At 27.8% G+C, this 57,671-nt stretch carries 51 protein-coding genes (2 of these 51 cut by a window edge); 26 read left to right on the top strand and 25 right to left on the bottom strand.

Annotated elements, in window-relative coordinates:
* Both gltX and EPJ72_RS01935 read left to right on the top strand, forming a co-directional pair.
* Window positions 1–976, top strand: the 3' portion of a protein-coding gene (gltX, locus tag EPJ72_RS01940; RefSeq protein ID WP_147730585.1) for a glutamate--tRNA ligase. The gene continues 470 nt to the left of window position 1, outside the view; only the last 976 of its 1,446 coding nucleotides appear in the window; its start codon lies off the left edge, out of view; the stop codon is at window positions 974–976.
* Between the two features lie 14 nt (window positions 977–990).
* Window positions 991–1,380: a response regulator gene (locus EPJ72_RS01935; RefSeq protein WP_147730584.1), complete on the top strand. Its 390-nt coding sequence runs from the start codon at window positions 991–993 to the stop codon at window positions 1,378–1,380.
* A gap of 82 nt (window positions 1,381–1,462) precedes the next feature.
* Here EPJ72_RS01935 and rpe read toward each other — a convergent pair whose 3' ends face one another.
* Complete coding sequence (gene rpe / locus EPJ72_RS01930) at window positions 1,463–2,110, bottom strand: ribulose-phosphate 3-epimerase (protein ID WP_147730583.1); 648 nt, start codon at window positions 2,108–2,110, stop codon at window positions 1,463–1,465.
* Between the two features lie 38 nt (window positions 2,111–2,148).
* Window positions 2,149–2,847 (bottom strand): ribonuclease III, encoded by a 699-nt coding sequence (rnc, locus tag EPJ72_RS01925; RefSeq protein WP_147730582.1) that lies wholly within the window; start codon window positions 2,845–2,847, stop codon window positions 2,149–2,151.
* A gap of 138 nt (window positions 2,848–2,985) precedes the next feature.
* Between rnc and obgE the strand changes: the two genes are divergently transcribed.
* The 6 genes from obgE (at window position 2,986) to EPJ72_RS01895 (ending at window position 15,022) form a co-directional block, all read left to right on the top strand.
* On the top strand, window positions 2,986–5,028 hold the full coding sequence (gene obgE, locus EPJ72_RS01920) for a GTPase ObgE (RefSeq protein ID WP_147730581.1): 2,043 nt from the start codon (window positions 2,986–2,988) through the stop codon (window positions 5,026–5,028).
* Between the two features lie 423 nt (window positions 5,029–5,451).
* Window positions 5,452–6,213, top strand: a complete 762-nt coding sequence (locus tag EPJ72_RS01915; protein WP_147730580.1) for a hypothetical protein — start codon at window positions 5,452–5,454, stop codon at window positions 6,211–6,213.
* A 110-nt stretch (window positions 6,214–6,323) separates the two neighbouring features.
* Window positions 6,324–7,418, top strand: coding sequence for a sialidase family protein (locus EPJ72_RS01910; RefSeq protein WP_147730579.1), 1,095 nt, complete (start codon window positions 6,324–6,326; stop codon window positions 7,416–7,418).
* 42 nt (window positions 7,419–7,460) lie between these two features.
* Window positions 7,461–7,886, top strand: coding sequence for a hypothetical protein (locus tag EPJ72_RS01905; protein WP_147730578.1), 426 nt, complete (start codon window positions 7,461–7,463; stop codon window positions 7,884–7,886).
* A gap of 243 nt (window positions 7,887–8,129) precedes the next feature.
* Complete coding sequence (locus EPJ72_RS01900; protein ID WP_147730577.1) at window positions 8,130–13,883, top strand: Ig-like domain-containing alpha-2-macroglobulin family protein; 5,754 nt, start codon at window positions 8,130–8,132, stop codon at window positions 13,881–13,883.
* 422 nt (window positions 13,884–14,305) lie between these two features.
* Window positions 14,306–15,022 carry a DUF6198 family protein gene (locus EPJ72_RS01895; RefSeq protein ID WP_147730576.1) on the top strand — a complete coding sequence of 239 codons (717 nt, stop codon included), beginning with the start codon at window positions 14,306–14,308 and terminating at the stop codon, window positions 15,020–15,022.
* 102 nt (window positions 15,023–15,124) lie between these two features.
* Here the strand turns inward: EPJ72_RS01895 and EPJ72_RS01890 are convergent, their stop codons facing one another.
* From EPJ72_RS01890 to EPJ72_RS01870, 5 genes are read right to left on the bottom strand one after another with little or no spacing between them, the layout of a single operon-like run.
* Window positions 15,125–15,934 carry a GGDEF domain-containing protein gene (locus EPJ72_RS01890; RefSeq protein WP_147730575.1) on the bottom strand — a complete coding sequence of 270 codons (810 nt, stop codon included), beginning with the start codon at window positions 15,932–15,934 and terminating at the stop codon, window positions 15,125–15,127.
* Window positions 15,931–16,980: a tetratricopeptide repeat protein gene (locus tag EPJ72_RS01885; protein ID WP_147730574.1), complete on the bottom strand. Its 1,050-nt coding sequence runs from the start codon at window positions 16,978–16,980 to the stop codon at window positions 15,931–15,933. Before EPJ72_RS01885 ends, EPJ72_RS01890 begins: the two co-directional genes overlap by 4 nt.
* A gap of 15 nt (window positions 16,981–16,995) precedes the next feature.
* The gene (locus tag EPJ72_RS01880; protein ID WP_147730573.1) at window positions 16,996–17,652 is read right to left on the bottom strand and encodes an HAD family hydrolase; all 657 of its coding nucleotides are present in this window, start codon (window positions 17,650–17,652) and stop codon (window positions 16,996–16,998) included.
* Between the two features lie 3 nt (window positions 17,653–17,655).
* Window positions 17,656–20,433, bottom strand: a complete 2,778-nt coding sequence (gene polA / locus EPJ72_RS01875) for a DNA polymerase I (protein WP_147730572.1) — start codon at window positions 20,431–20,433, stop codon at window positions 17,656–17,658.
* A gap of 60 nt (window positions 20,434–20,493) precedes the next feature.
* Entirely contained in the window at window positions 20,494–20,880 is a 387-nt protein-coding gene (locus EPJ72_RS01870; protein ID WP_147730571.1) for a rhodanese-like domain-containing protein, read from the bottom strand.
* A 175-nt stretch (window positions 20,881–21,055) separates the two neighbouring features.
* Here EPJ72_RS01870 and EPJ72_RS01865 point away from each other — a divergent pair, with 175 nt between their 5' ends.
* The 7 genes from EPJ72_RS01865 (at window position 21,056) to rfaD (ending at window position 27,471) form a co-directional block, all read left to right on the top strand.
* A complete protein-coding gene (locus EPJ72_RS01865; protein ID WP_242004872.1) occupies window positions 21,056–21,448 on the top strand; it encodes a hypothetical protein in 393 nt (130 codons plus the stop codon).
* 62 nt (window positions 21,449–21,510) lie between these two features.
* Window positions 21,511–21,900, top strand: a complete 390-nt coding sequence (locus EPJ72_RS01860) for a hypothetical protein (protein WP_147730570.1) — start codon at window positions 21,511–21,513, stop codon at window positions 21,898–21,900.
* A gap of 85 nt (window positions 21,901–21,985) precedes the next feature.
* Window positions 21,986–23,272, top strand: a complete 1,287-nt coding sequence (locus EPJ72_RS01855) for a glucose-1-phosphate adenylyltransferase (RefSeq protein WP_147730569.1) — start codon at window positions 21,986–21,988, stop codon at window positions 23,270–23,272.
* Between the two features lie 163 nt (window positions 23,273–23,435).
* Window positions 23,436–24,305: a toxin A gene (locus EPJ72_RS01850; protein WP_147730568.1), complete on the top strand. Its 870-nt coding sequence runs from the start codon at window positions 23,436–23,438 to the stop codon at window positions 24,303–24,305.
* Window positions 24,306–24,318: 13 nt separating this feature from the next.
* Entirely contained in the window at window positions 24,319–25,413 is a 1,095-nt protein-coding gene (locus EPJ72_RS01845; RefSeq protein WP_147730567.1) for an FtsW/RodA/SpoVE family cell cycle protein, read from the top strand.
* Entirely contained in the window at window positions 25,410–26,492 is a 1,083-nt protein-coding gene (locus EPJ72_RS01840; protein ID WP_147730566.1) for a UDP-N-acetylglucosamine--N-acetylmuramyl-(pentapeptide) pyrophosphoryl-undecaprenol N-acetylglucosamine transferase, read from the top strand. The genes EPJ72_RS01845 and EPJ72_RS01840 overlap by 4 nt, the downstream gene beginning before the upstream one ends.
* A 31-nt stretch (window positions 26,493–26,523) precedes the next feature.
* On the top strand, window positions 26,524–27,471 hold the full coding sequence (gene rfaD / locus EPJ72_RS01835) for an ADP-glyceromanno-heptose 6-epimerase (protein WP_147730565.1): 948 nt from the start codon (window positions 26,524–26,526) through the stop codon (window positions 27,469–27,471).
* 3 nt (window positions 27,472–27,474) lie between these two features.
* Here rfaD and EPJ72_RS01830 read toward each other — a convergent pair whose 3' ends face one another.
* The 5 genes from EPJ72_RS01830 to EPJ72_RS01810 form a co-directional block, all read right to left on the bottom strand.
* Window positions 27,475–27,897, bottom strand: a complete 423-nt coding sequence (locus tag EPJ72_RS01830; RefSeq protein ID WP_147730564.1) for a hypothetical protein — start codon at window positions 27,895–27,897, stop codon at window positions 27,475–27,477.
* A complete protein-coding gene (locus EPJ72_RS01825) occupies window positions 27,890–30,445 on the bottom strand; it encodes a YfhO family protein (protein WP_147730563.1) in 2,556 nt (851 codons plus the stop codon). Before EPJ72_RS01825 ends, EPJ72_RS01830 begins: the two co-directional genes overlap by 8 nt.
* 179 nt (window positions 30,446–30,624) lie before the next feature.
* Window positions 30,625–31,218: a hypothetical protein gene (locus EPJ72_RS01820; protein WP_147730562.1), complete on the bottom strand. Its 594-nt coding sequence runs from the start codon at window positions 31,216–31,218 to the stop codon at window positions 30,625–30,627.
* A 6-nt stretch (window positions 31,219–31,224) separates the two neighbouring features.
* A complete protein-coding gene (locus tag EPJ72_RS01815) occupies window positions 31,225–31,884 on the bottom strand; it encodes a TIGR00730 family Rossman fold protein (protein WP_147730561.1) in 660 nt (219 codons plus the stop codon).
* Between the two features lie 44 nt (window positions 31,885–31,928).
* Entirely contained in the window at window positions 31,929–32,240 is a 312-nt protein-coding gene (locus EPJ72_RS01810) for a YbjQ family protein (protein ID WP_013243201.1), read from the bottom strand.
* A gap of 159 nt (window positions 32,241–32,399) precedes the next feature.
* Here EPJ72_RS01810 and EPJ72_RS01805 point away from each other — a divergent pair, with 159 nt between their 5' ends.
* The 5 genes from EPJ72_RS01805 to EPJ72_RS01785 all read left to right on the top strand — a co-directional run bounded on the left by EPJ72_RS01805 (window position 32,400) and on the right by EPJ72_RS01785 (window position 36,996).
* Entirely contained in the window at window positions 32,400–33,017 is a 618-nt protein-coding gene (locus EPJ72_RS01805) for a hypothetical protein (protein ID WP_147730560.1), read from the top strand.
* A gap of 15 nt (window positions 33,018–33,032) precedes the next feature.
* A complete protein-coding gene (locus EPJ72_RS01800) occupies window positions 33,033–34,037 on the top strand; it encodes a calcium/sodium antiporter (protein ID WP_147730559.1) in 1,005 nt (334 codons plus the stop codon).
* A gap of 393 nt (window positions 34,038–34,430) precedes the next feature.
* A complete protein-coding gene (locus tag EPJ72_RS01795; RefSeq protein ID WP_147730600.1) occupies window positions 34,431–35,726 on the top strand; it encodes an ABC transporter permease in 1,296 nt (431 codons plus the stop codon).
* Window positions 35,719–36,414 (top strand): ABC transporter ATP-binding protein, encoded by a 696-nt coding sequence (locus EPJ72_RS01790; RefSeq protein ID WP_147730558.1) that lies wholly within the window; start codon window positions 35,719–35,721, stop codon window positions 36,412–36,414. Before EPJ72_RS01795 ends, EPJ72_RS01790 begins: the two co-directional genes overlap by 8 nt.
* Before the next feature lie 78 nt (window positions 36,415–36,492).
* Window positions 36,493–36,996, top strand: coding sequence for a septum formation initiator family protein (locus EPJ72_RS01785; RefSeq protein WP_147730557.1), 504 nt, complete (start codon window positions 36,493–36,495; stop codon window positions 36,994–36,996).
* On the opposite strand, the gene EPJ72_RS01780 is transcribed toward EPJ72_RS01785, so the two are convergent.
* Together EPJ72_RS01780 and EPJ72_RS01775 are read right to left on the bottom strand one after the other, a co-directional pair.
* Complete coding sequence (locus EPJ72_RS01780; RefSeq protein ID WP_147730556.1) at window positions 36,971–37,570, bottom strand: hypothetical protein; 600 nt, start codon at window positions 37,568–37,570, stop codon at window positions 36,971–36,973. The genes EPJ72_RS01785 and EPJ72_RS01780 overlap by 26 nt on opposite strands.
* A complete protein-coding gene (locus EPJ72_RS01775; RefSeq protein ID WP_147730555.1) occupies window positions 37,557–39,023 on the bottom strand; it encodes a CsgG/HfaB family protein in 1,467 nt (488 codons plus the stop codon). Before EPJ72_RS01775 ends, EPJ72_RS01780 begins: the two co-directional genes overlap by 14 nt.
* A gap of 223 nt (window positions 39,024–39,246) precedes the next feature.
* On the opposite strand from EPJ72_RS01775, the gene secA reads away from it, so the two are divergent.
* Window positions 39,247–42,183 (top strand): preprotein translocase subunit SecA, encoded by a 2,937-nt coding sequence (secA, locus tag EPJ72_RS01770; RefSeq protein WP_147730554.1) that lies wholly within the window; start codon window positions 39,247–39,249, stop codon window positions 42,181–42,183.
* Between the two features lie 287 nt (window positions 42,184–42,470).
* On the opposite strand, the gene EPJ72_RS01765 is transcribed toward secA, so the two are convergent.
* From EPJ72_RS01765 to EPJ72_RS01755, 3 genes are all read right to left on the bottom strand, one after another.
* Window positions 42,471–42,893, bottom strand: coding sequence for an NAD(P)H-binding protein (locus EPJ72_RS01765; RefSeq protein ID WP_242004871.1), 423 nt, complete (start codon window positions 42,891–42,893; stop codon window positions 42,471–42,473).
* A 113-nt stretch (window positions 42,894–43,006) separates the two neighbouring features.
* Window positions 43,007–43,861, bottom strand: coding sequence for a Sir2 silent information regulator family NAD-dependent deacetylase (locus EPJ72_RS01760; protein WP_147730553.1), 855 nt, complete (start codon window positions 43,859–43,861; stop codon window positions 43,007–43,009).
* Between the two features lie 12 nt (window positions 43,862–43,873).
* The gene (locus EPJ72_RS01755) at window positions 43,874–44,650 is read right to left on the bottom strand and encodes a protein-ADP-ribose hydrolase (RefSeq protein WP_147730552.1); all 777 of its coding nucleotides are present in this window, start codon (window positions 44,648–44,650) and stop codon (window positions 43,874–43,876) included.
* Between the two features lie 126 nt (window positions 44,651–44,776).
* Here EPJ72_RS01755 and EPJ72_RS01750 point away from each other — a divergent pair, with 126 nt between their 5' ends.
* On the top strand, window positions 44,777–45,196 hold the full coding sequence (locus EPJ72_RS01750) for an Rrf2 family transcriptional regulator (RefSeq protein WP_147730551.1): 420 nt from the start codon (window positions 44,777–44,779) through the stop codon (window positions 45,194–45,196).
* A gap of 65 nt (window positions 45,197–45,261) precedes the next feature.
* Here the strand turns inward: EPJ72_RS01750 and EPJ72_RS01745 are convergent, their stop codons facing one another.
* The 7 genes from EPJ72_RS01745 to EPJ72_RS01720 form a co-directional block, all read right to left on the bottom strand.
* Entirely contained in the window at window positions 45,262–46,173 is a 912-nt protein-coding gene (locus EPJ72_RS01745) for a DMT family transporter (protein WP_147730550.1), read from the bottom strand.
* Window positions 46,166–47,038 carry a segregation and condensation protein A gene (locus EPJ72_RS01740; protein WP_147730549.1) on the bottom strand — a complete coding sequence of 291 codons (873 nt, stop codon included), beginning with the start codon at window positions 47,036–47,038 and terminating at the stop codon, window positions 46,166–46,168. Before EPJ72_RS01740 ends, EPJ72_RS01745 begins: the two co-directional genes overlap by 8 nt.
* 50 nt (window positions 47,039–47,088) lie before the next feature.
* Window positions 47,089–47,751 (bottom strand): ankyrin repeat domain-containing protein, encoded by a 663-nt coding sequence (locus EPJ72_RS01735; protein ID WP_147730548.1) that lies wholly within the window; start codon window positions 47,749–47,751, stop codon window positions 47,089–47,091.
* A 36-nt stretch (window positions 47,752–47,787) separates the two neighbouring features.
* Window positions 47,788–47,943, bottom strand: coding sequence for a hypothetical protein (locus tag EPJ72_RS13170; protein WP_014932940.1), 156 nt, complete (start codon window positions 47,941–47,943; stop codon window positions 47,788–47,790).
* A 90-nt stretch (window positions 47,944–48,033) separates the two neighbouring features.
* Window positions 48,034–49,398 (bottom strand): NAD(P)H-dependent oxidoreductase, encoded by a 1,365-nt coding sequence (locus EPJ72_RS01730; RefSeq protein ID WP_147730547.1) that lies wholly within the window; start codon window positions 49,396–49,398, stop codon window positions 48,034–48,036.
* 58 nt (window positions 49,399–49,456) lie between these two features.
* Window positions 49,457–50,542, bottom strand: a complete 1,086-nt coding sequence (locus EPJ72_RS01725; protein ID WP_147730546.1) for a cell surface protein — start codon at window positions 50,540–50,542, stop codon at window positions 49,457–49,459.
* A gap of 117 nt (window positions 50,543–50,659) precedes the next feature.
* Complete coding sequence (locus EPJ72_RS01720) at window positions 50,660–51,595, bottom strand: integrase core domain-containing protein (protein ID WP_158636872.1); 936 nt, start codon at window positions 51,593–51,595, stop codon at window positions 50,660–50,662.
* Between the two features lie 179 nt (window positions 51,596–51,774).
* Between EPJ72_RS01720 and EPJ72_RS01715 the strand changes: the two genes are divergently transcribed.
* The 3 genes from EPJ72_RS01715 (at window position 51,775) to dnaJ (ending at window position 54,030) form a co-directional block, all read left to right on the top strand.
* Complete coding sequence (locus EPJ72_RS01715) at window positions 51,775–52,467, top strand: YoaK family protein (protein ID WP_147730545.1); 693 nt, start codon at window positions 51,775–51,777, stop codon at window positions 52,465–52,467.
* A 64-nt stretch (window positions 52,468–52,531) separates the two neighbouring features.
* Entirely contained in the window at window positions 52,532–52,819 is a 288-nt protein-coding gene (locus EPJ72_RS01710; RefSeq protein WP_147730544.1) for a DnaJ domain-containing protein, read from the top strand.
* Between the two features lie 80 nt (window positions 52,820–52,899).
* Complete coding sequence (gene dnaJ / locus EPJ72_RS01705; RefSeq protein WP_147730543.1) at window positions 52,900–54,030, top strand: molecular chaperone DnaJ; 1,131 nt, start codon at window positions 52,900–52,902, stop codon at window positions 54,028–54,030.
* On the opposite strand, the gene EPJ72_RS01700 is transcribed toward dnaJ, so the two are convergent.
* A complete protein-coding gene (locus EPJ72_RS01700; RefSeq protein WP_147730542.1) occupies window positions 54,025–55,068 on the bottom strand; it encodes a glycosyltransferase in 1,044 nt (347 codons plus the stop codon). The two genes, dnaJ and EPJ72_RS01700, sit on opposite strands and share 6 nt — an antisense overlap.
* 77 nt (window positions 55,069–55,145) lie before the next feature.
* Between EPJ72_RS01700 and EPJ72_RS01695 the strand changes: the two genes are divergently transcribed.
* Window positions 55,146–57,671, top strand: partial view of a tetratricopeptide repeat protein gene (locus EPJ72_RS01695; protein ID WP_147730541.1) — the 5' portion only. The gene runs 225 nt beyond the window's last position; the window shows 2,526 of its 2,751 coding nt (coding positions 1–2,526); the start codon lies at window positions 55,146–55,148; the stop codon falls past the right edge of the window.

Genomic DNA, 57,671 nt, shown 5'->3' with positions numbered 1-57,671 from the left:
AGTCCCTAAAAATCAGCAAATAGTGTTTGAAGATTTTGTTAGAGGTGTTGTTAAGACTAATAGCGATGAAATTGGCGACATTATTATTGTTAGAGAGAATGGTTTTCCTACTTACAATTATGCTGTAGTTATAGATGATATGCTTATGAAGATTTCGCATGTTATAAGAGGAGAGGATCATATATCTAACACTCCCAAACAGATACTTATTTATGAGGCATTGGGAGCAGAAGTTCCTAGATTTGCCCATACTTCTTCAATACTTGGTAATGACAGAAAGAAATTATCAAAAAGGCATGGTGCTGCCACTTTAATGGAATATAAAGATGAAGGATTTTTGCCTCAAGCTATGAGAAACTTCCTTGCTTTACTCGGTTGGACTCACCCTGAAGCTATGGAAAATATGAATGATGAAGATATGATTAAGGCTTTCACTTTAGATAGATTTTCTAAGAGTCCTGCTATATTTGATACTGCTAAATTAAGACATTTAAATGCTTGGCATATTAAAAATCTTAGTTTGGAAGAGGCTGCAGAATTATTCTTACCTTATCTTATACAGGGAGGATTTTTAAAAGAAAATTATACAGAACAAGAGTATGCTTGGGCTAAAAAACTTATTTCTGTTATAAGACATAATTGTGTTGTTTTATCTGATATTGTTAAATATGTGCCTGTATTTTTTGAAAATGATTTTGAGCTTACAGACGAGATGAAAGAGATTGTAAATAAAGAAGAAAGTAAAAATCTTCTTCAGTTTATTAAAACTAATATAGAAAATACTGATGAAATAACTGACCAATATATGAAAGATTTAATAAAACAAGCTCAAAAAGAAACTGGTCTTAAAGGACCTAATTTGTATCACCCTATAAGATATGTTATAACAGGAAGCAGTGCTGGTACTGAGTTATCACATATATGCGAGCTTTTGGGTAAAGAAAATATTTTATACAGATTATCTAAATATATATAATAGGGGTATGATATATGCTTAATGGTAAACCCTTAATACTTGCAGTAGATGATGAAGAGAATATACGTAATCTTATAACCTATACTCTTGAAGCACATGACCTTGAGGTATTAACTGCAGAAAATGGAAAAGTTGCTATAACAATATTAGAACATAATCCTGTTGATGTTATTATTACGGACTTGCTTATGCCTTCTATGACAGGGCTTGCTCTTATAAGAGAGATGAAAAAAAGAAAAAACTCTATACCTATAATAATTATAACAGCATATGGAAATACTGATATGGTAAAAGAGATTATAGCTGAAGGTGTATTTAGACTTATAGAAAAGCCGCTTGATTTTGAAACATTAGTGCCTATAGTAAATGATGCTATAGAGCATAAGAAAAATAATAAAAAATAAATAGCTATTGATAAAAATTAAAGGCTTGAGTTTAATTAAAAACTTAAGCCTTTTTTATATAAAAAATAATTTTAATAATTTTTTAAAAGTTTCTTAATTGTTTAATAGTTTCTTTTTTATCTTTGCTGTCTATTATAGCACTTCCTGCAACTAGTAAATTAGCTCCTGCTTTTATAACATCGCTGCAAGTGTTTAGATTAATTCCGCCATCAACGGATATGATAATCTCTCTTTGTCCTATTAGCTTTTTTGTTTCTTCAATTTTTTTAATTGAATTTGTTATAAACTTCTGACCTCCAAATCCCGGATTAACAGACATTATAAGAACATTATCAATATCATCTATAAGAGGCTCTATAACATCAACTCTTGTATGAGGATTAAGAACGATTCCTGCCTTTATATTATGAGCTTTTATTTGCATTATTAATTTATGCAAATGAATATTTCCTTCATAGTGTATGCTAATAATATCAGCACCAGCCTTAGCAAAATCATCAATATGCTTTTCTGGATTAACTATCATTAAATGAACATCAAGAGGTAAAGATGTAATTTTTTTTATATCTGCTACAATTTTAGAACCAAATGTTATTTGAGGAACAAAGCTTCCGTCCATTATATCTAAGTGCAAATAATCAGCTCCCGCTTCTTCAAGTTCTTTTATAGTAGATTCTAAATTAGAAAAAGATGCTGTTAATATAGATGGTGCTATCATTATTTTATTCATTGTTTTATCCTTTTTATTAATATATTATTATATATTTTTTATATATTTTCTATTTCTTCTATTGATTCTATTGCTTTTTTAGCCGCATTCATCTCTGCCTCTTTTTTGCTTTTTCCAACTCCATAGGCATATTTTTTTGTTTTTACATAAACTTCTACTCTAAACATTATATTATCATTTTCGTTATATTCATATGATTTATATGTCGGTGTAATTTTATATTGTTTTTGCACCATTTCTTGAAGTATTGTTTTATAATCTTTATCAAAATTATTAATGTCTAATTTATTTAATATATCTTTATAAACTCTCATAACGAAGTTTTTTGTGTTTTCTAAATTTGAATCTAAATATATTGCTCCAATTATAGCTTCAAATAAATCTTCAAGCATATTATCTCTTTCTCTTCCGCCCGAAGCTTCTTCACCTTTTCCTAACAAAAGAAAATCTCCAAGTTTTAATTTTTTTGATATATTAGCTAAAGTATTTTGAGAAACTAAATAAGATTTAATTTTTGATAGTTTTCCTTCTTTTATACTATTATATTCTTTATATATATGTTCTGATATTATAAGAGAAAGTACAGAATCCCCTAAAAACTCAAGACGCTGATTATATTTCATGTTTCCATTTTCATTTGCAAAAGTTCTGTGTGTTATTGCTTCTAAGAGATAGTTTTTATTTTTGAAATTATATTGCAAAACTTTTTCACAATCTAATAATATTTTATTTATCATAATAGATTTATGATACAATGAATATAAAACTAGTCAACAATAAAATATATATTTTTTATTATATGATTGATAAAAAGTTATTTTATAATATAATAATTTCTTATCAAAAATAGTATAAAAAGATAGGTAATAAAAAAAATGGAACAATTTATAGATGTAGTAAATTTTGAGATAGAGGCAGGACATGGAGGTGCAGGCTGTGTAAGTTTCAGACGAGAAGCACATGTACCTATGGGGGGACCTGATGGAGGAAACGGCGGAGAAGGCGGAGATGTAATAGTGAGAGTTGATGCGAGAATAAACAGTTTCGGAAAGATAAAAAGCAGAAAAAGATTTAGAGCAAGGGACGGAGAGCCTGGAAGGGCAAGACTCAGTGATGGAAAAAAGGGCGATGATGTTGTTATAAGAGTTCCTATAGGCACGGTTGTTTATGATGATGATACAAATAATATATTAGCTGATTTACTTGAAGACGGGCAGAGTTTTACAGCTGCAAGAGGAGGCAAAGGAGGCAAAGGAAATAAATTTTATGCCACTGCGACTAATCAAGCACCAGACTACGCTCAGCATGGTTTAGACGGTGAAAAATTAAATATAAGATTAGAAGTTAAACTTATAGCCGATATTGGACTTGTTGGTATGCCCAATGCTGGTAAATCAAGTTTGCTTGCAAGACTTACAAGAGCGAATCCAAAAATAGCATCATATCCTTTTACAACGCTTACTCCGAATTTGGGGGTATGTTATTTGGACTATGAGAGAAGTTTTGTTATTGCTGATATTCCTGGTATTATAGAAGGAGCTAGCGAAGGTGCTGGACTTGGGCTTACTTTTTTAAGACATATTGAAAGAACTGGCGCTTTATGCTTTGTTATAGATTTAACTGATGAGGATGTGCTTGATACTTACAAAAAACTTAGAAACGAATTAAAAAAGTATAGTAAAGAATTGATAAAGAAAAAGTCTATCATCGTACTAAATAAAACTGATATGCTTGAAGAAGATGAGATAAAAGAAAAAGTAAAGGCTATAGAAAAGGCAGTAAAAAAAGAATATAAAAACAATAAAGAAACTCATTATGAAGAGCCTGAAATATTTGCTTTATCAGTATTTAGTTTAGACGGAGAACTTCTTGACAAGGTTACGAATGCATTCTATAAGGCAAATGAAGAGAGATACGACAACGCCAAAAAAGAAACTAAAGAGCCTTTGCTTCTTAATCAAAATAAAACTAAATCAAAATTAAAAACAAAAAGAGTATTCGGACCAGTGGTTTCAAAAAGGCTTGGTAATTCTTTAGGTATAGATGTTATACCTCATAAAACTTGCTCTTATAATTGTATATATTGTCAGTTGGGTTCTGAAGAAAATACTAAAACTAATCTTGCTAATTATTATTCTGTTGATGAAATAATATATGAATTGAAAGAGGCTTTGCTTAATAATAAAAACATTGACTATATAACATTTGCAGGTTCTGGTGAGCCTACATTATATAAAGATTTAAAAAAGTTAATTTATGAAATCAAACAGATAACTGATATTCCTGTATGCATCATAACAAATGGTTCTTTGTTTTATAAACAGGAGATGCGTTCTAATTTGCTTATGGCTGATTTAATTATACCTTCTCTTGATGCTGGTAATATGGATACTTTTAAGTTAATAGACCAGCCTAATAAAGAAATTGATTTTGACAAAATGGTTAATGGGCTTATAGAGTTTAGAAGAGTTTTTGAGGGTGAGTATTGGCTTGAGGTATTTTTACTTAAAGGAATTAATGACAGCGAAGAAGAGCTTGATGATATAATAAAAATAGTAAATAAAATAAAACCTGATAGAGTTCAGCTTGTTACAGCCACTAGAAGAACGGCTAATGAAAAAGCTAAGGCATTAACTGATGAAGAGATGGAAAAAGCAAAAAAATATTTTGAGGCAAATTGCAGTATTGAAATAGATGTGCCGAGCGTGTCAGATAAGGCAAAAGGAAATACTAAAAAAATCACTGAAGAAGATATAGTAAATTTTTTAATGAGGCAGCCTGATACTGTTCATATGATAGCTATTAGTTTTAATGAAGATGAAAAAAGGGTAAGCGAATTATTAAAAAAGTTAGTTGAAAGCGGAAAGGTGAGAGAAGAGATAGTTAATGGCGTACTTTCTTATGCTGTAAATATTTGATTATTTTATTATATAGCTAAAAATATAGTGTCCGATTGCTCAAGGAATGAAAAAAGAAAATATGGATATTAATTTAATTAGTAAATTAACGGTACTAACAATAGAAGAAATAGAAAAACTATAAATAAAATTCAATTAAACTATATAAAAACTTCTTGACAAAATTATTAAAATATGATATGTTAACTGTATGATGCAATATAGGAATTTATTAACAACTACTAGACAGTCTACAGTCTACAGTCTACAGTCTACAGTCTACAGTCTACAGTCTACAGTCTACAGTCTACAGTCTACAGTCTTAAAAAAATTATATTTTATGTTTAATGCAGGCTCTTTCGGAATTGCAAAAGAAAATAATAACTATATGGAAACATATAGTTATTTATTTATAAATAAAAAAATACTTTTGGAGTTTGTCTTATGAAAAAACTTATTATAGGCTTTATGATGATTTTATCATTAAGCACAGGGTTGTTTGCACAAAATATTGGTGAGAAAACAGGAAATGCTTTTTGGGATTATATGCATGGCAGGAGTTTATTTGGTATTAACTTTGGTCCTACATTATATGCAGGGCTTTTTGATATTGGTGTTAGGTTTTTAAATATAGACAAAATGGTTACATCTGGAGGTGCAGATACTGCAGGAAAAAATTTTAATTCAAGTCATTATGCTTTTGGTTTAGGTTTTAGTTATGATTTTGCACCTCTTAATTTTATGACAGTTGGGCTTGATATTGGTTTTTCTGTTGGAGAGATTAAAGCTGGACAAGACAAAATAACTTTCAGCACTATTCCTTGGTCTTTAAATGTTAAATTCTTCTTTTGGAAGAATGCTCCTTTTGGCTTTTTCTTATCTCCAAGAATAGGAGGAACTGCTTTGAGGGCTAATGGTTATGGTCCAAATATAGAGGCTAATGGTATTACTAGCTTATATTCTCATGGCGGTTTTTATTTATCTCTTGAATTGGGTTGGAGAATACAATTATTTCCTAAAATGGGTGCTAATTGGCCTGTACAAGTTGGTATAGATATTTCTTTGTTTGATTTAGGTTATTATGTTGCTCCTTGGGCTAAACCTGTATTTGATGTTCCTCAATTTGAAGGCTTAAAAAGTTTTGCTGTGTTCGCTAATATAAGAGCTTTAATACTTCCTCGTATAGGTATTACTTTGAGATTCTAATTTTTTGTAATAAATAAATAAAAGCCTGCATGCATATTTTTATGTGTGCGGGTTTTTTTATGCCGAAAATTATTATATAAAAATTATAAAACTTTTTTTTAAAATTAATTATGAATAGACAAATTTTATACTGCAGCAAAAATGAATATCCAGCTTTTCCTTCTATATTGAAATTAGAAAAAGATAAATATTTAATAAGTTTTAGGCTTGCTCCAAAAAACAAAAAAAATTATTCTCATCTTCATTCTTTAAGTAAAGCTATTCTCATAACTTATTATAAAAACAAAGTAATCAATACTGCAGAAATAGCCAAAGAAGATGATGCAGCAAAACAAGATGTGCAGCTTTTTAGGGTTGATGATAAAACTATAATCGCTTACTATTTTAGATATACTTTTCACCCGCAAAGTGAAACAGATTTATTAAAAGAGAATACTTTTTTGAAATACGATAATACAGTGGCATTATTAAGCGGCATAGGCTACTGTATTAGTTATGATAATGGCAAAACTTTTTCAAAGGCTAATACTATTGTATTAAAAAATGGAATGAAGAACTTTGCGGCGAGGGGCAGTATGGTAAAAGTAAATAATGAAATACTTATGCCTATATATGCTTACAAAAAATATATAAATAAAAATAATTCTAAATATCAATGCTACACTATATATACTAAAGATTTAATTAATTGGGATATAAAGAGTTTTTTGTGTGAAACTGAATACAGAAAAATTGAGAATAAAAAAAGCAAAATAGAATATGTTGAGCCTTCTCTTATATATCATAATAATGTATTGTGGGCATTTATAAGGACGCATGTTAATGATGAATATGCTTTTACTTCTTTAAGCTATTCTATAGATAATGGAAAGAGCTTTACTAGGCCTCATTTTACAAATATTAAAGGCTATCCTTTGCATCCTTTAAAGATTGATGATAATAGAGTCTTATTAAGTTATGGATATAGATTAAAGCCTTATGGGGTTAGAGCAATTTTACTAAACGACTTGAATGATTTAAAAAATTACTCTGATTATGATATACAAAAAAAAGAGATAATTATAGAAGATAAAATGAAAAGTGTTGATTGCGGTTATCCTTGGTGTGCTAATAACAACAACAGCATATATTGTGTTTACTATGGTCATGATAATAATAAAGATAAAACAAGAAAAATATTTTTAAGTGTATTTACTTTAGATTAAAAATATAGTAGACTTTGTTTTATTATTGGGAGAGAGATATTTATGGACGATAAAGATATAATGAATCCTGAAATCTATGAGATAAAACCAGATGAGTGGGAAGTTTTAGAAGATGATAAAAACATTAGTTATAAACTTCTTGCCTATAAATTATCATCTTGGAGCGAAGATACTCATCTAATAGTAAATATTAATAAAGAAAATAAAACTATTATAATTAATTGGAACAGTAAAGATTTTGTATTTGCATCTCATAAAACTTTTTTTAGATTTGATGATGATTTGCCTGATAATTTGGATTGTAAGGCTACTGAAGATAAACTTTCATCTATTGTGTTAGATAGCGATTATGTTTATGAGAGTTTGCTTAATCATAAACTTCTTATAATAAGAGCATCTCTTGAAAAGAGCAAAACTACAAGGGTGTTTAATATTTCAAAATTTAGAGAAGTTATAAAAAATAATTAATATTATAAATATATCTACAATTAAAATATAATGAATTTAAAATTAAATATATATTTTAAGTTTCTCATAAAATATTAGTAAATTATTAAAGTATAAAATAGCTATATTATTTAATAAATTTAATTTATTTATATAAATTTGAATTATAATAAACATCAAAAAATAAAAAATATGTTAATTTATTATTTACTTTAAAATTATTTATGTTATAACATTAGAATTGAATATTATCTGGGGGTATTTATGGGAAAGTCCATTCTAATACTAAAAACATTTTATATTATTATTATGTCATTTATTTTTATGAGCAGTTTATCTTTATTTGGTGCTGTTAGTATCGACAGAACTACTCCTATCGGAGAGAATACAAGCAGAGCTAACTACGAAGCAATAACAGTAACCTTCAATCAGCAAATGATTGCATTGCAAGCTGTAAAAGAAGTAACTAATCAATATTTTAATTTTAATATAGATGTTAAAGGTAAATACAGGTGGCTTTCTGTTAATACTTTGGCTTTTTATCCTAGTGAGAGTTTGCCGGGCAATACAAAAATAGAAGTTACGCTTAAAAAAGGAATTAAAAGCGAACTTACAGGAGAGGTATTAGAAGATGATTATACTTGGACTTTCAATACTTTAAGACCAATAATGCAAAAAACTTCTCCTTATGACAGACAATCAGACCTTCCTACAGATGTTAATATAGTTATTTATTATAACATGCCAATATACTTGCAAAGTGCAAAAGAGAAAATAGAATTAATAGCAAGCAACAATTATAGAGAGATAGATTTTGATGTTAGGTATGCAAAAATAGAAGATTTAAGAGAATGGGAAATTAATGAATATGAGTTAGAGCAGGTATTAGTTATAAAACCTAAAAATGCTTTAGCCAAAGATGATGAAATAACAGTGTATATAGAAGAAGGGCTCGCTGCAATCAATGGAGATTTAGGCACAGCAGATAATGACACTTTTAATTTCTCTACACATGATAATTTTTATTTTAATGGAGAAGAAGAGCAAACAGTAACAGCTTCATACTCTCCTAAAGCTCCAGAATTAAGATTTAGTACAAGAGTAGAATGGGCTGACTTAATAAAAAACATTGAAATAAGCCCGCAAATTCAGCTTCCTACACAAGAAGAAATAGAACAAAACTCATGGTCTTCTAAAAGCTTCTCACTTTATGCACTTAGATTTAACCCTAATATCACTTATAATATAAAAATCAAAGGAAGCTTAAAAGATATTTACGGACAAACTTTAGGCGAAGAGCAAAACATTACTTTAAATGTTACAGATTATAACCCAAGTGTTTCAATACCATCTGGAATGGGAGTTGTAGAATCTTATGAAGGCGTAAAACTTCCAGTGCAGGTAATGAACCCTAACACTATTTATATACAAAGCAGATATGTTGATAAAGAAAATATTATACCTTTCTTGTTTGTAAATAGAGAAGTATATAGATATGATGAAAGTGCTGAGTTTAGAAATTATACTAATCAATATAAAAACTTATTTGGCTATAATAACAATACAGAATATACTCCAAATGTTGAAAGAAATAGATACATTACAACAGCACTCTATTTAACAAATTATGTGAATAATAAAGAGTACGGACTTTTATCAATAGAGTTTAAAACTAAAACAGGCTACCAAAGCGAGTACGATTATTCAACATCTTCTCAAATACAAATAACATCTATGGGAGTAACAGGAAAGTTTTCGGGCGATTCAAATACAATATTTGTAACAGACTTAAAAACAGGAATGCCTGTTGCAGGTGCAGAAGTAGAGATAAGAGATGATTTTAATAGAGTATTAGAAAAAGCAACAACAGATGAAAACGGAATAGCTACTACTAAAGGTTTTAGAAGTTTTGGAATAAAAAGAGCAAGCAGATGGGATACTCCAAGACAATGGGCAATAGTTACAAAAGGTGATGATGTATCTTTCATAAATAGCGATTGGGGCACAGGCGTTTCCCCTTGGAGAATGGATATAAGTTATGATTATTCACCTGCTGATAAAGAGTATAATGGTTCTATGTTTACAGAGAGAGGACTTTATAAGGCAGGCGAAGAGGTGCATATAAAAGGTGTTGTAAGAGAAAATATTATTGGAAATTGGAATATACCTACTAATTTGAAAGATGGTTCATTTACTGTTAATAACTCAAGAGGAGAAGAGATTTATAAGGGAGATGTAAGTTTAAATGAATTTGGTTCTTATTTAATAGACTTTACTCTTCCTGCAGATGCTCCTACTGGTTATTATAGCGTGAGAGTTGCATTTAATTCTAATGAAAAAAATAATGAAGAAGAGCTTTATAGTTTATCACAGAGCTTTAGAGTTGAAGAGTTTAAGCCTTTAGAATATGAAAGCAGACTTTGGGTTGAAGATAAAAATTATTATTTAGGCGACACTATGCCTATTAAGATGTCTGGCTGGTATTTATTCGGCGAGCCTATGATATCTAATAGAGTTGATTATAATATATCTATGAATGAAACTTTCTTCACTCCTCCTAACAATGCAGGATTTAGATTCACAAAATTAAGCTGGTTTGAAGATGAGTATTATAATAATTATTATTCTACAATAGCTACAGGCACTGGTTCATTAGATGAAAACGGAGAATATGCTTATAGTCCGACAGTGGATGCAAGCCTCTCGATACATTCTGCTTATGTTACAATAGAAGCAACTGTGTTAGGTGAAGATTCTCAAAAAGTAAGTACAACTAAAAGCGTGTTGGTTCATGGAAGTGATTATTATATTGGTATAAAAAGACAAGGTTATTTCTTGGAGACTGATAAGCCTACAGAGTTAGAGTTTATTGCAGTTGATGCTGAAGGAAACAGACTTGAAGGTAAAAAAATAGAAGTTCAAGTTATAAGAAGGCATTGGGAGTCTGTAAGAAAGGCTATAACAGGCGGAAGATTTGAATGGGAATCTACTCAAATTGATGATGTTATTGAAACTACTACAGTTACAACAAAAAAAGACCCTGTTGCATATAGCTTTACTCCTACAAATTCAGGACTTTATATAATATTAGCAAGGGCAAAAGACTCTAAAAATAGAGAAGTTGCAGCTGATGAATATATGTATGTTATAGGTAAAGATTATGCTCCTTGGGCTATGTTTGATGATGATTTGCTTGAGCTTATCACAGAAAAAGAAGAGTATAAACCTTATGAAACAGCAAGAATAATGGTAAAATCTCCTTATGAATCTGCTGCTGCTTTAGTAACAGTTGAGAGAGAATATGTAATAGATTCTTTTGTTACAAATATTGAAGGTTCTACTGCTTTAATAGAAGTGCCTATAAAACCTGAATATTTACCTAATGTTTATGTGGGTGTTTCACTTGTTAAGGGTAGAGTTGAAAATGAGTCTTATACTAATTATGCTACTGACGAAGGAAAGCCATCATTTAAGATTGGTTATGCAGGGCTTTCAGTATCTCCTCGTGAAAAAGAGCTTAATGTAACAATAACAAAATCTGCTGATAGTTTAGAGCCTCGTGATGAGATGACAGTTGATTTATATGTTGAAACTAAAGAAAGTGAGCCTATGGAAACAGAAGTTATGCTAAGTGTGGTTGATGTTGGAGTATTGAATTTAATAGGCTATAAAACTCCAAATTGGTTTAATACTTTCTACGGACAGAGACCTTTGAGTGTTGCAAGTGCCGACACAAGAATACACTTAATAGGTCAGCGTAACTATGGCGAGAAAGGGGACACACCGGGCGGAGACGGTATGAGAGCAGACAATATGCTTATGGCCAAAGTTGAGGCTATGGGTATGGATGTATTCAGTATAAGAAAAAATTTCTTAACAACTGCTTTCTATCAAGGTAGAGTAAAAACTGATGCTAATGGTAAAGCTACTGTTACATTTAATTTGCCTGATAACATTACATCTTTTAGAATAATGGCTTCTGCTATAAATAAAGACGGTTATTTCGGTGCTTCTGATGATGTTGTGGTAGTTAAGAAAAATATTATGCTTATGCCTACACTTCCAGAGTTTGCTTATGTTGAAGATAAGTTTAAGGCTGGAAGCATAGTATACAATTATTCTGATAAAGATTTAGAGATAGAAGTTCAGGCTGTATCTTCTAATGCTTTAATACAAAATGCTAATCAAAAAATAACTGTGCCTAAAGGCGGTAATGCTGATGTAAGATTTGATATTATAGCTACAAATAGCGGAGAGGCTAAAGTTACAATACTTGCTAAAGGCGGGGAATATACTGATGCTGTAGAGAAAACATTTAAAGTTAATATTCCTATGACTACAGAATCTGTTGCAGCATTCTCAAGCACTACAAATAGCAATACTGATTTAATGATTAGAGTGCCAAATGCTACAGAGGCTTATAAAGGTGCTGGAAGTTTAGAAGTTTATATGTCTCCTAGTGTATTTAGCGAACTTACAGGGGGAATAAATTATCTTATAAATTATCCTTATCTTTGTTTAGAGCAACAGTTATCAAGAGTGTACCCTATAATAACATCTAAGAGATTATTAGTTGATATGAAGCTTACTGATATAGCAGAACAAGAATTAGACAATACAGTAAACAGCTTCTTAAAAGCTATGCCTACTTATCAAAGTGCTAACGGAGGATTCTCTTATTATCCTAGCAAAACTTGGATATCTCCTTGGCTTACTGCTTATGCTGCTGAGACTATGATTAAAGCTAAAAAAGAGGGCTACACTATAGACGAAAACTCTCTAAAATTGGCATTAGAATATATTAATAATTATGCTAAGAGCGGAGAGGCTGAAAAACCTAGCTTCTGGTTTGATGAGTATATTAATCTTTCATCTATAGCTTATATTGCGGCAGTTCTTGCAGAAGGTGAATACAAGAATAACGATGTGAAAGCTATAATAGACAGAATATATCCTCAAGTTAATAATATACCTTTCTATGGACAGGTGCAATTAATGAGAGCTATGTATTATAATAAATACAATAACAAAGCATTTGCTGATGTTAGACAATATATACTTAACACTATAAAAGAAGACCCTAATACTGCTCATTATGAACTAGAAGAGAGATATAAAAATCTTTATTGGATACACTCTTCATCAGTGAGAGATACTTCAGCTGCTTTATATGCTTTAATTGAGACAGGTTATGATAATGCTATCAATGAAAAAGTGGTTCGCTGGCTTGTTCAGTCAAGAAAAAACGGAAGATATTTAAACACTCAAGACAATGTATCAGTATTTGCTGCTATGAATATGTATTATAAAAAATACGAAAATGTTAAACCTAATTTCAAAGCAGAGTTTATATATCAGGGTAAAACTTTACTTGCTGAAAACTTTAATTCAAGAACTCAGCCTAGCTTAACACAAAATTATGCTTTAAGTGAGTTTATGAATGAGAGATTAAGCAATTTAAATACAAGAGCTTCTATAGCAAATATTAGAAGAAATGGTGCTGGAAGACTTTATTATGGTGTAAGACTTACTTATGCTCCTCGTGAGTTGGCTGTTAATAGAGATATGGGAATAAATATTGTCAGAGAGTATCAAACTAAAGACGGAAGAGTATTAGACCTTACTAAAGAGAAATTCAAACAAGGCGAAGAATATGTTGTTGTGGTAAAAGTTACAGTTCCTTATGAAAGACATTTCGTTGTGGTGGATACTCCTATTGCTTCTGGTATGAGAATATTAAACTCTTCATTTGCTACAGAAAGCAGCGAAATTAAAAACATTACAGGAAATTATAATAATACTTGGTGGTGGGGCGGATTTAATCACATTGAAAACTATAATGATAAAATATTGTTATTTGCTGATGTTCTTGATAAGGGTGAGCATGTATACAAATATGTAGTTCGTGCTGTTACACCTGGTGAATATTTACTTCCTGCTACTAAGGCTGAAGAGATGTATAATCCAGAGGTGTTCGGTTATGACGGACAGCATAAAGTTGTTATAGAAGCTAAATAATAAAATAATTTAGACACATTAATTTGAGGCGGTATCTTTTATAAAGTATCGCCTTTTTAAATACTACTTTTGATTCTAAAACTATCCAAATTTTATTTTTAATCTCTTCACCGCACGCAGAGTAAAATTATAAATATATATTTAATTATTAATTTTAATTTTTATTATATATAAAATTTTATTCACCGTGCGTAGGAGATATTTTGAAATTTAAAAAAACTTGGGCGGGGGCTCTAATTTCTATATAAATATTAAATATAATAAAAATAAAAAATTCAAAATAAATTATAATAAATAAAGGGCGGGAATTCCAAATAAATTCAAAATAAACTTATAATAAATTCCTTGATTAGTATTTAATTATCTATATAATATATGAATTAAAAAATAATAAGTATACATACTATATAAGGATAAATCTTATGATATCAGAAAATGAGCTTTCATTAGATAATAAAAATAAATATTTTATAATTAGCGGCGAATTAGCATTGATTTTAGTTGTAATTATGAACAGTTTTGGTGTGGTATTAATGCTTTATTCAGGTTCTGGAATATCTGTTATATCAAGTGTGCCATATGCTTTTTCTGAAGTTATCAAAAAAATATCTCTTGGAACTTTTACTTATATTTTTCAATCTTCGCTCGTATTAATACTCATGATATTAAGAAAAAAATTTGTTGGAGAATATTTATTTAGTTTTGTTGTAGGATTTTGTTTTGGTAAATTTGTGGATATACATGCTGCTTGGATCAATTATCTTCCATTAACCATAACAAGCAGAATAATATATTTTATAATAAGTTATTTTATATTAGCATTTGGAATAGCTTTATCAAATAGATGTGGACTTCCTATAATACCTACTGATTTATTCACAAGAGAGTTACATAGTATAATAAAAGTACCGTATTCTAAAATAAAAATAACATGTGATATAATTTGTCTTTTAACAACAGCAATAATTACATTTATTTTTTTAGGTCATATAAAAGGTCTTGGAATAGGGACTATATTTACAGCTTGTACGCTTGGAAAGGCAGTTGATTTTGTAGGTAAAATACTTGATAAAAGAATAGAATTTGTTCCATACATAAAAAAATATTTCATAAAAAACATAAAATATAATCTTATATGATAATATTTTAAAATTATGATGAATAGAAAGCTATATCTTTTTAGGTATAGCTTTTTTATTTATAGGTATAAGAAGAAAATCATTTAAGAAAATAAATAAATTTTAACTATTAAAAACAATGCTTTTGTTTCTTCCTGTTTCTTTTGCTTTATATAATGCTTTATCTGCTTTTTCTATTAAACTATTAATTGTATCATCATCTGTTTTAATTGCACCGCCGAATGAAGCAGTTGCTTTTAGAGAATATTCATCGGTTGAAAAATCTGTTTCATATATTTTCTTTCTTATAATCTCCATTATATTAAAAAGCTCTTTTTTAGTTTTTGTATCAATAACTGTAGTAAACTCTTCTCCTCCGTATCTTGCAAGAAGTGAATTATATTTAATCTTTTTTAGAGTTTCTCTCATTACCTTTGAAGCTATTTTCAATACATGATCACCTACATTATGTCCATAATTATCATTATAATGTTTAAACTTATCTAAATCTATTATAATTACAGAATATGTTTCATCCTTTTTGTTTTCCAAATATTTTAATAAATAACCTCTATTGTATAAATTAGTAAGTTTATCTCTATTTGCCAAAAATGATAATTTTTCACTATAGAGTATTATAGATAAATGATTTACTAATATTTCTAAATATTCTTTTTCAATAGAGCTTTCTATTATTAAATATCCAAACTCATAATTTCTTGCCTGCAATTTATATTTATTATGATTTTCTTTTAATATATTTTTTGAAGTTGAATACCATAGATTTGAATTATTATCTTTATAAAAATATAAGGCAAAATTTTTTATTATTTTTTTAGAGCTTTTTTCAAATGTTTTTATTATGCCGTCTACAGAAAATGGTTCAGGTATATTATTTAGAGTTTTTATTATTTTATTTATTTCTTTAATCATTTTATATATAAGCTGTTAATTATTTCTTTTGCTAAAAATATTAAATTATTGCTTGTAGCGAGTGTTGATATAATAGTAAGCACTATTGACTCTTCTTCTTTTACTACTATTGCCATAGCATTAAATAAATTATTGTTTTTAGTTTTACAATTAAAAATTATAGAGCCAAATATATCGTTATGTTCTTTTCTTCTTACGACAGATAGAGGAGATATTATAGAATAAAGGTTTTTATTTTCTGCTTTAAAATTATTTAATATTTGAGTTATCTCTTTTTCATCATATTTAGAATTATCATAGCTTAATAATATAGAAATAGTTTTTTCATCGTTTTCAATTTTTAATACATTATTTTCTATACAAGCATTAAAGTTTTCTGGTACAATTAAATTAAATTTATCAGGCTTGGCATTAATTGCGGTAAACTTTGAAAAATGAAACATTGAGTTTTCTTTTTGTTTTTTTATATTATCAATTTTCTCTTGAATATTAGAATCTTTACTAATATTCAAAGCTTTTTCTAATATCTCTATAGCATTATCATATTCATATATTGCAGCATAAACTATAGACATATTAATCATAGATAATACATCTTCTTTGTCTAAAGATATAGCCATTTTAAATTTCTCAATAGCTTCTTTATATTTCATCTCTATTGAAAGCAAAACCCCATACTGTCCATATACACTAGCATTAACATTACCTAAAGATATTATCTCTTCTATAGTTGACTTTGCCTCTTCATATTTGTAAGTGCTAATTAACGCTTCTATTTTGCTTTCTAATATATCTTTATCTTTTGGAAGATACTCTAATGCTTTATCTAAAATATGTATTACACTTTTATAATCTTCTTCTTCATAAAATATGTCAGATAATACTAAATAGCCTTCTTTATAATTAGGCTTTTTATTTATTAATTGCAATGCAATTTTTTTAGCATAATCTAAATTATTCTTTTCTATTAATGTGTTTATTGCAGTTAAAATATTTTCTTTTGGCTCTTTAATTATTTCTTTAATTTCATTTTCTATATTGTCCATTGAAACACTCCATTTTTATTTCCATTCCACTATAGAAAAATTATTCTTTTTGTTGTTTATAGCATATTCTATTAATTTTTTATCAGGATTAACGCATACTTTTTTAGCAGCAAAGGCGAAGAAGGGTAAATCGCTAATAGAATCACTGTATACAATATTTTGAGATATATTTTTTTTAAAAATTCCCTCTGTGAAAAGTCTATGTCTTTTAGCTTCATTGTAGCAATTTTTTCCATACATAAAGCCAGTATATTTATCTCTAAAAATCCATAACTCTGTACCCATAACTCTATCAAATCCTAAATTTTTTCCTATAAACTTTGCATATATTTCAAAACTTGCTGTAACCATTATAAGCTGATAGCCTTCTTCTTTTAATTTATTTATTTCTTTTATAGCATCATTGTAATATAAACTAGGCACAACTGTGTTTGCAAACTCTTCTCCGATACTATCTCCAAACTCTATAGAAATGTTTGTAAAAATATGAGCTATTTCGTATTTAATTCTTGAATTGTCTATAATTTTTAAAAGAAATAAAATAAAATATGGAATTAATCTAATATAATAAATAAAACTTTTAGGATTTTTTTTTAAGTAGAAAAACATAAAAGGTACAATAGAATCTTTTTTTATAATAGTTTTATCCAAATCAAAAAAAGCAATCTTCATAAGTTAATGAATATCTCCCCAACTTAATCCCTTATGTATATCAACTGTAATAGGAACATTAGTTTTAACAGAGTGCTCCATTATCTCTTTCATTATAGTCATCGCCTTATCAGCTTCTTTTTCAGAAACTTCAACAACCAATTCATCATGCACCTGCATAACAATTTTAGCAGTTTTAAAATGATTTTTAAACTCTTTATGTATTGCAATCATAGCAACTTTTATCATATCAGCTGCACTTCCCTGAATGAGTGTGTTTAATGCCATTCTTTCAGCCTCATTTCTTACAACCGCATTTGATGAGTTTATAGTTTTAGATAAATCTCTAATTCTTCCAAGCATAGTTCGTACATAACCTTTAGCTTTTACATCTTCTATCACCTTTTCACAGAATGGTTTTACTTGAGAATATGTTGAAAAATATCCTTTAATAAAATCATCAGCTTCTTTTCTTGATATATTTAATTCTTTTGAAAGTCCGAATGCTGTTTTACCATAGATGATAGAAAAGTTAATTATTTTTGCAGTGTTTCTCATTGAAGGAGTTACATGCTCTTTACTTACAGAATATATTTTCATTGCAGTTTTTCTGTGTATGTCGTCATTGTTTTTGAAAGCTTCTACTAACACAGGGTCATTACTAAAATGTGCTAATAATCTTAACTCTATTTGAGAGTAGTCAGCTGCTATTAATACATTTCCTTTTTCTGCTATAAAAGTGTTTCTAATATCTTTGCCTTCATCGCCTCTTGCAGGTATATTTTGCAAATTAGGCTCTGATGAAGATAAACGTCCTGTTGCTGTTACAGTTTGATTGAAAAAAGCATGTATTCTATTAGTTTTTTTATGTACTAGTGTAGGAAATACATCAAGATATGTGTTTTTTAATTTTGAGTATTTTCTGTAGGTGAGCATATACTCAGCAATTTTTTCTCTTGGTGCTAGATCTCTAAGCACTTCTTCATCGGTTGAATAAGCACCTGTTTTTGTTTTTTTAGTAGATTTTATTTTTAGCTTCTCAAATAAAATATATTCAAGCTGTTTTGGAGATTGTAAATTAAACTCTTCTCCTGCTTGTTGGTATATTTTCTCTTTTGTTTTTTCTAAAAGTGAAGCATATTCATCTGATAAAGATTTCATTTTTTCTGTGCTTATATAAACACCATCAAATTCCATATCAGCAAGCACACTGATAAGAGGCATCTCTACATTAAAAAATAATTCTTCAAGATTATATGTATTTAAAAGCGGAGCAAAATATTCGTAAAATCTAAATGTAATATCAGCATCCTCACAAGCATACTCAACAACATCTTTTAAATCAACATCAAGTAAAGTTTTTTTAGCATTATCTGTAATGTCACTATATTTTATGGTGTTGTATGATAAATAACTTAAAGCAAGGTCGTCCATATTGTATCTGCCTCTGCTTGGGTTAATCAAATAAGCAGCTACCATAGTATCAAAATATATATTGCCAATTTTTTTGTTTATGGCACGCATCATCTTGTATTCATATTTTAAATTATGACCTATTATTTTTATGTCTTCTTTTGCTAAAGTGTCAAACACTAATTTTTTGCAAGCTTCCTTATCTATATTTGTTCTTCCGCTTAAGTCTAAATAAAAAGCTTCTTTTGATTTTATTGCAAATGATATTCCTATTATTTCATCTGTTAAAGTGTCTAACCCTGTAGTTTCAAAATCTATGCATACAAGTTTTTTAGCGTTTATATCATTTAAAAGATTTTTTAGTTCTGTTTCATTTTCTATTAAATAATATTTAGCATTATTATCTTTAGCGTTAGATACTATTGTAGTTTTTTCTGTACTATTTTCTGCATTATTAGTTTCTTTTTTTGTTTGAGATATTTGTACCTTTTCTTCTTTTTTGCTTGAAGAAGAGCCGTATATATATGAATTAATTTTATCTCTTATTTGTTTTAATTCTAAATCATCTAATATTTTATTAACTTCATCTATATTAATTTTATTTTTTTCAATTTCTTTATAATCTATATTTAATTCTTCTATCTCTCTTTTAATTGCAGCAAGTTCATAACTCATATATGCATTGTCTTTATCAGCAATAAGTTTTTCTTGTATCTTTCCTTTTATAGAATCAATATTTTTATAAATGTTGTCTAATGAGTCATATTCTTCAAGGAGTTTTAAAGCTGTTTTCTCTCCAATTCCTTTAACACCCGGTATATTGTCAGAAGCGTCTCCCATTAATGAAAGTAAATCTATAATCTGATTTGGAAATACTCCTCTCTTTTCTTTAACCATATTTATGTCATATTCAACTAATTCATTATCTTTATTGCTTGCTATTACTTTAGTATTATCATCAACAAGCTGAAGTATATCTTTATCAGGAGAATATATTATAGTTTTAATATTTTCTTTTTTATTGTTTTGTGCAATGCATCCTATAATGTCATCAGCCTCATAATTATCAAGAACTATCCTTGTAATTCCAAGTGCATCTATAAGATTATATAATATAGGTATTTGACTTCTTAAATCATCAGGCATGCTTTCTCTATTTTCTTTATAGGCTTTATATATTTCGCTTCTAAAAGTTTGTCTTGAACTGTCTAATGCTATTGCAGTATAATCAGCAGGGTAGGTGTTGATTAAAGAAAAGTATGTTCTTAAAAAACCATTGATTGAAGACACATTTTGACCTTTAGAGTTTATTAGAGGGCGTTTCAAAAAAATAAAATGATATCTATAAAGTATACCAAAAGCATCAATAATAAGAAATGTTTTTTTCATTTTTTTATTATATAACAAAAAGAAAAATTATGCAAAAATATTATTTTTTATTGATATTTATTATTTATTATTTGTAAGCATTGCATTAGCAAAATCTTGATATGCTATATTTTGCAAATTATAAATATTAAGAAATCCATTTGTAGACATTATGCTGGATGCAATGGCAGATCTATTTCCGCTTCTGCAATATACTAAATATTCTTTGTTTTTATCTAACATATCTATTTTTGATTTGAAATCTTGACTTAGTACATCTATATTAATTGAGTTTGGAATATTCCCTGCTAAATATTCTTCTCTTGTTCTAACATCTAGAATTATAAGATTTGTTGAGCTATTTACTAATTTAATTGCTTTTTCTATATTATTAATATTTTTATATCCTTTATTTGAACATGCTAAAAATAAAAAAGAAACAGATAAAATTATTATAATTTTTTTCATTTATTTTTCCTAAAATATGTTAGAATATATAAATGATATTATAATAATTAAGAAAAAAGTCAATTATTTTATTGCTTTTGATTAATTTGTAAAAAACTATTTTTTTTATTATATTTATAATATAATAAAAATTATTTGACGAATATATATTATATAATTTGATTTTAGGATAATAATGAAAAAAATAATATTGTTTTTTATTATAATTATTTGTATCTACTCTTGTTATGATATAGCTTATGTAGGTATTTCCGATAGATATATGGGAACATTTAAAAGCAGACAAAAAATTTTTGGTAATAAATATGATAAGTATTTATATGTAAATGTAAAAAGCGGAGGAGTTATTATATACTTTGGCGGAGAGAATGATACTGATATAACGGGAGTTCCTGGATATCCCCGTATTGAGTACATTAATTTTATAGGCGATGGTAATGTTTATAATTTATATAATAGTGATTATACTTGTAAATTAGTTTTTCTCTCTGATAATCAAGTTGAAGTTACAATGAAAGGTCAAGGTATTGTTAATATTGAGAATGTAGTTTGTGATAAAAGAAATTAGTTATAAAATTAAAAACATATAATACCGATAATATAAAAAATGCATGGAGAGTAATTATTATTATGAAAAAAATATTGTTAATAATGCTATCAATTATGTTTGCTGTTTTATCTTGTAAATCAGCTACCGCTCCTATAGATTCAAAACGCACTGGTACATATGTAAGTGCTAAACCAGTTAATGGCAGTTCTTATCTTGCTATAGCATTTGATGGTGCAGGAGGATTTAAATTATATTATTCACAAGATGCAGCAGGTACTCTTCCGCAAGATGGAAAAGTAAATACAGTTACAGGGGATGATATGAGAGGAGAAGACCCTAATTATAATTTTCAAACAGGTGTAATGGGAGGTACTTTACAATTTATTTCTGATACAGTTATAAAAGTAACAGTTAATTTCAATGATGGATCAGCTGCTTTCAAAGATGTTTTGTGTTATAAGAAAAATTGATATTTCTATACTTCTTGAAAACTTCATTTTTTTTTACTATACTTATTTATATAAATTAAGTGTAAAATAATTTGGAGTTTTTTTTATGAGATCATACAATACAGTAGCTTTAATTTTAGGAGGGGGCAGAGGTACAAGACTCTATCCTCTTGTTAAAGATCGTTCTAAACCTGCAGTTTCACTAGGCGGTCATTACAGAATGATTGACATACCTGTTTCTAACTGTATAAATAGCGGTCTTAGAAATATATATGTTATTACTCAATTTAATAGTGCTTCTCTAAATAATCATATTTACAATGCCTATAGATTTGATAACTTCTCTGGCGGTCATGTTAGTATATTGGCGGCAGAACAAACTGACACTAATATAGATTGGTATCAAGGTACTGCTGATGCTGTAAGAAAAAATCTTGCCCATTTTGATAATGACTATGTTAATAATGTTTTGATACTTTCTGGAGACCAGGTTTATCGTATGGATTATAATGTAATGGTAAGACATATGCTTGAAACCGGTGCTGATATAGTTGTTGGAACTGTCCCTGTAGTTCGTGAAGATGCTAAAGGTTTTGGAGTAATGCTTGTTAATAAAAGAGGACAGATTACTAATTTCCAAGAAAAACCTAAAGAAGATGATGTTTTAGATTCTTTAAAGTTGAGCGATGAACAAAAAAAGATGTTTGAAATAGAAGACCCTAAAAAAGAATATTTGGCTTCTATGGGTATATATGTATTTAGAAGAAATGTTTTGAAAGAGCTTCTTAGCGATGTTACAATGATAGATTTTGGTAAAGATATTATTCCTGAGGCTATCAAAAAATATAAAGTATTTAGTTATGCTTTCCAAGGTTATTGGGAAGATGTAGGTACTATTAAGGCTTATTTTGATGCTAATATATCTTTCGGAAGCAAAAACCCGCCTTTTGATTTTTATGATGAAGATGCTCCTATATATACACATGTTCGTTACTTGTCTTCTTCTAAAGTTGAAAAAGCTGCTATTACTTCTAGTATAATCGCTGACGGATGCAGAATAGAAAATGCTGCTATTAAAGAGTCGGTAATTGGACTTCGTTCTGTTATTCAGAGCGGTTCTACTTTGGAAAAAGTTATTATGATGGGAAGCGACTTTTATGAAACTAGTGAAGATATAGAGAGATTAAATGTTAAGCATTTGCCGAAGGTTGGTATAGGTAAAAAATGTACGCTTAAAAATGTTATTATAGATAAGAATGTTAGAATAGGCAATGAAGTTGTTATTACAAATAAAAAGAAAATTCAGCATCAAGACAGCGAGTTTTACTGTATTAGAGATGGTATAGTAATTATACCTAAAAACACTGTTGTTAAGAGTGGTACGGTAATATAATTTTTTTATTAGGCATTGGGTTCTTACTCAATGCCTTTTTTATTTGATTTTTTACAAAAAAATTCTATCAAAATTATTATTTAAAATCATTTTAATTCTATTGATTTTTTTAATTTATAAAGTATATTATGTTTATAAAATTATATTATATGATTATGTTAAGATGAAAATAAAATTTATTCCTATCATTTTTTTGTTATATATTAGTATTATATATGCAGATATAAATACTCTTTTTAATATAGGTATGGATGATGTTATAATAAATACAAATAATAAACATCAGCTTTATTTTGAACAGAGTTTTGCAGGCGGGTATAATTTTATAAAGTTTAATGCACAAACAAAATTGTATTATAGAACTTCGATTTATAATGATGATAGAACAAATCAAATATTTCAAAAAACAAAGCTTGATTTGGGTATAGAGAATAATTTTTCATTATCATCAGATATGGTTGGTTTGTTTGCAGATATTAGACCATTATCCTTTTTTGGTATAAGGGTCAATGCTTATTTTAATTATATATTCAATATTATGAATTTTGGGTATGCGGGTTTTGATAATAATGATGTAGATTATTCTTATACTGCTTTATTTGGAATGTCTAAAACAGATGCTATTGGTGTAATTGCTGGAATAACACCTTATTTTTTATATAAGCTGCCATATGTTATTTTTATTAATAGTACTAGTTTTAACTATGTTTTTGCAGGAGATAAAAATTATTATTATGATTCAAGAACTGCTATACTTCATAATAAAAGTGAATTTGAAATTATGAATGATTTTTTTATACTTGCTAATATATCTCCTTTTTATATAGGTGCTTCTTATGCTTTAACTTATCTTGTAAACTCAAATATACTAACACATAAATTAGCTATAGTTGGTTTTATTAGTTTTAAATTTTTGCAAAATAGACTATCTCTTGATATATTAGCATCTTCTGGTTTGCATGTAAAATTACCATATTATGATAGCAGTACTTTTGTGGAAGCAAAGGCATCTTTAGTTTATAAAATTTTATAGAGTGTAGGTTTTTATGTTGAAAAGGAAATTGTTACCTGATAAATATTTAGTTATTATATATATAGCGTTACTTGCTGCAGGACTAGTTGCCATATATGGAGCACAAACAATTCATGAACCAAATGAACCTTATTTTTATAATCATCTTAAACTATTAATAATAATGTTGGGAGTTAATGTTGTAATATTAATAGTTCCAGATTTTTTTAATATAATAGATAGATTTATGCCTGCAATACTAATAGGTACTTTATTATTACTTATAGCAGTTTTAATATTTGGTATATCTGTGGAAGGCAGTTATGCTAAGAGATGGTTATCTGTTTTTGGCACTTTTACTATTCAGCCTTCGGAAATAGCTAAAATAACATTAGTTTTATATTTATCTAGTGTATTAGCCAATAAAGGAGATAAACTTAAACATGTTAAAAATGGTTTACTTCCTCCTTTATTTATATTAGCAATTATATGTTTACTTATAATGGTTGAGCCGGATTCTGGTACGGCATTATTATTTGCTATGGTTGGTTTTTCTATGTTTTTTTATGGAGGTATTCCATTAAGATATTTAATTTTTACGGGTATTTTACTTGGGGTTATATTTATAATATTTATACTCAATACTCCATATATGAAGGCTAGGGTAACTTCGTATTTAACACCTCATACACAATCACAAGAAGAGATGTATCAAATTAATAGGGCTAAATTAGCTTTTAATTATGGAGGTATTACTGGGATACCTGATGAAGATATTAGAGAAGTTAGTACTCATTTACCAGCAGCTTTAACAGATTTTATTTTTGCTTCTATTGCACAAAGACATGGGTTTGTAGGTAATATTATTTTATTATTACTATTTTTTTCTTTTACTATTAGAGGATTTATAGTTTCATCTAGAATAAAAGATTTGTTTCTAAAAAACATATCTTTTGGTATAAATATATTTATTAGTACACAAGCATATTTAAATATGATGGTAGCAGCTTTAATGCTTCCTACAACTGGAATGCCTTTACCATTTATAAGTTATGGTAGAAATGCTTTAGTTGTTAATATGATTATGTTTGCTATTTTATTAAAAATAACTCAAAGGAGAGAAGAATGAATATAATTTTATCCGGCGGAGGTACAGCTGGTCATATCACACCTGCTATTTCTATATATGACCATTTAAAAAAACTTGGACATAACCCTAGGCTTGTAGTGGCGGCAAGAGATTATAACTTAATACCGCCTCATTATGATTATAATTATTTAGAGATAAACTCTCCGGGAAATATATTAAAAAATATAGCTTTTTTGCTCAAGTTTATACCTTCAATGTTAAAGGCTAATAATATCATTAATAAACATAAACCTGAATGTATTATAGGAATGGGCGGATTTGTTTCTATGCCTATGTTGTATGTGGCTAAGTTAAAAAAAATACCTATATTTTTATGCGAACAAAACTCTATACCTGGAAAAGTTAATAAAATATTTTATAAAGATGCTAAGGCTTCTTATCTTACTTTTTCTAAGACTTTACAATATATGCCTAAAGGTAAAGTAATGGGAAATCCTGTTAGAGATGATTTCTTTATTGTAAATAGAAAATCTGCTAGAATTATCATGAAATTAAAAGATGATGATAGATTGCTTGTTGTAATGGGAGGCTCTCAAGGGGCATTAAGATTAAATAATATATTTTTAGACTGTATAAAAAATGTAAAAGATAATGTAAATAATTTGCATATAGTATGGCTTGCTGGTCCTAAATGGGGTTCTGAAATAATAGCAAAAGTTAATGATAAGAAAATTACAGATGTAACAGTTCATAGCTATTATAAAGATATGGCTACATTGCTTAATGCTGCTGATTTTGTAGTATCTAGAGCTGGAAGCAGTTCTATTAGTGAGATATTAGCGGTTAATGTGCCTTCACTTTTAGTACCTTTCCCTTATGCTACGGATAATCATCAATATTATAATGCTTTAGAATTAGTAAACAAAGATATGGCTTATTTAATGAATGAGGCGGATCTTGATGCTAAGCAGTTAGGAGATATTATTATAAAAAATTTAAATAATCAAAATAGGCTTGATGTGATAAGAGAGAATATTAGAAAGAATTACACTTCTAGGGCGGTTACTAGTATTGTTAATGATATTCTTAATATTATGCAAGAAATTAAAAGAAAGTAAAAAAAATTATTAAAAGGAGATTTATATATATATGATTATAGTAACTGGCGGTGCTGGTTTTATTGGTTCTAATATAGTTAGGGGATTAAACAATTTAGGTATAAATGATATATTAATAGTAGATAATTTAAAAAATGCTTCAAAACATAAGAATTTAAATAGGGTTGTTTTTGGAGATTATATAGACAAAGAAGATTTTGATGTTTATTCTTTTGTAGAAAATAATAAAGTGGATGCTATATTTCATCAGGGGGCTTGTTCTGATACTATGGAAACTGATGGAAAATATATGATGAAAAATAATTATGAATATAGTCAAAATATTTTGCATGCTTGTTTAGAGAATAAAGTAAGATTCTTTTATGCTTCAAGTGCTTCGGTTTACGGCAATGGGGAAAATGGATTTGTTGAAGATGAAAAAAATGAGTATCCGCTTAATGTTTATGCTTTTTCTAAATATCAATTTGATAGGTATGTTAATATTTTATTTAGAAATAATAAGATTAAGAGTCAGGTTGTGGGCTTAAGATATTTTAATGTATATGGTCCGCAGGAGAATCATAAGGGAAGAATGGCTTCGGTTGCTTTTCATTTATTTAACCAAATTAAAGCAGGTGAGAAAATGAAAATCTTTGAGGGAAGTGAGAATTTCTTAAGAGATTTTATACATGTTGATGATGTAGTAAGTGTGAACAACTTCTTTTTTGAAAACGAAAATATTTCTGGTATATTTAATTGCGGAACTGGTAAGGCTGAAAGTTTTGTAGAGATTGCTAAGGCTCTAAAAGAGGTTTATCCTTCTTCTGAGATAGAATATATTCCTTTCCCAGAGGCTCTTAAAGGAAAGTATCAAAAATATACTCAAGCTGATTTAACTAATTTGAGAAAAGCAGGATATACTAAAGAGTTTATGGATGTTAATACTGGTGTAAAAAAATATGCCAAAGTGCTTGAAGAGAGCGGCGGTTATTTAATGTAATTTTTAAGCGTATATTCTTTTTAAGTTTATAGCATATACTATAATAATTATACTTAAAACAAAAAATATAAAAGATAGTATAAAACTTTTTATAGATGGAAGCATAACTTCTCTATTATTAATTGTATCATAGTATATTGTTATAGTTTTTTTATTTGTAAAAGAGCTATCACTTATCATATTGCTTATTGTAATTTTTTTGTCATCATAAATAAAGCTATAAACTAAATATGGATACTTTCTTTTTATAAGTCCATATTCATAATAACTTGAATCTTCAATACTCGCTTGAACTTTTATAATGTCACCTTTTTTGTATTTCATTATATTAGTAATATTAATATAATTCATTACAATAAAACAAAATAAGAATAATGAAGCCATTATTAATAGTATAATTTTATATTTAATTATTTTTTTATTCATTTGCTTCTTTTTTTCTAAACATTGCTATTATAGAAATTATAATAAACAAAGCCCAAGAAACTATTGTAATATAAGCATATTTCATTGTAGGGTTAAACTCAAATACAATATTATTATCTCCTGCTTCAACATAAACCCCTCTAAATAATAAGTTAGCTTTAAGCAATTCTTTTTTCTCTCCATTAATGCTTACACTCCAATCTGGGCTATATCTCTCTTTTAATACCAAAACACCAGCATCAGGCGTTTGAACATTAAATACTACTTTGTTGTTACTATATTCAAGCATCTCTACTTTGCTTATAGAGTTGCTAACATTCAAAACTATATTGTTTGTATTGTCTGTTATAATAGCCTCTTTTGCTAAATTAAAATTAGGTATTCTCATTCTTCCAAGACCATCATTAAAATCTTTGGCATTATATACGCTATTTACAAACTCATATTTATTTCTATACCCATTAAGTTCATATAATACAGCAGCAGAAAAAGAATCCTGATATTCTGTTATTTTAGTGATATCATTAGCAATCATAGAATTATCTAAATATGTAGGGCTTAATATATATCTTACTCCGAGCAAATCCATTAATCTCGGTTCATATCCTACATAATCATTAATTCTAAATGCTGAAAACATATCAGTTATTTCTTTACTTAATCTGCTTGCTGCTGGCGGTTCTGTTAGTGCTATATTATAATATGGCATTGTATGTGTTGTATATCTATATAGATAAGGAATAAGTATAGGCATTGTAGTTTCATTGCCTTGTTCTCTTAATATATGCTCTGTAATAGGAGTGCCTTCATACATTTTATCTATATTGGATTTTACTATAAATATATTTGCTGTTTGCATTAAGTCTAAAAATAGTATAGCCATAAAAGCGTATGGTAAATATTTATAATATAATTTTTCTTTGTTTGCTATTATGATATATAAAAAAGTTATTATTGTACCTATTATTAATATGCTTATTTTGCCTGTATCATAAACTGAGAATAAAATAAATATTATTAAAGGAGCCGCTAATAAATATTTATCTTTTAATGTTATCTCTTTTAAAGAAACAGAATTCATTATTAAAAGTGTTACTGTAGATGATATTAGAGCTAATCTTATAAAAGACATTGATATATTTTTTGCTATCAATAGAGATTTATCTTGCCAGTCAGCAATAAATGCATTTTGTATTAAGCCGTTTAATAGTATAGTGATAACAGCAAATACAACAGATAAAATTAATACAGCATACATTATTTTTTGTGCTATAATTATGCCTATATATTCATCTTCTAAGTATTTTAGCAGCTTATCTTCTTTTTTTGCTTTTATTGCTTTGAATATATAATCTGCTGCAAATGCTGAAAGTATTGCAAATGGTATAGGTATAATTTCTATAAATTTATTAGGGTTTCTTGCATCTCTAAATATTGGTATTTGAAATAATGCTCCGTATATGATAGGCAAATACCTCCCAAAACTTGCTATTAAAAAAAATAAAGCAGTACCTATCCAAAAATATTTTTCGCTGTATTTTTTTTTGCTTATAAATATTGCAAATATTATAAATAAAAAAGTTATATATCCAATATTTACAGCAGTGAGAGAGAAGTTTGAAGTTTTTGGCTCTCCGTTCATATTAGCTATTCTTCCCCAGTATGGATGAGTTTCACTTCCAGAATAATACCCAAAAAGTCCGGGTACAAAAAATCCTAATACTTCTTCAGGCGGATAAGACCATCTTGTAGCCCAATTCCATAAGTCTTCTTTATTTTCTACTCCCGCAGCTCCCATGTCTTGAGTGTTTTTTGTAACCATTATAACTTGTATAGACATTAAAAAAGAAAATACTGCAACTAATGCAAACTTTACACACAACAATATTATTTTTTTTATATCAGTTTTTATAAAGTCAACTAATTTTAGATTATTTTTCTTGCTGTATAATAAATATAAAAAACAACAAGAGAGAAACAAAGCAAAATACATTGCCACATCTAAAGCTCCTCCCAAAAAAGCAATGCCTAAAAAAGCACCTGTAAAAAAGAAATCTCTCCACTTCTCAGTATTCATTGCTTTTGATAAGAAATATAAAACCAAAGGAAAATAACAATAAGTTTCAAATTTTCCTAAATGCCCGGGAAGTATAAGAGTAAATATTGCATTAGAAAACATCAAAGCAATTCCCCCAAATATGGAAGCATTTATTGATAATTTCTTTTCTCTTAAAAATAAAAATAATCCATAACCCATTACAGCTATATGAAACATAATTGTAACTTGAGGGTATATTTTATACGGTAAAATAGTCATTAGTAAAGATTTTGGGTGTATAGGCACAGTTGCAGGTGCTGATATTGTAAAATAGGCATTATTCCAAAAGTATAAATTGCCGCTTAATACAGTATCTTTAATATTTTTTATGTCCCAAAGAATAACATCTCCCATTTGAAGATAAGAAAATGTTAAATTGCTTGCAAAAAAAAGTATAGAAAGTATTATAAATATAATAGGATATTTTATTTCGCTTTTTACTGATTTCATAATTATTCTGCTTCCTTTTTGTATATACGATTAAATAATAGTTATTAGATAAAAAACATTTAATAAGCTATGATATATAAAAGATATAGTATTGTCAAGGAGTTTTATAATTTTTTAATATAAGAAAATATTAAGAAATTATATTGTAATTTATATATAATTATAGAATTGCCAAAAAATTATTTATATATCTCTTTTAATTTCATTTCATCATAAAAAGAAAGCCTATAAGAATATAATTTTATAACTTTATCTAAACTATTTAAATCAGGCTTTACATATAATGATACACTAGATAAATCTGAATACCACCATATTGTGTATTCTTCAAAAGGTTTATTATAGTGCGAATAATATTTTATATCTGTGGAAGATGAATTGCCGTATTTGAATGTTATTTTTTCTTTTATACTCTCTATATCAGTTGCCTCAGAAGGGTAGTAAAAATCATTGTTGTTATTATAGCTGTATCCTATATGATTACACACTTCTATTCTATAAAGATAATTATTGTAAAAATATAAATAATATGCCAACTTATCATCAATGTTTTTATATATGTTTAAAACAGTGTTTTCATTTAATTTAATTTCTTGATGAAAGTCAGCATATAATTCTATATTATAATTTGTAATTTTGTTATTAGCTTCTTCTATATTCATACCAAACTTAAGAGTTTTATATCCATCTAAACTAAAAAACTCTGGCATTCCTTTTAATTGTGCAAATAGGAAGTTGCTGAAAATAAAAATAATTACAAAAACTTTATACATAATTTTTTATTTTTTATTATAAAAGTTATTAATTATACTAAGCACCTCTTTAGGGTCATCTGTATGATACATAAGATTTAAATCTTCTTTGTCTATATAGCCTTCATTAATCATATATTTTTCTATCCAATCCATAAGCCCAGTATAAAATTTCTTGTCAACTACTATTATTGGTATTTTATTTAACACTTTAGTTTGTACTAGAGTAAGTGTTTCAAACATTTCATCCATAGTACCAAACCCGCCCGGAAATACAATTAAAGCCTTAGCATATTTTACAAACATAACTTTTCTAGCAAAGAAATATCTAAACTTAATTTCTTCTTTTACATAGGGGTTAGTTTTTTGTTCAAAAGGCAATTTTATGCATAAACCAATAGAGTTTCCATTAGCATCAAAAGCACCTCTGTTTCCTGCTTCCATTATTCCAGGACCTCCGCCTGTGATGATATCATATTTATTTTCTGCTAATAATTTTGCAGTTTCATAAGCTAATTTATAATGAGGATGTTCAGGTTTTGTTCTTGCACTTCCAAAAATTGTAACAGCATTGTTGTATATAGATATAGTTTCAAAACCATCAACGAACTCGCCCATTATTCTAAATATACGCCATGCCTCTTCATTCATATCTAAATCTTCAAATTCTGTGCTTTGTCTTCTCATTTAATTTCCTCTTTAAAAAATTTTTTGTTTTTTTAATTGATTTTTTATTTTAATATAATAGCTGTGCCGTAAGCAACAACCTCTGTAGTGCCCTGCAATACTGAAGAAGTGCTGTAATTAACTCCTATTATTGCATTAGCTCCAAGTTTTTTAGCTTCTTCTATCATTCTGTTTGTAGCTATATCTCTTGCTTCGTTTATCATTTCTGTGTAGCTTGTTACTTCGCCGCCTACTAATGTATTTAAAGAAGCTAATATATCTTTTCCTATATGTTTTGATTGTACAATATTACCTTTAACTAAACCCAATAATTCATAATTGTTTGTAGGTAAATAATCTACGCTAAAAATTTGCATATTTGTTTTATCCTTTTTTATGTTTTTTATTATATTGTATTATGTTAATTAGTCGGAAATTAGTATCTTAACTTGATTATTTTTAAGTTTGTATAATTTGAATTTAATTAAAAATATCATTATAATAAATACTATTAAAATAATAATAGGTGTTTTATTATGAAAGCTAATACTATAAAAAATGTCTTTACAATGGCTAGTTTATATTTTTTGAAGAATCTTTTAAATATTTCTTGCAAACTGCTTCCTATGCTTATAATAGCATTAAGTTTATTAAACTTGAGTAAGACTATTCTTTTTAATTGGAGAGACATTGTACTGTTATTAATTTTGGAAGCGATTTTAATTGTTGGTACTATCATTTTTTACTCATTGTTTTTTAAGAAAGAAAAAAATGATAATATGGATAATGCAGAAAATAAAGAAAATACTGAAAGCTCTTATGAAGATAATTCAAAAACAAATGAAGTAAGCGTACAAACAAAAAATAAATTACCTGTTCTAAATATAGCAGTAGCCTTTTTAACATTTTTAACTTTTATATTTATAATACTAAAATTATTTAATGCTGTTGCTTGGAATTGGGTTTGGGTGTTATTTCCATTATGGTTTTCTACGGCTTTAATAATATCTATACTTATAATATTTTTAATTTATTTAATAATATCTATTATAGCCAAAAAAAATAATAAAAATAATGATGATAATAGTAATAAAGCTAATATAGAAGCTGATAACAATACAGAAAATAATAATAATTCAGAATTAAACAATTAAAGGATAAGTTTATATATGACAAATATTTTATTATATATAGTTTTTACGGTTGCTGGAATACTTCTATTATATTTAGGAGGTACATATATAGTTGATGGGAGTGTAATGATTGCGAATAAATTAAAGATTCCTCCTATAGTGATAGGGCTTACTGTTGTTGCAATGGGTACATCTATGCCGGAGCTTTTTGTTAGTTTATTTGGTGCTGTGAGGGGAGAGAGTGCTATTGCGGTTGGTAATGTTATTGGGAGCAATATATTTAATATAGTATTTGTGCTTGGGGTATCTGCTTTGTTTATGGATATGGCTGCGGGCAAAAAATCTTATCATGTATCTATGCTTTCTATGTTTATAATGTATGCTGTATTATTTGTTACTTTATTTAATTTTAATACTAAGAGTTTAATTGGTGATAAGATATCTGTTGTAGAGGGTGTAATACTTTTAGTTTTGCTATGCATATATGTTTATTATTTATATACTGTTGTCTCTAAAGATAAAGATGAGCTTGCTATATTTGAAAAAGAGGTGTCATCATCTACAAAGACATACAGCATTTCTAGGGCTATATTTAAAATTGTGTTATCAATATTTGCTCTTGCTGTTGGTTCGGATATATTTTTGAAAGGTGTTACTGGAATATTTAGAAATTTTATAAGCGAGCATATTATTGGCTTTATAGTTGTTGCTGTTGGTACAAGCATACCAGAATTGGTTACAAGTGTGATAGCAGCTTCAAAGAAAGAGGCTGATATATCTATAGGAAACATTGTTGGAAGCAATATTTTTAATGTTGGTGCTGTGCTTGGTATATCTTCTATAGCTTCATTTAAGTTTGGAGGAATAGTTTTACCTGCTGCACAAAATTATTTAATAGACTATATTATTATGGTTTTAAGCGGTTTAATATTATTGTTATTTACTTTTAGAGGAAGAAGTTTAAACAAGGTAAAGGGAATTATATTTTTAGTAGTGTATATATTTTATGTATTATACTTATTAAAAACTACTTCTGTGTAAACATGGCTTTAATATATACTAAAAATTTTTAAGTTTGTAAAAGTATTTTTTATTTGTGGTGGCTTTGCCCCCATACCCCCACTTCTTTTATTGGTATAAAAGAAGCAAAAGAACTGCATTTTTTTAACTAAAAATATTATATTATTTCTTTTATATTTATATATTTCTTTATATTTACATATTCATTAGATATAAAGCTGAAATATTTGCACTTTCGCGAAGCGTACCCGAAGTGTAAAAACTTTGACGAAGTCCGCACAGCGAAGGCGGGAAAAAGTTGATAACACATTTTTAAAAATACAATTTTTGACAAAGTTAAAAATTTTCAGTATAATAAAATTATCAATTAAATTACTTTTAATTTTTTGGAGTTTTCTTTTGAGATTAGAATTAATGTTAGGTGTGAGATACCTAAAAGCTAAAAAGAAGTTTTCATTTGTTTCTATAATTACAGTGATATGTATACTCGGCATACTTGTGGGCGATATGGTAATGATTACTGTTTTATCTGTTATGAATGGCTTTCAAGATGATATAAGAGATAAAATACTTGGAATGAGGGCTCATATAAATATCAGTGCCTATGGTGACCAGCCTCTTCTAAACTATGAGTATGTTGTAGATAATATTAAAGACAATAAAGAGATAACAAGCATTTACCCTTATATAGTTCTTCCTTCAATAATGCGTACATATACTTTTACTACGCTTATTACAGTTCGTTCATTTGAAGATGATATATTTACAAAAGACAGAGATTTTATTAAGTATTTCAAGTTTATTGAGGGGGATAATAAAAATTTAGGCACTAACGATGCTTTGATAGGCTCTGAGATGGCGGACGATTATGCTTTATCTGTGGGGGACACTATTGATATAGTTTCTGCTTCTGGAAGTTTTGAAAGAGGCTTTAGACCTCAAAAGACAACTTTTACAATAAAAGGAATATACAAAACTGGTTATTATGAATATGACAGTAAAATGGTGATAGTTCCTCTAAAGACAGTTCAGTCAATGCTTGGGTATGATGGTGCTGTAACGGGGGTAGCTGTAAAAATAAAAAATTTCTTTGATGCTGATAAGGTTGCAAAAGACATAGATTTATCATTAAAGCAATTTTATAATGTTATGCCTTGGATGCTTTTTGACAGAAACTTTTTTCAGGCACTTCATACAGAAAAGCTTATGCTTGGTTTAATATTATCTTTTATTATATTGATAGCCGCTTTAAACATAGCATCAAGTCAGATAATATTCGTTAAAGACAAAAGAAGAGATATTGCTATAATAAAAACACTAGGATTAAGACCTTCAAATGTAGCTAAAGTATTCTTTTTGGAAGGGGCTATAATAGGAGGGGTTGGCACTATATTAGGAGTGATATTTGGAATACTTCTTGCAAGTTATGTAAATGAAACTTTAGAGTTTATAAGGGCATTTTTACAGTCTATAGTAAGCATTATATGGTTTATACCAGCACATATAAGCCCTTCTATAACTGTGCCTATAGTGCCTGATTTCTTCCCGCCTGATATTTATTATGTAAGTAACGGTCTTCCTTCAATAGTTCGTTTTTCACAAGTATTTATGGTTGCTTCTATATCGTTTTTACTTTCTGTTTTATTTGCTATAATACCTGCATATATAGCAAGCAAATACAAACCTGCTGAGGTGTTAAGATATGAATAATAATATTAATAGAGAAGTTTTAATAACTATAGACAAATTAGTAAAAACATATGTTGGACCTCCAAAAGTTGAAGTATTAAAATCTATAAGTTTGGATATTTATAAAAATGAGATATTGGCTATTACTGGAGAATCTGGAAGCGGTAAGACTACGCTTTTAAACCTTATAGGCGGTATAGATGATATTACATCTGGAAGCATTAACATAAACGGCAATAATATAGGCAAGATGAATGAGGGGCAGTTAGCTAAGTTTAGAAATAAATCTTTGGGTTATGTCTTTCAATTTCATAATTTGCTTGGTGAGTTTAGTGCTATAGAAAATGTGATGATACCTGCTTTGATGTTAAAATATGATAAAAAAAATGCACGCTTAAAGGCAGAAGAATTACTTGAGACGGTTGGTCTTAAAGATAGGATGCATCATAGGATAGGGGAGCTTTCTGGAGGAGAGGCACAGAGAGTTGCTATTGCTAGGGCTCTAATTAATAACCCTATGGTTGTGTTGGCAGATGAGCCTACTGGTAATTTAGATAAGAAAAATGCTGAAATTATCAGAGAGATTTTGTGGGATATGACTAAGAAAACTTCATCTACTTTAATTATTGTAACGCATTCTTTATCTATTGCTAGTATGGCTGATAGAAAATTAAGACTAGAATATGGCGAAAAAATAGTAGAATATTGATATTTTAATATTGCTATAATTAATTTTTAGATTTTACTTCCGATAATAAAGTTATATTTTATAAGGTTTCTAATGATTATGCAATTAAATATAAGGCTCAGAGCAGAAATTTTTTATGGTATAGTAGTGGTTGGTTTAGCGTTGATTATTTTTTTATTTGTGTTTAGTTCTAAGGGGTTTGTTAGTGTAGATAAGCAAAAACAGACTGTGGAAAAAAAGAGAGCAAAAATAGAAGAACTTGATAGAAAAAAGAAAAAAATATTAAATAGTATAGATAGACTTACAAATGACAGAGAGTATATACTTTCTTATGCTAAAACTTTTGGATATTTAGATACTTCAAAAAATGAAAAAATCATAAAAATAATACGAAATGATAATAATAAAGATTTTTATTATAATTCAGAAGAATATGTGGATAATAATACTGAAGCGGCTGCTATTAATTCTAGGGGTGTTATTATTTTAGCTATATTTTTAGCAATTAGTTTTGCTATTTATGTATTATTTGTTAATAGACATATTTTTATAAAGAAACACGCTGATAATAATGTAGTTAATTATAAGGGTAGTTCAATGTGAACATAAAACCCGCATCATTTTGAAACGGTTCATAATACGGCACAAAATTAAAACTTAATCCGTCTTTTTTCTTGCCGTATATCCTCTGATAACTGTCATAAGCAACCGTAGCACCGAATATAACCCCAGCAGTAATTTCAAATATTGTAGCAGATATCCATAGCGATTTATATCTTGATCTTCCGCTAGTTGATGGCTGTACAAAAGAGTTTTCTATAGTATCAAGTCCAAATACTATAAGTGAAGCATAACTATATGACAAAAAGCCTGCTAATATAAAAGTTACTTCTGTATATCTAAAAGGGTGACTTCTATATGCATCTTCAGGTATTACAGATGAGCTTATAACCCCATTTTGATTTATAATATTAGTTCCTTTCATTTCAAATATAGATTTAACGCTGTTAGTGTCTATAGTATATTCTGAGCTAAGTATTTCATTATTTTCTATAATAGGAGCTTTACTTTCTGTGCTGTTAGTACTAGGCATATTTGTAGAAGGTGCAAAATAAAAAGCTCCAAAAGATATTTTTGCTAACAATAAAAATAGTATTATGCTTTTAAAAAAGTCCATATATTCCTACCATAAACTCTAACCCTGTAAGATTCACAGTTTGTATTTCTTCAGGCATACTAAAGCTATTATCTTCATAATATGTTCCGGCATTAATAGGCTTTGTATAAAATCTATATCCTGCCGCTAAATTAACGCCCAATGTATCAGTTATATTATACTGTATATTTGCTAAAAGTCCAATACCTAACATTATGTCAGTTGATTTTATTTTAGTTCCATTTGGTATTAATAAGTTTCCATTTTGATAATCCCCACCATATACTTCGCCTATATCAGTAAAAGTTACACCGAGTCCAACATATGGTGTTAATACAAACCTTACTATTTCCTGATATATTTTTATGTTTATATCAAAATTAAACCTTGTATCAATTCCATAGCTAGTTTTAAAGAAATCACCAAATAATAAGCCCATACTCATATTAGGAGAAAATAGCTGAAAATCATATCCGAATTTAAGATGCATTCCTAAAGCATAATCATTTTTATTTAGATTTACTTTTAATTTGCCCGCAGAGTTTGTACTTTGAAACTCTTTTACTAAAGGATTAATTTTGTATGAAGCATAATTTATATTAAACCCAAAAATAAAATTTCCTATATAAGTTTCTCTCACAATGTCCCCTACTTGTATATTTCTTCCTCTGGATACAGTTGCTATAGAATATTCACTTCCCATATCTTTTATTCTTAAAGTACCTTTTTCACTATATTTGCTTTCTATAACATTTCCTGATGGTAAAACTATATCTTCAGATTTTGAATATACTTTAAATCTAGTATTTTTATTAAGCCCCTGATCATATCCTGCCAAAAGTATAATATTTCCATCTGTAATATCAGATATTTTTAAAGTTATTTTGAAAATATTTTTCATTTTGGCAGCTACTTTATAAATCAAATCATTACAAGCTTCATCAATAGCCGCATCTCTAAAAGCCTGTGATGGATATCTGTCTATAGAGTAATAACTAGAACCGCTTATTTTTGAGGAGTATAATATTTTTGTTGTAGAAACATCAACTATCTGCAAAACCAAATCTACGTTAGCATATATTGTTCCTGTTCCGTCATAGCTGTCATAATCGTATCTAGTGCTTGAGTGTGTTATTTTTCCTGTGATTGCTTTGCTGTATCCATATATTTTTCCCATTTCTATAACTTGCTTATCTGTGATGCCTGTTAATTGAAGCTCCATTTCTTTTAAATATTTATCTAAATTTTTTCTATCTACTATATTAAATCTTTTCATTCTAGTGAGGGAGTTTTCTATTAATGTTGTAACTTTTTTACCTAAATCTTTACTGTATCCTGTAGAGACATCTTGTATTTCAAATACGGCAATATTTTCTTTTATATATTTTTCTGTTATTTCATTTCTTGTAATTTGAGAGAATAGATTGCTGCAAAATAATGTTATAAAAATAATACAAAATAATTTTTTAATCATATATTTAATTAATAATTAAATTTTTTTATTATGTTATATTATTAAATAAAAAAGTCAAATATATTTTACTTTTTCTATTTAATTACTTTATAGTAAATAAAATAATTTTTTGTACTTTATTATATTTACATTATATGTTATTATTAAGTTTAAATAAAGAATATTTTTAGTTATTTATATAATGTTTAAGCAATTTTGATTTAATAAAGGAGATTTACCTATAATGGGAGCGATGGATTTAGTATTTAAATTAATATTTGGCTCTAAAGAACAAAACGATGCTAAAATATTAAAACCTATAGCAGAGAAAACATTAACATTTGAAGAAGAAATAAAGAAATTAACTAATGAAGAGTTAACTAATAAAACAAAAGAGTTCAGGCAAAGAGTAGAGGATTATATAGGCTGTAAGACAGAGGAATTAGATTTATCAAAAGAAGAGAATAAAAAGAAACTTCAAGATATATTAGATGAATTGCTTCCAGAGGCATTTGCAGTTGTGCGTGAGGCAAGTTTAAGAACTACAGGCATGAGGCATTTTGATGTGCAGATAATGGGAGGTGCTGTGCTTCATCAAGGAAGAATTGCTGAGATGAAAACGGGTGAAGGTAAGACGCTTGTTGCTACTTTGGCAGTTTATCTTAATGCTTTAACAGGATTAGGAGTACATGTAGTTACAGTGAATGATTATCTTGCCAAAAGGGACGCCGAATGGATGATGCCTATATACTCTATGCTTGGCATTAGTGTCGGCATACTTGATAATACTAGACCGCATTCGCCAGAGAGAAGGGCTGTTTATAATTGCGATGTTGTTTATGGTACTAATAATGAGTTTGGTTTCGACTATTTAAGAGATAATATGGTTGTGAGAAAAGAAGATAAAGTGCAGAGAAAGTTTTATCATGCCATAGTAGACGAGGTTGACAGTATATTGATAGACGAAGCAAGAACGCCTCTTATAATATCAGGACCTGCAGAAAAAAATATTAAAATGTATTATGAGATAGACAGAATTATACCTATGCTTAAGCAGGCAGAAACAGATGAGAGAATGAGAGAGGTTGCAGGCACTGGTGATTATGTATTAATAGAAAAAGATAAAAATGTATACCTTACAGAAGAGGGTGTAAAGAAAGTAGAAAAACTTTTAAATATAGAAAACCTTTATGGTGCTCAAAGCAGTACAATAGTTCACCATGTTAATCAGGCATTAAAGGCTCATAAGGTATTTAAAAGAGATGTTGATTATATGGTTACAGACGGAGAGGTTTTGATTGTAGATGAGTTTACAGGACGTGTTCTTGAGGGAAGACGTTATAGTGATGGGCTTCATCAGGCAATAGAGGCTAAAGAAAAAGTTGCTATACAAAATGAATCTCAGACTTATGCAACAATTACATTCCAAAATTATTTTAGAATGTATCCTAAACTTTCTGGTATGACTGGTACAGCAGAAACAGAGGCAGAAGAGTTTTATAAAATATATAAGCTAGATGTTGCAGTTATTCCTACAAACAAGCCTATAGCAAGACAGGATTTATCAGACAGAATATATAGAACAAGAAAAGCAAAATTTGAGGCATTAGCAAAATATATTAAAGAGCTTCAAGATGCAGGAAAGCCTGTGTTAGTTGGTACAGTGTCAGTTGAGATGAACGAAGAATTATCTAAAGTATTTAAAAGACATAAAATCACTCACGAAGTACTTAATGCTAAAAACCACTCAAGAGAAGCTCAGATAATTGCACAAGCAGGAGAGCCTGGTGCTGTTACACTTGCTACAAACATGGCAGGTCGTGGTACAGATATTGTTCTTGGAGGTAACCCTATTGCTAAGGGTGTTTCTGAGATAGAGCAAATACTTACAATAATGAGAGATAGGGCATTTAAAGAGAGGGACCCTTACAAAAAAGAAGAGTTAAATCAAAAAATAAAGTCTATAGACCTTTATAAAGAGGCTTTTGTAAGATTTGTTATTGCGAGTAAACTTGATGAGGCTAGAGAGTTGGCTGAAAAAAATAATGCATTAGAGATGCTTGAAAAGGTAGAGAGAATCACACAAATAAATGAAAAATCTAAGATTGACAAAGAGGCTGTATTAAAGGCTGGCGGATTGCATGTTATAGGCAGTGAAAGGCATGAGGCTAGACGTATTGACAATCAGCTTCGCGGTAGGAGCGGAAGACAGGGAGACCCTGGTTTAAGTGTATTTTTCTTATCGCTTGAAGATGATTTGATGAGGCTTTTTGGAGGCGAGAGAGTGTCTAGCATGATGCTTGCTATGGGTATGGGTGAAGAAGAAGAGCTTGGACACAAGTGGCTTAACAAATCTATTGAAAATGCTCAGAGAAAAGTTGAGGGCAGAAACTTCGATATAAGAAAGCATTTACTTGAGTATGATGATGTTATGAATCAGCAGCGTATGGCAGTTTATGATGAGAGAGATTATATACTTTATTCTGATGATATTTCGCCAAGAATAGAAGAGATTATCTCTGATGTAACTGATTCTACAATTAGAGAGATAGCAGACGGTAAAAAAACTGTTGATCCTATGGAGATAACAAAATGGCTTAACAGTTATTTGATTAGTATAGATGAAGATGCAGCAAACAAGACAGTTGAAGGCGGAGTTGAAAATGCAATAAAAAATCTTACTAAAATATTATTAGAAGCATATAGAAAAAAATCTTTAGAGGTAGATGAAAAGATATTTAGAGAAGTAGAGAAAAACATATTCCTTTCAATTATAGATAATAGGTGGAAAGACCATTTATTTGCTATGGACAGCTTGAGAGAAGGTATTGGTTTAAGGGGATATGCAGAGAAAAACCCTCTTACAGAATATAAACTTGAAGGCTATAAAATGTTTGTAGCTACTATGGATGTTATTCACAATGAGCTTATTAATCTTTTAATGAGAGTTAGAATAATGCCTAATGCATTTAATAATACTAAGAGAGAAAGTGCTTTTGACGGCGGCGTTGAAGAGAAGAGCAGTGCTAGTGCAATGGACAATAATAATCAAAATGCTAAACCAAAAATAGCACAGGCTCAAGTAAAAATGACAAACAAAATAGGAAGAAACGACCCTTGTCCTTGCGGAAGCGGTAAGAAATATAAACATTGTCATGGAAGAGATAATAAAGAGAATTAATATAAATTTAAAAAATAATTAAATAAAAATATAAGCGTATAAAGGAAATAATCTTTTATACGCTTTATTGTTTTTATTATTTTGAACAGAATGTTATTCTTTGATTTAAGTATTTTTTATTAACTATTTCATCAGCAAAAGCAGCCGCATAATCAGCATAGCTAATATAACTCTCGCCTTTAGAATTAACTAATAATTCATCATTGCCTATATTATATTCTCCTGTTTTTTCACCATTAGCTTGAAAATCTGCATAAGGTGATACATAAGTCCATAAAACATCTTTCTTATTTTAATATATCAAATGCTTTATTAGAACTTATTGCTACCCTCATAAAAACCTCTGGAAAATTAGGTGCATCTTTTAATATCATAGTATGCTCTTTATTTACATATAAACTTGCAGCACCGCCTACTATCATAAGCCTTGTATTAGTATTTGCAAGTATTTTGCATAGATGTTCCATAACTAATGAATGTTTATCAAGTTCTTTCTCATCCCATATTCCAAATGCACTTACTACAGTGTCAAATTCTTTTAAATCATCTTTTCTTAAATCAAATAAATCTTTTTCTATAACTTTTACTTTTGAATTATTGATTTTTGTTTTATCTCTTACTATAGCTGTAACATCTAATCCTCTTTCTAATGCCTCATTCATAATTAATCTTCCAGCTTTTCCATTTGCTCCTATTATTGCAATTTTCATTTTAATTCTCCTTTTTTGTATAAAATATTTTTCTTTAATTAAAGAGTTGTAATAGCTATCATTACAAATATAGTAACATATTTTAGTTGTAATGTCAAGTATTACAACTAAAATTATTTGTTTTTTATATATTTTAATACTTTGGATATATCATCATCTATGCATATAGAACGGTCTTTTAAATCTGGAATAGAAAAAACATTTTTTAAATTAATAGATGCATAAATTGAGTTTTTATTTTTTAAAGCCATTCTCCAAAAAGAATATTTTATTATAGCAGGTGTATTAAATCCAACACATAGTTCCAAAAACAAAATATTTTTATTTTTAGATTCATTCAAGAAAGTTTTGTATTTATCTTTGGATTTATACCAATTTTCATCTTGAACAAATGTGTCATCGCTTCTTAGATTCATTGATATATTAGCTCCGCAGTACGGACATTTTGGAATAAGATTAGAAGGTATTTTTAAATCTTTTCTATGTTTTAGCATTTCTCTTATATATTTTTCATTGTAGAAAGTTTCTTGTTTGCATGGAATAGAACATTGAAAAAGAGAAAAATCCCCTTGAACTTTAAATAGTTTATTTTTATCAAAATTAGCTGCTTCAAATCTTCCATCAACATTTGTTGTAATTACAAAATAATTTTTATTTTTTACTATGTCCAAAAGATTTAAATGAGTTTTATCGGCTGGAATATCATATCTATTAATATAAACAAATAAAGAAAAAAATCCCAAAAAGTCTTCTAGAGTAGGGTAGTTATAAAAGCCTGCACTATACATATCAGTTAATCCATATTTATCTTTGTATTCAATAAAGTTATCATCAAATCGTTTGCCGCTATACAAAAAACCTGCAGAAAGAGAAAGCCCAGCACCTGCTCCTATTAATATATAGTCTGATTTTTCTATAGCTAATTTTAATTTTTCTGCTAATTTAATATAATTTAATTTTTCATTCATATTTTTCACATCCTAATTATTTAAAATATTGTTATAAAGTTTATAATCTAAATCTTTAAATACATTGAATACTATTTTTATATTGTATTCAGTATTCTTTAAAAAATCTCTCACGGCTTTTACTGCTATAGAGCTAGCAAGTTCATTTGGAAACCTAAACTCTCCTGTGGATATTGAGCAAAATGCTATACTTTTTATATTATTATTTTTAGCTGTTTCTAAACATGATTTATAACATTTATATAAAAGCTCTTCATCATTTTTTGAAACTTCATCTTTTATGATTGGACCTACTGTATGTAAAATATATTTGCTAGGAAGATTAAATGCAGGTGTTATGATGCAACCTCCTGTTTTTTCAAGATTGCCTTTCATAATATCATTGCAATAGAGTCTTAATCTAGTTCCTGATGCACTATGTATTGCATTATCTATGCATTTATGAAGCGAAACAAAACAGCCAAGCATAGCAGAATTAGCAGCATTTACTATTGCATCTATCATTAAAGTTGTTATGTCGCCTTGCCATATATATAAATTATCCTTTATGGGGTTTATATCATCTATGCTTGTTAGTTTTTTATTTTTAAGTCTTTCTTGCAAATATTCATCTTCTATTTTTAAATATTCTTCGCTTATATTATCAGGGCTTCTTATATTCATCAAACATCTAAAATAATTATATAACTTCTTTTCATCATTTTCTTTTATGGCTTTGGTTAAATTTTCGTCATATATATAATTTTTTTCTTTCATAAGAAAGTCTATTAAAAATAATAATTTATTCATGAAGTCTCCTCTATTGTAATACTTATTGTTACAATGATATATTTTTTTATTGTAATGTCAAGTATTACAATAATTTTCTTGCATTAATAAAATAAATGTATTATAATTTTACCTAAGGATATTATTATGAAGATTAGTTCAAGGTTTACGATAGCAATACATACTCTCATTTGTATTCTATATTTTAAAAATGAGAAAATGACTTCCAATTTTATTTCATGCAGTGTTAATGTTAATCCTGTTATAATAAGAAATATTTTAATACAGTTGCAAAAAGCAGATATTATTATGGTAAAAAGAGGTACTGGAGGAATTTCATTAAATAGAAAAATAGAAAATATTACATTGCTTGATATATTTAATGCTGTAGAGAGTTTAGACGATGATAATCTATTTAGTTTTCATGAAAATCCAAATAAAAAATGTCCTGTTGGAAAAAAAATTACTTCAGCATTGCAGCCAAAGCTTGAAATTGTTCAAAAAGCTATGGAAGATAAATTAAAACATATTACATTAAAAGATGTATTTAATGATATAAAAGAATAATTTGAGTGAGAATATAAATTAGTTATATAAAAAATAAGCTATATATATAAAATCAAAACACAAAATTATTTTTCAGCTATTTTTTTATTATTATCGGCAACAGATGAGTATATAATTCCAATTAATATTAAAACGCCGCCTATTATTTGTGCTATATATGGTTTTTCATGAAGTAAAATAATAGCACCAACTGTAGAGAAAAAAGGCACAGAATCATATATTATACTTGCTTTCATAGCTCCTATTTTTGACACTGCTATATTCCAAAATATAAAGCCCAAAGCTGAAGGAAATATACCAATATATATAAGCACAATAGCAGAATTAAAGTTTAGAATATGTGCTTGATTATTAATGTATTTAGGAATCATTAATATTGCTAACGGAATAAGCCCTATTGCTACCATAAGATAGAAAAAAGTAGTTTGAGGGAAATCTTTTGGTCTAATTTTTAATGTTATAGTATATACTGCAAATAATGTTACAGCGAAAATCATATATAAATCGCCTATAGAAAATTTTAATTTGCTTATAACTTCTATACTTCCTTTAGTGAGTAAAATAACAACTCCTAAAATAATTATAAATAATCCCTGTTTTTGTGCTTTGCTTAAATGTTTTTTCCATATAATTCTGCTTATTATAGCAATTATTATAGGAGATAATGTTGCTATCAAAGACATATTAGTGGCATTAGAAGTATGTGCGGCTAAATATACAAAAGTATTAAAAGCAGTAATGCCTAATATAGAAATTATTATAATTTTTATCCATAAACCTTTTACTAAATTAATATTTTTTATTAAACTTCTTATACAAAAAGGAGTCAATACTAAAAAAGTTACAAGCCATCTGTAAAATGATATTTCTATAGGAGATAATCCTAGAAGATATCTTGCAGCTACAAAATTTGTACTCCATATTATAACTGCTAGTATGGCAAATATATAGCCATTATTAAATTTATTTTCATTCATTATTTAATTCCTGATTAGATTCATTATTATTATTATTATTGTCTTCTTTTCTTTTAAAGACGTAAATATCGCCAAATTTTATATCTTGTTTCAATAAAATCTCTTTTTCTTTAACAAGCTCAAGCATAGCAAGAAAGAATGTAACGAGCTGTCTTTTTGTAACACCATCTTTAAATAAAACTATAAATGGAAATACATCTTCTTCAGATAATTTTATTTTTATCATATCAATAGCATTGTCTATATGAAAGTTCGACATACCAGAAAGCACAGCCAAATCAGTTTCAGGCACAAATTGCACCTTTGTAAAAGCATATACTAAATCATAAAGAGTAACATCTTTCCAAGCCATTTCATTATCTTCGCTACTACTATTATTTTGAAAAAACTTAACTCTCTCAGTATCTTTTCTTTCAAATATAGAGTCTGAATATTCTTGAAGCCTGTCAAGTTCTTCAGAAACCATTTTATATCTTTGAAACTCAAGCATTTGCTCTACTATTTCAAATTTAAGCCTATCTGTAAACTTATCATCGTCCATATCATGAGGCAGCAACATTCTTGATTTGTATAAATGAAAATCTGAAGCTACTACTAAAAACTCACCTGTAGAATCTAAATTTAATGCAGCTTGCTCTTTTAAATATTCTATAAACTGGTCAATTATTTCTAGTATTGAAACTTCGTATATATTTTTCTCGCTTCTTTTAAGCATATCAAATAGTATTGAAAGAGGACCTTCATAATCTATACTTGATAGAGAAACTTTAAATTCATTATTGGGCAATGATGCTGAATTAGAATCATTATTAGAGTTTTGTTCCTGAGGCTGAACATTTATATCTTCATTTATATTATTTTCCATAATTGGTATAATATATAATAAAAATGCAAAAATTCAACCCTATTATTTAATTATTCTATAGCACCATATTGCTTTAAATATTCTATTAAAGCATCTCCTTTTTTGTAGTTAGCTTTTATATATTCTATTATAGATTCTCCATTTTTATCTTTAGCATTAACATCTATTCCGTTTTTACATAATATTTCAATAGTAGGCATCATCTCTTCCCTTGTAGCAGCCGACATAAAAACCATCATCAAAGCATTATCTCCATCATTATTGACCGCATTAATATCTATTTCAGAGTCAATTAGAGTTTGAACAACATTGCTGTAGAGTTTGTATGAAGCCACATGCAAAGCATTTTCTCCATAGCTGTTTTTGGCATTAATATTTATTTTTGCCTTTATAAGCATTTTAGCAATATCGTTTCTTCCCTCTGAAGCAGCAAATATCAAAGCATTATATCCAACATTATCTACTATATTAACATCAGCATTATGTCGTATAAGAAGTTTTACTATATTAGGATACCCCTTATGCGAAGCAAGCATTAAACCAGTAAGTCCATCTTCTGTTGTAACATTTACATTTACCTTTCTATCTAACATAGTTATAACAGTTTCATATTTTCCGTTCTCACATGCTTTTAAAAATTTTACTTCATCGTCTGTTAAAGAATAAAGCTTATAAGAGAATAAAGCTAGTAAAATAAAAAAAATATTTTTCATAAATCCCCAAAAATTATATTGTTATAAATATTTGTTTTAAGCTTGAGCGTTTAAAGCTCCGCCTGTTACTTTTGCCGCTACATTGATAGTTGTAGTTTTCTCTGTAAGGTCGGTTGTAACTGTAACTTCTACACCGCCTATGCTTTGCACATATTTATTGGTATTACTAGTTGATGATATACCTGTAATCATTATTCTACCCCTAAAATAAATTTGTAATAATGATTTATTGTATTATATACTAATAATAAAAACAATACTAAAAAACTTATGTAATAATTATTAATTTATTTTTTTATAGGTTTTATCTATTACTTTTTTATACGGCATTAATATATATTGATTCATCTTGCCTCTCATCTTCTTCTGTACGCTTGGAATAGACATTAAATATCCTGCTAATTTCATCTGAAGCATTCTTCCTCTTTGTTTTTGAGGGAAATCATATATATTATGTTTTTTATAATATTTATGGTCAGCTTTCATTATTCCTTGCATAATATATATTAAATCTCTAAATATTTTCATTCCGCCTATGCCGTAAAAGTTTTTTGGTCGGGAACATTTATTTATTATAGCATAATTCATAGTGTTGGAGAGCTTTTTTAATTCCTCTAAAGTGTTGTTTTTATTGTCATTTGCAACATAAGTTAAGAAATTTCCTCCAACTTCGCATTTAGCTTCAATGAGCGTTTGTAAATTATATTCTTTATCATAATTACCTGCTACAATATATCCAACAGGCATACCTTCAGTAACCATTCTATGACCATTGCAAAATTGCCTGTCTTCATAAATCTTAAAACTAGAATGCGTATAATGATTTTCTATAGTAAAAGCATAAATAATAGCGTTAGCCTTTTGTATCTCTATCCTTAAAAACTCATCAAACCCATCTTTATAAACACATTTACCTGTAATAGCACAGCCGAAACAACCCATACATCCGCCATGAAATTTATACTCTCTAATATTTATCTCCCTCGTGCTGTAATTAAACATAGCCTTAAAATCTTCTATCATATTTCTTAAATTATTGTCATCTTTAGCACAGTTTGTAACTATAACAACATCTTTGTTTTCATCTTTAACAGATGAGCTTTCAACTTGCCTTTTATAAATATTAATATTATTTTTTTCTTTATTATAACTATTAGAGTTTATGTTTATATTATTTTGAACAGAAAATATTAAATAGTTAAAAAATGCTATAGCCTCTTCTTGACCTTTTTGAGTAAGCAAATCGTCCATATCAGCAGAAAATCCTCTTATGTATTTAAGATTCAAATCTAAACAATTTTCTTCTACAAACTTATGAGCTGTTGTATCATAAAAATGTTTTGATGTTGATACTTGTGTAGCGTATTTTTGAGATAAGTCAATATTCTTTTCTTTTAATAATTCTATAAATCTATGCAGTTGATATGGCACTAAAAAAGTATAAACAGGGTAGGCAAATATTATTATATCTGCTTTGTTTATTTCTTTTTCTACTTCATTAAAGTTTTTTTGATAGTGTCTTATTTTTTGACCAACATTTAAAAAAGAGAAATTATGATTTGTAAAAGCTTTCTCTAAAAAAAGTAATGTTTGTAAAGTAATGCTGTTATTTCCCTTAGGGCTTCCATTTATAACTAAAATATTCACTTATAATACTCCATATTTTTTATAGAGTATTATATTTTATTGAGTGAAAATTACAATATTAGTATCTCCATATGCCCCAAATGTCTAATCCAGCACCAAAGGCATTATTAATTTCAAAATCTCTGTCTTTACGCATTAAGCCCTGACCATCAGCATATGCCGTAAGACCGAATGTAAGATTTTCTACTAATGTAACTTGTAATTCGCCCTCTACACCGTAATAGAGTTTATATAGCCCTGTAGTTTTATAAATATTTCCTTCAAACATGATCCTTGTCATTATATAATAATATAAAGCGCCAAGTTTAGATTCAAATTTTGCAGGAAGCATTATATAAAAACGCATACTGTCTGTAGCACGTTCTCCGTCATCACTATATAAATAATTAAATAACATATCTTCCGCATAAGCCGCATCAATAGTAGCCCATCTGCTCTTTATACCATAATAGAAAGCGAGTTTTATAGGCAAGCTTATCTGTACAGGGGCACTATCAAATCTTGAAAGCATAACAGTACCGTATAAGCTTCCGCCTATTACCATAGGAGCTACTGATGTGTCTGCTACATTATTTGTTATTGAAGATAGTTGTATACCGTAATGTAATGATATAGTAAATTCGTCTAATATGCCGCCTCTAAATAAAAATGAAAATTTAGGGGTTGTGCTTATAGCTAATTTAGCACCATAACGGCTTCCATCGGCAACACCAACGGATACAGGTAATGATAATCTGTATTTATCTGTTGCAAGTCCAAAAGATGCTGAGTGTGTAGATATTATAGGAGCGTTTTTTTCATTTAAATTATTATGTAAATTAAATTGATAACCTATGCCGAATATACCATAGCTTAAACCAATAAATCCTTTAGGAGTTATTGCAAAATTTTGTTCTCCTTGAGAGTTTGTGATTGTGTTGTCAAAAATGTATCTTAAATCTAATAAAGAAACACCAAGTTTAAAAGGAGTATTATGATTCATAAGCGGAGAAAAGTTATAAATAGTGCTTATTCTATCGCTTCCAGCTCTTGTAGAGTTTACTCCGTCTATAAGGTTATGCATATTATCTTTGTCTAACATATCGTCTATTGCAAATAGATTAATACTAAAAATAAATAATAGTGCTGTAATAACTTTTTTCATCTTTTACCCGCTCTCTCATTTTAAAATATATAGTAGTTTATAATATAAGATTTTTTTTTTCAAGCCTATGAGATAATTTTATTTTTTTAGTTATTTGTTAAAAAATGATAAAATTTGTCATGGAGCCATAGATATTGTACTTTTACTTGCTATAATATTTTTGATTCTTTCTTTGATTGTAATATAACCTAACGAAGAAATCAATCTTTGATTGTTATAAAAATGTGTATATTCTTTTAATTTTTCTCTCAATAATTCTACAGTTATATTTTTATTTAATCGTGAATAAAATTCTCTTTCGTCTATACCGTGTACTCTTTCTACTACGCCATTGTATCTTGGTGTTGCTACAGGAATATATCTTCGTTCTAATTTATTTTTAAGACAATATTCATCAAAAATATTTATTTTAGGAGTATTAATACAGCGATAAGTATATTCCATACCATTATCGGTCTGTATAGATTGTATCCTAAAAGGTGAAGTTTTCAATACATATTTTAAGAAAGATAAAGCACTATAAGGTGTTTTATCCTCATAGATTTGCCTCCAACTATAGCGAGTAGCTAAATCGACAGCAGTGAACTGATAGACTGTTTTTCTGCCTAATTTGATATATTTAGTGTCTATTTGAACTATTTTGCCTTCTTTTTGTATTTTAGAGACAAATTTACGCTTATCATATCGCTTCTTTTTCTTTTTTGTTTTATATCTCCAAAGATTATTTCTTTTTAGTACATTCTCTATAGCTGTAACCCCTATCTTAATGCCTTCACGATTTAAATATGCTTTAATATAATGCTTACCTCGATATTCTTTAGTATAGAGTTCAATAATTAAATTAATAGCTTCTTGATTATTAAAGATATTTGGAGAAGTTTTCGGTCTAGTACTAAAATTAGCAACTGTTCCAGTATTTTTATATTTCTTAATCCAAGTATAAAAAGTAGATTTGGGTATTTCTTCTATCTTTAGAAATCTTTTAATATTTTTAGTTTCTAATGCTTCATCCACTATAAATAATTTAAATTCTGTGCTATAATCTTTTTTCATAGTAGCATCCTTTTTATTTGTTTTATGTTCAAAATATTATAACAAGGATACTGCTTTTTTTATACTAAAAAATGTCCAATATCTCATACTCCTTAACACAAATAAAATTATATATATTTCTAAAAATACTGTTTTATGTTATAATATTTGCAATTAAATTTTATGGGAATATTTTTTATATGAAAAGCAATCTCATATCTTTTATAAAAGGAAAGAATGAATCAATACATACAACACAAACTATTTATATAGCATCTATATTTAGCATTATAGGAGGGTTTGTTGATTCATATACCTATATTACAAGAGATGGTGTATTTGCCTATGCTCAAACAGGAAATATTATATTTTTTGCTATGAATATTGCTGAGAGGAATTTTTTTGAGGCTATTCATTATTTAATATCTATTTTTGTGTTTGTAATAGGTATTTGGTTTGCTTTATATATAAAAAAAATCTTAAACAAAAAAAAATTAATGGAATTAGAATATGTTGTAATACTTATAAATGCTATCATACTTTTTATAGTTGGTATTTTACCTGAAAAATTATTTGATAGTTTAGTTATTAGTTTTATAGCTTTTATGTCTGGTATTTTGATGATAACTTTTAATAGGGTTGAGGGACTTGCTTATGTTACTAATATGTGTACTGGGAATTTAAGATCTGCTTCAGAAAATTTTTTTAAATTTTTATTTAATAAAGATAAAACAGGTTTAAAAAATGGTCTTATATATTTAAGTATTTTATTATGTTTTATGTTCGGAGCATTTTTGGGTAGTTTGTTTACTAATATTTTAGGTACTAAGAGTATATGGATAGCTAGTGGATTATTGCTTATAGTTGAAAGTCTAATGTTTTTTGATAATTAATTTTTTGTTTAGTTTTTTGTATTGATGAAAATTGTTTTTATATATATAATTTAAGGATATTTTTATGGATTATTATAAGATACTTAATGTTAATATATTTGCAAGTGAAGAGAAAATAAAAAAGTCTTATAGAGAGTTAGCAAAATTATATCATCCTGATAGAAATGATGGAGATGATATAGCTACTAATAAGTTTAAAGAGATTACTGAGGCTTATGATGTTTTATCTGACAAAAAAAAGAGAATGGAATATAATATTAAGTATTTAGCTAATAATAAATATGTTATTACAGGGCTAGCAGCTTTAGGTTTAGGTGTTAGCATAATAGTTGGAAGTAAGAGAAGAAAATAATTTTTTTAATATTTATTTTTTGATTTTATATATAGAAGCTTTTATTTTTTATGTATTTTAATTAATGAGGATATGTTAAAATGGCAAACAAAAGAGATTATTACGAAGTATTGGGAGTAAACAAAACAGCTAGTGCTGATGAAATTAAAAAGGCTTATAGAAAATTAGCTATGCAATATCACCCTGATAGAAATCCGGGAAATAAAGAAGCAGAAGAGAAGTTTAAAGAAGCTACGGAGGCTTATGAAATATTATCTGATGAGAAGAAACGTGCTCAGTATGATCAATTTGGTTTTCAAGGCGTTCATAGTGATTTTGCTGATGCTTATGGAAGTGGTGGATTTGATTTTTCACAAATGTTTGGAGGTTCAGGCGGTTTTGGCGATTTGGATGATATATTTAGTTCTTTTTTTGGAGGCGGATTTTCTTCTAGAAGTTCAAGAGGACAAAGACGAGGAAATGATTTAAGACATGATATTACACTTTCTCTTGAAGATGCCGTATTTGGCAGAAAGATGGAGATTAAATTAGATAAAAAAGATATTTGTGATGCTTGTAATGGAAGCGGAGCTGAACCGGGTACAAAAACTCAAACTTGTCCTTCTTGTAATGGTACGGGTGAAGTGAGAATGGCTCAGGGCTTTTTTAGTGTGAGAAGAACTTGTAAAAAATGTCATGGTACTGGCTCTATTGTTACTACGCCTTGTAAAAAATGTCATGGAACTGGTACTATTAAAAAACCTAAAACTATATCTGTTAATATACCTAAGGGAATTGATGATAATACTCAATTAAGAATATCTGGTGAGGGAGAAGCTATAGCTAGAGGTGTAAATGGAGATTTATATCTTTATATACATGTTGCACCGCATCAGTATTTTGTTAGAGAAGGTATTGATTTAATTACCGAAGTAGGCATTAATATAGTTCAAGCTACTCTCGGTGATGATATATTTATAGAAACATTAGACAAAAAGAAAGTAAAAATAAAAATTCCTGCTGGTACTAATAGCGGACAGATTTTTAAGTTAAAAGGAAATGGTGCTAATCATATCAATAGATCATCTCGCGGAGATTTGTTTGTTATAGTAAATATTGACGTTAATAATAAATTGTCTTCTGAAGAGAAAAGATTGTTTAATGAGCTTAAAAAAGTTATTCCAAATAATGAAGAGCCAAAATTGAGAAAACCTAGCAGAAATAATTTATAATTTTTTTGTTATTATTTCTAATAATTGATTTACACTATCTTCAATGCTTGGAATATTTTCTATTGAAGAAGTGAGGCTATTATATAACTTTTTATCTTCTATAAGTGTAATTAATTTATTGTATAGAGATATTGGGTTTTGAGAGTTATATATTAGAGCGTTTTTATTATCTATGCTAATTTCTGCAGATGGACTTTTAGAGTCTATTATTGGTATTTGTTTATTATTCCAAGCGGATATTAATTCTATATAGAAAGGATCGTCTATATTATGTATTAAAATTGTATAGGCATTTGATATTATCTTTTCTATATTAGAATTATAATCCACTAACTCTACGTGGTCTTTTATATTTAATTTATTTATATTATCTTCTAAGTATTTATTGTAGCCTACTATTATTAATTTGTATATCTCTTTATTATTTTTTATTGAATTATTTATATATTCACAGTATGCAGCAGTACATTTATATATGCTGTTTTTGGCATCAAAGAAAGTGAGTATATAATTTTCTTTATTGTTATTATAATTAAAAATATATGGTGAGTAGTATGGGCGAACTATTTCTATTGTTTCTATATTATAAATATATTCTAACATATTTTTTGTTTTTTCATTAGCAGATAATACTACATCTATATTAGAAATACTTTTATAATCTTCTTTTAATTTTCTTCTATTGTTATTTTTATATATATGTTTTTGAAAGTTTATTGAATACCATATTATTAAAGGCGATTTTGTTTTCATTTTATTAAACATATTTTTTATTTTATATGCTATTATATTCATTGGATAATCTATGGCTATTATTGCATGAGCATTTCTTGATTGATTTACTATATCTTTTATATTTGGGAGTTTTAATGATAGATGTTTTTTTGTAATATATCCATGAAAAGTTTTTGGGAATTTATTTGAATATAATGTAACTTTTAAGCCTTTTTTATATAGTAAATCTATTAAATTTAATATAAATAGATTTGTTTTATTTTTTATTGTTATATTTGATGTTAATATTATAATTTCTTTCATAATTTATTTTTTGTGTCTTTACTAAAAATTAATATTATTATTTCCGATATTTATAGCAGTATTTGTAAGGAAATATTATGAAATTAATAAAGATACTACTAGCTATTTTTATGCTATATATTTCGGCATATTCCAAAGATATTTTACAATATTCTCAAAAAACTGTATCTGATAGAAATTTAGATATTAATTTAGAAAATGTAAATATAGTTACAAATGATTTTTTTAATAATGCAAATGAAGAAATTAAAATAGATATTATAAATAAATTAAATGAGGCTAAACTATTAATAGAAGAGTTTAAATATAATGAAGCTATTAATATTTGTAATTTATTAGAAGAAAGTTATAAAGATTATTATGATATTTATTATACAAGAGGGATTGCTTATTATAGGCATGGAGATTTATATTATGCTTCTTTAGATTTCAGCAAAATTATAAACTGGTATATTAATGATAGAGAAGTGCATACTAATATAACTGATTTCTTTTACAAGATTAATGAGTATGAATATGCTTTAATAGCTTATATATCTGCGTATAAAATATATAATGATAATTATTGGTTATATTTAGCTGGAGATATTGCTTTAAGAAATTTTGATATAAAGAGTGCTGAGAAATATTATAGTTTATGTATAAAAAATGGCAGTGAATGCGGATACGAGGGTTTTGGAGATATTAGTATTTTTAAAAAGCAGTATGATGATGCCCTAAACAATTATAATGTAGCTGTTAGAGAAAATGTTTCTAATACTGCTAGTTTAATTAGAATAAACTCTAAAATATCTAATGCTACGGTTCAAAAAGAGCTTTATCTTTGGGATAATTATGTAATTTCTAATGATTATAGTAATGCCTTTAGTAAATTAAATTCTCTTTCAAATTATACAAAAGATTATCCTGAAATAGAACTTGCTTTGGCTAAGACTTATTTTAAAACTCAAAATTATACTGAAGCTAAAAGTATGCTAAATGGTTTTATAAGAGAGAATAAAGACTTTGATGAGGCATATGCTATACTTGCTCAAATATTTTTGTATGAGGGTAAAGAGAGAGAGGCTATTAATACATTAGAAGAGGGATTAAAATATTCTTATAATAAGCCTAGATTATATGAAACTCTTGCTAATATGCTTTATAATTATGGATACTTATATTATCCAAATGAAATAATTTCTCAAATTGTTGGTATATATGATATATCTGATGAAAATAAAATAGAATATGCTAAATATTTGATATTTAAAAGAAACTATAAAAAAGCAAGAGAAATATTAGTTAGTGTTAATGCTTATAGAAATACAGTTGCTAATTTGATAAAGTCACTTGAAAATAATATTGTTCTTGATAGGGTTGATTATTTATATAATAATGGACTTTATGTTGATGTTGTTAATTTAATTATGAATAGTAGATTTAATGGTTATGAAGAGCAAAAAAGATTATGGTATATGGCAAGCAGCTATTCTAAATTAGGTTCTACAGATGAAGCAATTAAGGTTTTAAAAAGAGCTTTTGATAATAATATTATAAGTGTTGATAATGTTGTATTATTAAGAGAGTTATTAAGTTTAAGAATAAAATCAAACGATATTTCTGATTATCAAAAAGAGATATATCTTACGGATATGAAATCCACTTTATTTTGGGAAGATGATTTAAAATATAATACTTCTCTTATTACAGATAAAGTATTTGAGTATTTAAGAGCTGATAGATATGAAGAAGCTATTAATTATATAGACGGACTTAAGAATATTGATACTAAAGACCCTTATATAAAAAAGATTAACTCTATAATATATGGTTATTATGCTTCATATTTATATAATCAAAAAGAGTATGAAAAATCTAAAAATATTGTTAATTTAGCTACAAGAATTAATAGAGATAATTATGATGCTATAGCTATAAAAAATAAAATATATATTGATTCTTATTTAGCTTCTATGGGCAATTATAATAATGTTAATGGGTATGTAAAGTTTTCTGATGTGAGAAGAGAGGTTTTAAGAATATCACCTGCTTATATGAATAATGTTATAGCTTTGGCAGAGGCGTTAGCATATGAGTATGATAATAGTGCTTATGACATAACTTATAATATTTTTCAGTATGTTAATATTGAGGGAGCAAAAGATGCTGTATTAGGAAGAATTTATAGTAAAAGCAGATTATATGGATATTCTATTAATGCTTTTGATAGGGCTTCTAAATATATGGACGTTGATTTGCTTTGGAAGGTAGATAGTATTATTAATGTTTCATCTTATCCTTTATCTTTATTTAATTTAAATAAGGAATATGAATCTGATAGAGATTTTTATGCATTATCAAAATTAAATATTAAATTAGGAAATAATGAAGCTGCTATGAGATATGCTAACAGGGCAGTTTTAATTAATGGAGATAATCTTGACTATTTATATCAAATATCTTATGTAAATGAGAGTACAGGAAATACTCGTGAAGCATTAGAAGGATATGAGAACATTGTTAGTATCAATAAAAATCAAGCTGCTGCTAATTATAGGGCTTCTATTGTAGCTTTAAATAATTTTAGAGATTATAACAAGGCTCAGAAATATGCTCTAAAT

Origin of the sequence: Brachyspira pilosicoli (genome assembly GCF_008016535.1) — a bacterium.
Classification (GTDB): domain Bacteria; phylum Spirochaetota; class Brachyspiria; order Brachyspirales; family Brachyspiraceae; genus Brachyspira; species Brachyspira pilosicoli_A.
Note: the sequence above shows the minus strand (reverse complement) of the source record. Positions and strands in the feature narration are given on the sequence as shown.

Coding starts and splice junctions, on each gene's coding strand:
- EPJ72_RS01935 (WP_147730584.1), top strand. CDS start 991: ATGCTTAATGGTAAACCCTTAATACTTGCAGTAGATGATGAAGAGAAT.
- rpe (WP_147730583.1), bottom strand. CDS start 2,110: ATGAATAAAATAATGATAGCACCATCTATATTAACAGCATCTTTTTCT.
- rnc (WP_147730582.1), bottom strand. CDS start 2,847: ATGATAAATAAAATATTATTAGATTGTGAAAAAGTTTTGCAATATAAT.
- obgE (WP_147730581.1), top strand. CDS start 2,986: ATGGAACAATTTATAGATGTAGTAAATTTTGAGATAGAGGCAGGACAT.
- EPJ72_RS01915 (WP_147730580.1), top strand. CDS start 5,452: ATGAAAAAACTTATTATAGGCTTTATGATGATTTTATCATTAAGCACA.
- EPJ72_RS01910 (WP_147730579.1), top strand. CDS start 6,324: ATGAATAGACAAATTTTATACTGCAGCAAAAATGAATATCCAGCTTTT.
- EPJ72_RS01905 (WP_147730578.1), top strand. CDS start 7,461: ATGGACGATAAAGATATAATGAATCCTGAAATCTATGAGATAAAACCA.
- EPJ72_RS01900 (WP_147730577.1), top strand. CDS start 8,130: ATGGGAAAGTCCATTCTAATACTAAAAACATTTTATATTATTATTATG.
- EPJ72_RS01895 (WP_147730576.1), top strand. CDS start 14,306: ATGATATCAGAAAATGAGCTTTCATTAGATAATAAAAATAAATATTTT.
- EPJ72_RS01890 (WP_147730575.1), bottom strand. CDS start 15,934: ATGATTAAAGAAATAAATAAAATAATAAAAACTCTAAATAATATACCT.
- EPJ72_RS01885 (WP_147730574.1), bottom strand. CDS start 16,980: ATGGACAATATAGAAAATGAAATTAAAGAAATAATTAAAGAGCCAAAA.
- EPJ72_RS01880 (WP_147730573.1), bottom strand. CDS start 17,652: ATGAAGATTGCTTTTTTTGATTTGGATAAAACTATTATAAAAAAAGAT.
- polA (WP_147730572.1), bottom strand. CDS start 20,433: ATGAAAAAAACATTTCTTATTATTGATGCTTTTGGTATACTTTATAGA.
- EPJ72_RS01870 (WP_147730571.1), bottom strand. CDS start 20,880: ATGAAAAAAATTATAATAATTTTATCTGTTTCTTTTTTATTTTTAGCA.
- EPJ72_RS01865 (WP_242004872.1), top strand. CDS start 21,056: ATGAAAAAAATAATATTGTTTTTTATTATAATTATTTGTATCTACTCT.
- EPJ72_RS01860 (WP_147730570.1), top strand. CDS start 21,511: ATGAAAAAAATATTGTTAATAATGCTATCAATTATGTTTGCTGTTTTA.
- EPJ72_RS01855 (WP_147730569.1), top strand. CDS start 21,986: ATGAGATCATACAATACAGTAGCTTTAATTTTAGGAGGGGGCAGAGGT.
- EPJ72_RS01850 (WP_147730568.1), top strand. CDS start 23,436: ATGAAAATAAAATTTATTCCTATCATTTTTTTGTTATATATTAGTATT.
- EPJ72_RS01845 (WP_147730567.1), top strand. CDS start 24,319: ATGTTGAAAAGGAAATTGTTACCTGATAAATATTTAGTTATTATATAT.
- EPJ72_RS01840 (WP_147730566.1), top strand. CDS start 25,410: ATGAATATAATTTTATCCGGCGGAGGTACAGCTGGTCATATCACACCT.
- rfaD (WP_147730565.1), top strand. CDS start 26,524: ATGATTATAGTAACTGGCGGTGCTGGTTTTATTGGTTCTAATATAGTT.
- EPJ72_RS01830 (WP_147730564.1), bottom strand. CDS start 27,897: ATGAATAAAAAAATAATTAAATATAAAATTATACTATTAATAATGGCT.
- EPJ72_RS01825 (WP_147730563.1), bottom strand. CDS start 30,445: ATGAAATCAGTAAAAAGCGAAATAAAATATCCTATTATATTTATAATA.
- EPJ72_RS01820 (WP_147730562.1), bottom strand. CDS start 31,218: ATGTATAAAGTTTTTGTAATTATTTTTATTTTCAGCAACTTCCTATTT.
- EPJ72_RS01815 (WP_147730561.1), bottom strand. CDS start 31,884: ATGAGAAGACAAAGCACAGAATTTGAAGATTTAGATATGAATGAAGAG.
- EPJ72_RS01810 (WP_013243201.1), bottom strand. CDS start 32,240: ATGCAAATTTTTAGCGTAGATTATTTACCTACAAACAATTATGAATTA.
- EPJ72_RS01805 (WP_147730560.1), top strand. CDS start 32,400: ATGAAAGCTAATACTATAAAAAATGTCTTTACAATGGCTAGTTTATAT.
- EPJ72_RS01800 (WP_147730559.1), top strand. CDS start 33,033: ATGACAAATATTTTATTATATATAGTTTTTACGGTTGCTGGAATACTT.
- EPJ72_RS01795 (WP_147730600.1), top strand. CDS start 34,431: ATGTTAGGTGTGAGATACCTAAAAGCTAAAAAGAAGTTTTCATTTGTT.
- EPJ72_RS01790 (WP_147730558.1), top strand. CDS start 35,719: ATGAATAATAATATTAATAGAGAAGTTTTAATAACTATAGACAAATTA.
- EPJ72_RS01785 (WP_147730557.1), top strand. CDS start 36,493: ATGCAATTAAATATAAGGCTCAGAGCAGAAATTTTTTATGGTATAGTA.
- EPJ72_RS01780 (WP_147730556.1), bottom strand. CDS start 37,570: ATGGACTTTTTTAAAAGCATAATACTATTTTTATTGTTAGCAAAAATA.
- EPJ72_RS01775 (WP_147730555.1), bottom strand. CDS start 39,023: ATGATTAAAAAATTATTTTGTATTATTTTTATAACATTATTTTGCAGC.
- secA (WP_147730554.1), top strand. CDS start 39,247: ATGGGAGCGATGGATTTAGTATTTAAATTAATATTTGGCTCTAAAGAA.
- EPJ72_RS01765 (WP_242004871.1), bottom strand. CDS start 42,893: ATGAAAATTGCAATAATAGGAGCAAATGGAAAAGCTGGAAGATTAATT.
- EPJ72_RS01760 (WP_147730553.1), bottom strand. CDS start 43,861: ATGAATGAAAAATTAAATTATATTAAATTAGCAGAAAAATTAAAATTA.
- EPJ72_RS01755 (WP_147730552.1), bottom strand. CDS start 44,650: ATGAATAAATTATTATTTTTAATAGACTTTCTTATGAAAGAAAAAAAT.
- EPJ72_RS01750 (WP_147730551.1), top strand. CDS start 44,777: ATGAAGATTAGTTCAAGGTTTACGATAGCAATACATACTCTCATTTGT.
- EPJ72_RS01745 (WP_147730550.1), bottom strand. CDS start 46,173: ATGAATGAAAATAAATTTAATAATGGCTATATATTTGCCATACTAGCA.
- EPJ72_RS01740 (WP_147730549.1), bottom strand. CDS start 47,038: ATGGAAAATAATATAAATGAAGATATAAATGTTCAGCCTCAGGAACAA.
- EPJ72_RS01735 (WP_147730548.1), bottom strand. CDS start 47,751: ATGAAAAATATTTTTTTTATTTTACTAGCTTTATTCTCTTATAAGCTT.
- EPJ72_RS13170 (WP_014932940.1), bottom strand. CDS start 47,943: ATGATTACAGGTATATCATCAACTAGTAATACCAATAAATATGTGCAA.
- EPJ72_RS01725 (WP_147730546.1), bottom strand. CDS start 50,542: ATGAAAAAAGTTATTACAGCACTATTATTTATTTTTAGTATTAATCTA.
- EPJ72_RS01720 (WP_158636872.1), bottom strand. CDS start 51,595: ATGAAAAAAGATTATAGCACAGAATTTAAATTATTTATAGTGGATGAA.
- EPJ72_RS01715 (WP_147730545.1), top strand. CDS start 51,775: ATGAAAAGCAATCTCATATCTTTTATAAAAGGAAAGAATGAATCAATA.
- EPJ72_RS01710 (WP_147730544.1), top strand. CDS start 52,532: ATGGATTATTATAAGATACTTAATGTTAATATATTTGCAAGTGAAGAG.
- dnaJ (WP_147730543.1), top strand. CDS start 52,900: ATGGCAAACAAAAGAGATTATTACGAAGTATTGGGAGTAAACAAAACA.
- EPJ72_RS01700 (WP_147730542.1), bottom strand. CDS start 55,068: ATGAAAGAAATTATAATATTAACATCAAATATAACAATAAAAAATAAA.